The following is a 57,671-nucleotide window of genomic DNA, read 5'->3' as shown; positions in this document are numbered from 1 at the left end:
CGCAGCGGGTCCAGGACGAAGACGAAGGCGTCGACGCCCATGAGGAAGCGGCCGACCTCCCCGTCCTGTGCGAGGTCCTCGCCGGCGAGGTCGAAGAAGACGACGGGCCGGGCCGGCGCGCCGCCCGCCTGGACGAGCAGGCCGTCGGCGAACCGCGCGAAGGTCTGCTGTCCGGTGCGGCCCAGCTGCCGCCCCTCCTTGAGCCTCTGGACCCGTTCGCGCACGAAGGTCCGGTGCGCCTCCGGGTCGAGGGGCCGGCACTTGAGTCCGTACGGTTCGAGGCCGCCGAGCTCGACCTCGCCGAGCATGGCGGCGAGGAGGTGGGTCTTGCCGACGGAGGAGCTGCCGACGAGGGCGATGGAGAGCGGTTCGCCGTGGGTGAGGTAGGCGACGGGCAGTTCGTGCTCCTCGTCGCCGTCCATGGTGTGCGGGCACAGGTGGTAGGCCTTGCGCAGGGCGTCGGCGATGTGGCCGGGGCGGCGTTCGGCGCTGAGGTCGAGCGGGATCCGGTTGCCCTTGGCGTCGATGGTGACGAGCAGCCGTTCGTCGTACTCGACGGGGAGCAGGCAGTGGGGGCACATGCGGCTGCGGGGCGGCGGGAGCGGCTCCGGTGCGGGCGTCGCGGCGGGTGCCGCCGCGGGCGTGACGGGTCTGGCCTGGTCGCCTCCGCCGCCGAAGATCCGGTCGAAGAGGGAGGGGCGCGGCGGGCGCGGCTCCGGCGGGGCCGGTTCCTCCGGGTGCCGTTCGGGCGGGGCGCCGCCGGAGGCCGCGCGTTTCCTGGCGATCTGGATGTCGTACTCGGCGCGCCAGCGGTCGAGCGGGTCGGCCGCCCCGACGGCGGTGGCGAGCGGGTCGGACACGTGCAGCAGCCGCATGAGTGCGGCCGGGTGGGGCCGGTCCGCGGCGCGCGCGGCGAAGAGGCCGCTCTGTCCGAGGGCGGCGAGGAGGCGGTAGTCGGCGAGGTCGGCCGGGGGTCCCTCGCCCCGGTCGGGGCGGCCGGAGAGCAGGTAGTAGGCGAGTTCGGCGACGGACCACAGGTCGTCGCGCGGGTCGGCGGCGCCCTGGCCGGCGCGCTGTTCGGGCGAGGCCCAGGGGGCGCCGCCGAAGGGCTCGCGGGCCTCTCCGGCGCGCTGCGCCGCGTACGGTTCGCAGAGCCGGACCCGGGCGCCGTCCCACCGTACGGTGTCGGGCGCGATGGCCCGGTGCACGAGGCCGGCCTCGCCCAGGAGCATGACGGCCATGGTGAGCTGGCCGGTGATGCGCTCCTGGTCCCCGGCGCCGAGGCGGCCCGCCCACTCGGACAGCGGGCGGCCCGTCGGCGGCCGGTAGAGCACGAAGGGCTCGGCGGCGGTCAGGTCGAAGCCGACGATCCGGGCGAACACCGCGCCGAACCTCGCCCCGCCGTACCGCCGTTCGAGGGCGACGGCGGCCGTCACCTCCCGTTCCAGGAGGCCGTACGCGCCGGGGTCGCCCTGCGCGGACGGGGGCAGCCGGTACTGGAGGACGTGCGAGCCCGCGCCGAGGGTGGCCCGGCGGGCAAGGACACCGGGGCGGCCCGGCGGCCGGTGGTCCTCGCCGTACCGGACGGCGAAGCGGAGCGGCACCTCCCGGGGGCTGAGGAACTCCAGCTCCTGGTAGTACGGATGGGCCGGCGGGCGCGGCTCGCTCAGGTGGTCGGGGTGGTCCGGGCCGATCGGCTGGTTCGGGTCGGTCGCATGAGGCGGGCGGTACGGGTCGCCCGGTTGGTTCGGGCGGTACGGGTCACCCGGCTGGTTCGGGTCGGTCACGGTTCTCCCGCCTCCTCGGCGCGGACGGTGTGCACGACGTCCGCGCGCAGCGGCACGAGACGGAGGATGCCGGCGTGCCGTCCCGCGCCGGTCCACACCACGTCCTCGGCGGTGCCCCGCCAGATGTCGTCCCCGGCGGCCCCGCGCCGCATCGCCTCGGGCACGAAGCGGACCTGCCGGGCGGCGAGCGGATCGTGGGAGAGCAGCCGCAGGTGCTCGGGGCCGCACAGCGCGACCGTACGGCCCGGGTCGTCCTCGGTCAGGAGCAGCCGGGCCACCGCGTCGGCGGCGACCCCGGTGAGGCGGGCCGCGTCGGGCCGGTCGGAACGGTCGATGAAGGCCGCGAGGGAGGTGAGCGCGTCGGGGTCGCGGAGGCCCTCGTACCGGGGCGGCGGCGAGGCGGCCACGTCCTGCTCCAGGCGGAGCCGGGTCTCGTCCAGGAGCTCCGTGAGCCGCTGTTCGTGACCGGTCCGCGCGAGGGCGCCGGGGTCGCGCTCGATGCCCGCCCAGCACCGGTCGAGGATCAGGACGGTGCCGGCGACCAGGTCCCCGACGAGGGTGTCGACGAGCGCGGGGCCCCCGTCCCCGTACCGCCGCTCCAGCCAGCCGGGGGCGGGGACGGGAACCGGCGGGGGCCCGTCGGCGGGGAGACCGTACGGGGGCGGCTCGGGGGCGGCGGGGTCGGCGACCGGGGGTTTCCCCGCCGGGTCGGACCAGAGGCCGTCCCCCGCTCCGTCCTCCCAGGACCCCGCTCCGTCCTCCCAGGCCTCCGCTCCCCCGGCCCAGGCCTCCTGTCCGTCCCACCGGTCGTCCGCGTCGTCCGCGTCGTCCCGCCAGTCCTCCCAGCTCCAGGACGCCGTGCCGGAGTCCCGGACCGGCGGCGGCCCGGCCTCCCGGCCGCCGCCCGTGCGCGCCGCCCGCGGCTGCCCGTGCGCGTCGGCGGTCTCCGCGAGGCCCCTGAGCAGCCCGGCCACGGCTCCCGCCCCGGCCGAGCAGTGCTGCCGCACCTCGGCGAAGAGCCAGTCGTGCACGGCGGTCGTGACCACCAGGGCCTGGATCTCCCGCAGGATCCGCCAGGCCTCCTCCGGGTCCGCGCGCGCCCACCAGTCGTCCACGGCCCGGGTCCAGTCGCGCAGCGCGAGGAGCACGACGGCCGCCACGGACACGGCCGCCGCCACCGCCCCCGCCCAGCCGGGCAGGCCCAGGAACCGGCCGAGGCCCGCCCCGACGAGACCACCGAGCAGCCCGCCGAGGAGCCGGGGCGCCGCGCCCGTCGAACCGCCGCCGTCGATCCGGCCGTCCGGCGAACGGTTCGGCCTGCGGCGCAGCATCAGGCGGGCGAGCCCGGCGGCGAGGACGCCGACGGCGGGGCCGAGGCCCCAGCCGAGCACCGGCCAGAGCCCGGCGAGCAGCGCCAGGAGCCCGGTCACCGCGAAGGCCGCGGGGCGCGAGCCACCGGCCGTGAACGGGTACGGGGTGCCGAGCCGCCGCAGCCGCTCGGGGCCGCAGATCGCGTCGAGCCGGGCGAGCCGGGCCGCGCTGCCCACGGGCGCGGTGCGCGCGGACAGCGCGGAGAGCCGGGCCGCGACGGACCGCAGCGGCAGCCCCTTGCCGATCAGGTCGTGGGTGAGGTCGCGCAGCGCCGGGACGATCCCGGCCCGCGAGATCTCCCGCGGCAGCTCGGGCAGTTCGATCCCCCGGTCGCGCAGCATCCCCCGGTGCTCGGTGGTGAGCCGGGTGCCGCCCGCCGCGCCGAACGCGTCCGCGACGGCGGTGCGGAACCGGTCCAGCTCCGTCGTCACCCGCTCGATGTCCGCCGGCAGGTCGACGCTCCGGCCCGCCCCGGTGAGGAGACCGGCCGCGCCCCGGATCCGCCGGCAGTCCTCGACGGCCTCGGCGACCGCCCCGTCGCAGGCGGCGAGCCGGGCCCCCGCCCTGCCCTGCGGCGGCAGCCACGGGTGGCCGGACAGGGAGCGCGGGACGCCCTCGTCGAGGAGGAGCGCGAGCGCGGCCGGCACCTGGTCGGCGGAGACGTTCCCGGCCGGGACGTCCGGCCCGGTCAGCCCCTCCACGGCCTGCCGCCAGGCGCGCGCCCTGGCCTCGTCGGTGAGGTCGTGCTCCAGGACCCGCACGGCGGGCACGGCGACGCCGTGCACCACCTCGCCGAGCGCGCGCAGGACGGCGTCGAAGACCTCGGGCGTGGACAGGACGTCGACGAGCGGGCGCAGCACGGCCTCGCCGGGGACGCCCTCCTCCGTGGAGTCGAAGACCCACAGGATGCCGGCGGGGGGCGGGCGGAGCGTGAGGGAGCGGCTCAGGGTCCGCTCGCCCCGGGTGCCGACGGCCACGCACACGATGTGCGCGGGCCCGTAGGAGGAGAGGCGCTCGTAGAGCAGCTGGTGGGCGACGAGCCGGTCGGCCCCGTCGACGACGAGGAAGCGCCGCTCGCCGCCGGGCTGCGGGACGTCCAGGGCCGCGCGGACGGCGGCGTCGGGGTCGTACGCCCCGGCCGGCGGCGTCCGCAGGTCGAGGCAGACGGCGTGGCCCGGCAGCGGCCGTTCGGGCAGGACGGAGGGGACGTGTGCGCTCATTCCGCCCCACCGTCCCGGCCCCGGCGGTACGGCTCCGCGTCGGCGGGCCCGTCCTCCGGTCCGTACTCCTCCTCGTCCGGCCCGAAGTACGGCTCCGGATCGAGCTCCCAGTCGCCCTCGTAGGCGGACGGCGCCGGGGAGGGCGGCCGGTTCGCGTACGCGGAACGCGGATCGCGCCCGCCCCCGGCCTCGTACCGGGCACCGTCCTCGTGCCCGGGGCGCGGTCGCGGCAGCCCCCGCGCCCGGTCCTGTCCCTGTCCCCGGCCCTGGTCCTGTCCCCGGCCCTTCCCGGGGGCGTGGCGTTCGTAGAGGGCGCGGAGGCTGGCGCGGGTCGGGCGGGCCGCGCTCGGGAAGCGCATGTCGAGGGCGCCCGGGTAGGTGACCTCCCAGAAGTGGCGGAGCGGGGCGAGCCATTCGCTGTCCGTCTCGCCGTACTCGGCGGCGATCTCGTCGATCAGGGCGAGCTGGCGCGGGGCGACCTGCTCCACGAAGTGGGTGAAGAGCGGCGACGGGGGCTCCGGGACCTGGGCGAGGCCCTTGGGCAGGGCGCGCATGAGCCGTTCGCAGAACTGCTCGATGATCTGCCCCTCGTCGAGCAGCGCCCAGCGCTCGTACGCGCGCAGCAGCCCCGCCCAGCTGGACAGCGAGCCGTCGAAGCCCTCCAGGCGCAGCGACATGGTCGCGGACTCGCCGTCCTGGAGACGGATCCGGACGAGGCGGGGCGAGCCGGGCGGGCCCTCGGCGGCGATGTGGCCGTTCCACATGGCGCAGAGCAGCCGGTGGAGGATGCGCTGCCGGTCCTGTTCGGTGGAGACGAGCCAGTCGTCCTGGTGGCCGAGCCGCTGGCGCCAGTGCAGGAAGTCGCCCTCGCCGCCGGAGTCGCGGGCCTCGGACCAGAGGCTGAGGACGTTGCGGACCTCGGAGATGTCGGTGAGGTTCATGCCGCTGCGGAAGAAGACGACGGTGATGGAGTCGGTGTCGACGGCCCGGCACTCGGGGAACACCCGGGCGGGCAGGTTGAGCTCCTGGGCGAGGAAGTCGGCGGCGCGGCCGTCGGACTCGCTCGCCGGGTGCACGATGAGGATCTTGAGCGGGCCGCTGCCGTCCGGGATGAAGCCGACCGGGAGGAGTCCGGCGAGCCGGGAGCGGAACTGGTCGAGCCAGCGCGGGTCGACCTTCGCCTCGGCGGTCTCGTCGCCCGCGGCGGCCCGCAGCAGCAGCTCCATGGAGGGCAGCAGGGGGCGGGCGAAGACGTCCTCGTTGGCCTCGCCGAAGAGGCGCTTGACCCGCCGCTCGACGACCTGCTTGATCTCCTTCACGGCCGCCCCGGAGGAGCGGCGGACCGCGTCGAGGGCGCGCCGCCAGTCGTCGGGCCCGACGAGCCGGTCGAGGAGGGTCGCGGCGTCGGTGGTCTCGGGCAGGCCCTCGCTCTGGGCGAGGCGGTCGACGACGTCGTCGTAGAAGGCGCGCAGGGTGTTCTGCGGGGGCAGCAGGTAGGCGATGCCCGCGCGGTCGGGGCGGTAGAGCTCGCGGCGGCTGTCGGCGAAGGACTTCGCCTCGTCCTGCTCGTGGGCGCGGAGCACCTTGGTGAGTTCGGCGATCTCGGCGGTGACGCGGTTGAGGGAGCGCCGCCACTGGTTCTCGCCGGCCTGCCAGCCGCGGTGCCAGAGGACCCGGGCCCGCCACTGGTACCAGGCCTGCTGTGCGGCGAGGGTGTCCTGGACGTCGGGGTCGGTCCACCGGGCCGGTACGACTCCGCCGACGCCGCGCCTGATGTGGGGGATGTTGGGGGCGGAGGTCTGGACGTTCGGGGGGCGTTCGGGGTCGTTGCGCCGGTTGTCGAGCATGCCGGTGAAGCCTTCCCTGGCCACCCGGTCGGGGTGGCCGGGCAGTCCGGCGAGGACGGTCTCCAGCTGGAACGGGCCGATGAGGCCGAGGAGTTCGCGTGCGCCCGCGCCCGGCTTGAAGTCATCGGTGAGGCGCGGTATCTCGCGGGAGAGCCGGACGTCGAGGCGCTGGAGGGACTCCTCCATGTCGTTGAGCCGCTGCCTCAGTTCCTGGGTGATGTCCCGGCTGCCCCTGGGCAGTTGCTCGGGCAGCGGGACGTCGGGGGCCTCGCGGCTCCACAGGCGGCCGATGCCGGAGCGGGTGAAGAGGTCCCGGACCATGTCCTGTCCGTCCCGGGCGGGCCGCCGGGCGCGTTCGGACATGCCGCGGACGGCCTGGGCGAGGAGCCGGGCGGCGACGATCTCGGCGAGGTCGTCGACGGGGACGGTGAGGGAGGCGGCGAGGCTGGTGGACATGCCGCGGTAGCCGATGCCGGTCCGGGCCGGGGTCGAGCGTTCCACGCTCTTGTTGATGAAGCTGGCGGCGAAGGACTGGTAGTCGTCCTCCGCGCGGTTCACCGAGTTGCTGTCCTCGCCGAGTTCGGTGCCGATCAGCGACATCACCATGGCGGTGATGGAGCGGCGCAGGTCCTCGGCGCCTATGACGGCCGGCTTGGAGAAGAGGAAGGCGGTCTGCATGGTGGCGGGGCGCAGGGCGACGACCCCGTCGCCGGGGTAGGTGACGCTGAGCCGGCCGCGTTCCTCGACGTCTCCGACGGCGTCGAGGGCGTCGGGCACGTTCTGGTCGTCGACGAGCCGCGAGAGGTCCACGAGGGCGCGGGCCGCGTTGAGTTCGGCCTCGCGTCCGCCGCCCGCCTCGGGCGAGAAGGCGGAGGGCATGACGACGAGCGGGTAGATCTTCACGCCGGGCACCTTGGCGTTGCGGAACTCGTGCCCGATGAGGTGGATGAAGTCGTAGAAGATCCCGGCGCCGGTGCCGCCGGCGACGGAGAAGGCGACGAAGACGTCGCAGCCCCGGATGCGGCCGCCGCCGACCCGCTTGAGGTCGCCGGCCGCCTGCCCGATGGCGCCGATCGCCTCGCGGAGCTGCCGCAGGACGGGTTCGAGTCCGGAGCGCAGGGTCGCGAAGAGCGCGGCGCGCCCGACGGTCGGCAGCTGTCCCGCGCCGTTGTTGAGGGGGGCGACGCGCGGCTGGCGGGCCTGTGGCGGCAGCCAGTGCCGGGTCTCCTCGTGGAGGGAGACCCGCAGCATGCGGGCGACTTCGGGCGAGGAGTCGAAGTCGGTGGGCAGCAGGTCGCGGACCATCCGGGAGGTACGGGCGAAGGCGGCGCCCTCGGCGCCCTTGGCCCGGAACTGGGGATAGCCGAGCAGTTCGCCCTCGCTGAAGTCGGCGTAGACGAACTGGAGGCAGTCGGGCAGCTGGAAGGGCAGCCGGCGGCCGCCGTCGACGAGGTCGGTGCCGTCGGGTCCGCACAGCTCCCGGCGCAGCTGCCGTTCGAGTTCGGTGCCGATCTTTCCGCCGGTGCCGCCGAGTCCGACGAAGAGCATGGGCTGGTAGATCTTCATGGCGTCTCTCCTCGGTGCCCGTTCAGAAGTTCACGTCGTAGGCGTCGGACCCACCGGTCCCGGACGCCCCGGAGGTGCCGGACGCCCCGGAGGTGCCGGACGCCCCGGAGGCGGGACCGGTGCCGGGTCCCGGACCGGGGCCGGTGCCGGGGGCGGTCTCCCCGCCGCGGCCGGTGCCGGGGCCGGGCCGGCGGGGTGGCCGGATCCTCTTCGGGGTGGGCGCCCGCCCGCCCCGTACGACGAGTTCGTGGTCGCCCAGGCCGATCGGCTCCCCGGCCCTGACCGGCGCCTGCCGGCCGCCGCGGGGGCGCAGCAGCAGTTCGCCGGAGCCGGTGCGGCGCAGCACGTGGGCGGTGGAGGCGGCGGTGCCGCGGACGCTGCGGAGCATCGGTGATCCCCCGTACGGCTCGTCGACGGTGAAGGCGAAGGTCCCGCCCTGGCTCTGCCCCTTGCGGACGGTCAGCACGTGCAAGGGGCGGCCGTCCTCGCACAGTTCGAGCGTGATCCCGGTGAGGTCGCGGAGGCGGCGCCGGGCGGCGATCCGGATCCCGACGAGGACGGCGAGGACGAGGAGGGCGGCGGCGCCGCCGGTGACGGCCTTCCACCGGCGGTCCCACCAGGTGGGCGGTGCCACCACGAGGACGTCGAGGAAGGCGGTGTCGAGGACGGTGTCGCCGTCGCCGGTGTCCACGACCGCGACCTGGCCGCCGAGTTCGCCGAGGGCCGTGCCGGGCGCGAGGGTCACGGTGAAGGGGATGCGGGTGCTCCTGCCCGCGGGCGCGGTGACCGGCGTCGGGGCGACGGTGAGCTCGGTGCCGGGCGTCTGGTCCTGGAGGGCGAGCCGCAGGGTGTGCGGCGCGGAGTCGTTGTTGGTGACGTCGAGGGTGCCGCGGACGGTGCCGCCGGGGTGCACGGTGACGCGGTCGACGGCGAGCCCCGCGGTCAGCACCGGTACGTCCGGGCCGCGCCGGGCGTGCACCGGGCGCCGGTCGGAGGTGATGCCGGGCGCCGCCATGCGCGTGACGAGCTCCAGGTCGCCGGTGGCCGTGTCCGGCAGGGTGAACGTGCCGCTGAAGCGGACGTCCCCGGCCTTCGCGTCGGGGGCCCGTCCGTCGTCGGCGAGCCGGAACGTGAAGGGCCGGAAGCCCGCGCCGGCGACCTCGGCCGAGGCCGTGAGGTCGGCGAGCTGCCGGGGGTCGGTGATGACGACCCCGCGCCGGGTCTGCATCCGCACCTGCACGGTGACCTTCTCCCCCGCGCGCGGGGACGCCGGGTCGAGGGTGACGTCGGAGCGGAGGCGGCCCTGCCAGATGGCCCGGACGGCGACCTCCCGGTCGCGGTGGCCCTCGGGCGCCTCGATGTGCACGCGCCAGGGGCCGGGCAGCGGGTCCTTCACGCGCAGCGCCTCGACGGGCCCGTCCTGGCCGCTCACCTCGAAGACCGAGCCGTCGAACTCCCCCCGTACGGGGACCTTGCGGCCCGCCGGGTCGTAGTAGGTGACCCGCACCTTCGGGTCGTGCTTGGCGACGGTGAGGGAGCCGTCGGTGGCGATGGGCGGGATGGTGACGGTCAGGTCGGCGGGCGGCTTGCCGACGGTGCCCTGGGCGAGCCGGGCGCAGCGGGCGGCGGCGAAGGTCTCCTGGAGCGCCTTGTCGATCTCGGCGGAGGTGTCGACGACCCGCATGCGGGGGACGGAGTCGGGGATGTCGGAGCAGGAACCCCGGTAGCCGCCCTCGGCCATCGCGGTGAGGGCGGAGCGGTCGATCTCGCTGCCGAAGCCGAGCGGCCAGATCTGCACCCCGGCCGCGCGGGCGCGCGCGAGCTCCTCGGTGAGCCGGCGGGCGCCGTTGGCCTGGCGGGTGTCGCGGTCGGTGCCGTACTCGGGGCTGTCGGCGACGTCCAGCCTGCCGTCGGTGAGCAGGAAGACGACCTTGGGCACGGCCGGGGCCTTCGCCGTACCGGTCCCGCCCTCGGTGAGGCGCGTGACGGCCTGCCGGACGGCCGCCGGGAAGTCGGTGCCGGGGCCCATGCGGGCGGCGTCGCGGCGGCCGAGCTGCTGGACGCACGTGCTGAGCCGCTCGCGGCCCGCCGCGTCGGCGACGACGAGCGGGCAGACCTCGCGCACGGGCGACTGGCCGGACTTCTCGGAGCTGCCGAAGCCGATGACGGTCGCCCGGGAGCGCTCCGATATCTCGCCCTGGCTGAGCAGCGCGGCCGCCTCGGTCTCGCGCGCGAGGTCCTTCTCGGCCAGGCTCGCCGACTGGTCGACGACGACGGCGAAGTCGAGCGGGTCGGGTCCTTCGGCGGGTTCGGCGGCGGTACGAGGAGAGGCGGGGGCGGCCCGGGGACCGGCGGGGGCGACGGCGACGGCGACGGTACGAGGGGCGCCGGGGGCGACGGCGACGGCCGCCGGCGGGCCGGAGAGCGCGAGGAGCACCCCGGCGAGGAGCAGGGCGCTCCCCTTGTCGGTCCACTGCATCTTCTCTCTCACCACAGTTCGCTGAAGAGGGCCAGGCCGGCGCCGAGCACGAGCGCGCACACGCCCAGGCGCAGCCACCGGTACTTCGCCGCGAGCACGAGCCCGTGCACGCCGGCCTGTTCGAGGAGCCAGTCGGTGGCGTCCGCGCCGGACGCGCCGAGCCGTTCCCGCAGGGCGGGCGCGGACGGGCCGGACGTCAGCTCGCGCAGGAGCGTGCGGTCCGCGCCGATCCGGGTCCGCGGCAGGACCACCGAGACGAGCATCAGGACCCCGGCCGTCCACAGCGCGCCCGCCGCGAGCAGGAACGCGATCCCGACGCCGCTCGTGGGCAGCGGGGTGCGGTCCCCGGAGAAGACGACCGCGAGGAAGGCGAGGGCGCCGGAGAGCAGGATCGCGGCCTTGGTGTCGGCCCGCCCTATGTCCTCCCGGACGGTGGCGAGGAGCCGCTCGGCCATGAACCGCAGCTCCTCGGGCGGTACGGGAAGGGGCGCGCGCAAGGGATCGGGCGCGGGGGCCGGATCGGGCGCGGGGGCCGGGGCCGGGGTGCTCATTCGTCGTCCCAGTCGTCGAAGTCGGAGCTCGGCCGGGCGGGCCCGGTGGTCCGGGCGGGCCGGCCGGGCCGTTCGCGGGTCTCCCGGTCGTACGGGTCGTCGCGGTCGTACCGGCCGTTCCGCTCGTACGCGTCCGGTTCGTACCGGTCGTGGCCGTCGTCGAAGCCGTCGTCGCCACGGCCCCGGGACCGCCCCCGCTCACGCCCCCGTTCCCGATCGCGCTCCCTCTCCCGCTCCCGTTCGGAGCCGGACTCGACGCGGGTCGGTTCGTAGACGCGGGGGTCGCGCGGGGTCTCGCCGTGCTCCTCGTCCCAGTCCGGGTCGCTCGGCTCCGGGGAGGCCTCCTCCAGGGCGCGCGGGCGCCGCGGAGGGTCGCCGGAGGGGTTGAGGACCCGGTCGGTGATGCCGCCGAGGACGCTGCCGGTCTGGGACCGCAGGTACATGAGCACCTGGTACATCTGCTCGCCGATGTCGTGCCGTTCGAGGACGCCGGTGTCCAGGAGCCGGTTGAAGACCCTCAGGTAGTCGTCCTGGCCCTCGCGCCGCTCCCGCTGGAGCTGGCTGCGGATCTCCCACTGCTTGTCGGGGTGCATCGCCATGTGGTGGGCGATCTGGGCGAGGTCGCCGCGCCGGAAGAGGTCCTCCAGCTCGCGGGCCCGCTCGGCGACCAGGGCGCGGTCCGCCGCCGCCCTGCGCCGCTCCGCCTCGGCGACGCGCTCGTCGGCCTCCATGGTGACGCCGACCCGGTCGCGCCGGGAGACCTCGGCCTTGACGGAGTCGTCGAGGTCGATGAAGACGAGGACCCGGGTGCGCAGCCCGATGTCCCGGCCGAAGCTGAGGCGGCCGGTGGCGAGTTCCTCGCGCACGGCCTCGTCGGCGCGCTGCGCCTCGGTGATCCGGAACCGCCGGGACAGCCTGCGCAGGCCGTCGAGCAGTTCGGCGTGGAGCAGTTCGGCGACGTCCTCGACCTGCTCCTGGACGACGAGGTACGGATCGGTCACCACCCACTGGACCTTGGCGACGGCCTCGAAGAAGACTCCGTCGCCGGCGGCCGGGAGCTGGAGCCGGACCTCGGTGACGTTGCGGCCGAGCTGCACCTCGAAGACGGTGTACGGGGAGCCGAACAGGGGCTTGTCGACGTCCTCGGTGCGGTCCGGCCAGACCACCCGGTGGCCGCCGTTGCGGTAGAGGAGCACGGCGGCGACCCGGCCGCTGCGGCGGCGGTACGGGGGCGCGTACTCGCCGAGGAGGGGGCCGCGCGGCCGCCCCGGGGCCGCGGGTCCGCCGGTGGCCGCCGCGTGCCGCCGCGCCCGGCCCCGCGCCTGCTCCGCCCCCTCGTCCGGTGCGCGGCCGTCGTCGAGGTCGAGGTCCGCGTCCGGGTCCGGGTCCTCGTTCCGGTCGCGGTCGCCGGGGTGCCGCCCGCCGTTCTGCCCCTCGTACGGCCGCCGCTCGTACCGCTCCTCCTCGTACCGCTGCCGCCGCCGCTCCCTGCCGTCCTGTCCCTCGTACCTCTCCCGCCCGTCCTGCCCCCCGTGCCGCTGCCGTTCGTCGCGGTCCCGCTCGTCCGGCCGCGCGTTCCTGTTCTGCTCGGGCCCGGTCATCGGTTCGCTCCTTCCGTCACGGCGTCCCACATCCGGCGCGCCGCGCTCCTGTCCAGGGGCCGGTCACGGTCCCGGACCAGTTCGTTCAGCAGTGCCCTGAGCCGGTCCCGGTCACGGCGGTCCACCGCGAGGAGCGGCAGGAAGGCGCAGACGTGCCCGAGCGCCCCGGGGTCCTTCGCGGCGCGCCGGAGGAGGCCGCCGAGGGCTTCGAGGGCGGCCTCTCCGGAGCGGGCCGTGGCGAGCGTGTGCCGCAGCAGCCCGGCGAGTCCGGGTGCGAGCGCGGGCCGGGTCGCGAGGAGCGCGACGAGCAGGGGGCGGGCCGCGTGCTCGTCGAGTCCGGGCACCTCGCGCAGTCCCCACAGGTGGGTGGTCCGGGTGCTCAGGGCGCGGATGACGGTGAGGTGGACCAGGTTGGCGAGGTTGGGCCGGCCGTCGTCGGACCACTGCCGGAGCCGCCGCAGGACGGGCTCGGGCGCTCCGGAGGCGAGCAGCCTGGCCGTGCTGAAGGAGGCGGGCACGAGGACGTCGCCGTCCGTGGGCTCGCACGCCCGGACGACCCGGGCGAGGGCGTCGAGCGAGCCGGGCACGCCCCCGGCCGGCAGGACGAAGCCGTGGGCCAGCAGGGCGGTCCCGACGAGCGTGGGGTCGTCGGAGAGCGCCCAGTCCTTGAGGACGGAGGCGACGGCCGGCCTGATCCGGTCGTCGCGGGCGGACTCGGCGAGCGCGGTCGCGGCGGCCAGGCGGGTGACGGGGGCGTCGGTCACGGCGAGGGGGACGATCAGCTCGCGGAAGCCGTGGATCCAGTCCCAGGAGCAGAGGACGCCGGCGGCGACGGAGGCCCTCACCCACACCTCCGCGCGCGGGTCGTCGCACAGGGCGCGCAGCCAGCGCGCCACCGGGCCGCGGGCGTTGTGGTAGCCGTGCCAGACCTCCCCGAGGACGGCGGCGGCGAGGGCCTCGCCCTGGAAGCGCACGGCCCGCACGGGCACCTTCGCCGGGCCGAGGTCCAGTTCGGCGTCCTCCAGGACGGCGCGCGCCCGCATCGGCCGGTGCTCGGCGTGCGTGCCGAACAGGCGGCGTCCCGGCGCCTGTCCGGGGTCGAGGGTGACGGCGAGTTCCCAGGCGAGGAGTTCGGCGGCCTCGGCGGCGAGGCTGTAGGCGGATCCGTCGAACACGGCGACGGCGATGCGGAACGCCCCGGCGTTCAGCGCGGGCAGCGCCTCCGGAAGCGCGCCGGGGCGGTCGGCGTCCGAGAACCAGGCACGGGCCTGGGCCGTCACGAAGGTGGCGCAGTCGGCGAGGAGCTGCTCGTCCGTCAGCTCGCCGCGCCGGTGCCGGGCGAGGTGGTCGGCGAGCCGGGCCGCTTCGTGCGGCCGCAGCTCCTCCAGGCCGAGGGCCGCGACGACGTCGGGGCGCGCGGCGAGCGCCCGCGCGGTGTCGAGGGCCTCGGGGGGTTCGCCGCGCAGCCGGTGCCTCAGGTGCCTGCGGAGGACCTCGTCGGCGGGCGGGGGCGCGCAGTACGTCCCGTACCGCCCCCGCAGCATCCGGTCGGCGAGCTCACCGCTCTCGACGAGGACGATCCCGTACGCCTCGCGGCCCTGGAGCAGGTCCGCGAACCGGTCCAGATGCAGTTCGGAGAGGCGGGTGGCGGGGCGGCGCGCCGCGGCGCCGTCGCCCGCTCCGGAGCGGGAGCGCGGCTCGCTCTCGGTCCGGGCCTCCTCGGTCAGCAGCTCCATGAGGTGCCCACCGCCTTCCTGGAGGGCCTCCCCCGTGATCTCGTCGACGCCGTGGCGGGGGTCGAGGCGGAAGACCTTGCCCCCGGTGAGCTCGTCGAGGAGCGCGAGCGCGGTGGCCTTGCGGCCGCTGCCGGGCTCTCCGCAGAGGACGAGGAGCCGGTTGCGGCGGAGCCGTTCCTTCATCCGCTGGTAGCCGGCGGTCTCGCAGTACACCTGGGCGAGGTGGTCGAGGGTCTCGGGCGGGACGGGTCCCCGGACGAAGCGCGCGGAGTCGTCGGTGCCGTACACGGAGAAGAACTGGTTGCCCTCGAAGAAGGCGCCGTCGCCCTGGACGGTGGTGTGGCGGTCGCCGGTCGCGCCCGCCCAGGTGCGGACGGCGCGGAGGGCCGTGGCGGCGCCGCCGGTGTCGCCGCCGCCGAGGGGTGCCCGGTCGGCGGCGGCGAAGACGTCCGCCTCGCGCGGCTGCTCGCCGGCCCCCTCGCCGCCCCGGTCGTGCGCGTCCCGTCGATCGCTCCGGCCCCCCCGGTCGTGCGCGTCCCGTCGATCGCCCCGGTCACCCCGATCGCCCCGGTCGTCCCGCTCGGGGCCGGGGTCCGGGGTGTCGTTCCCGGTCGCCGCCTCGTCCTGGTCGCTCACTCCGGTTCACCCGCCCCCGCGGCCGTGCCCTTGCGGATGCCGGTGAACCCCCCGTGGATCGTGTTGCCGTGGACGTCGAGCAGGTCTCCCCCGACGTGGAACGTACGGTTCCCGCCTCCGGTCCGGGGCGTTGGGCCGTCCCCCCGCGACGGCCCAACGCCGGTCTGTGAACCCCCCTCGGGCTCCCCCGTCATGGGCGGGGCGGTGCTGCGCGGCACGTGGAACCACGCGGTCTCGTCGGTCTCCTTGGACCGGACGCGGGCGGGCCGGTAGTGCGCCGGCTCGACGTACCGCCCGCCCTCGGCGACCACGTTCCCGTACAGCCAGTCGGAGACGACGACGAGCAGGTCGACCTCGGGGCTCTCCGCCATGATCCGCTTGGCGGGGGCGCTGTCGCAGAGCCGGGCGGCGAGGTCCACCGCCCGCCCGACGAGCCCGTGGCCGTCCTGGGCGACGAGTCCCGCGTTCATCCCGATCCGCAGCCGCAGGCGGCGGCTCCGGCCCGTGTTGTGGGCGCGCAGGCTCTCGTAGAGGGTGTCGATCCACCGTCCGACCATGAGGGTCGGCGGCACGTCGGGGCGCAGGGCGGCGAGGATGCCGTCCCCGCGGTCCTCCTGGTGGAAGGTGCCGGGTTCGACGCCGACGGAGCCGTACGCCTCGTCGAAGGCGGTGTACATCGCGGCCCGGTGCAGCTTCTTCTCGGCCATGTCCAGGGTCCCGGAGCCGACGATGTCGCCGAAGACGACGAACCGGTGGATCCCGCCCGCTACCCCGTTCGCTTCCGCACTGCTCACTCTCGGACTCCCTGTGTGTGGTGCCGTGGTGGCGCGTGTCCAGACTGGCCGCGTGGCGCGGCCGGCGATGTAGCCGTTTACACACCCGGCGGAGATGCGGCCGCCGGGTTTCCGCCGGGGCGTGCGCGCCCCTGCGCGAGCAGCACCAGGACCGGCATGTCGAGGACGACGACGGTGCGGTTCGCGGTGCGGACGACGTCCTGTTCCCGGAGCAGGCGCAGGGCCTTGGCCACCGCTTCCCGGGTGGCTCCGATGGCCGCCGCCAGGTCGTGCTGGGGCAGCGGAAGGTCGAGTACGGTGCCGCCGTCGGCCCGCCGGCCGGCGCGCTCGGCCAGTTCGACGAGGCGGGCGGCGAGGCGCTGGAGGACGGTCTCGGAGGCGAGGGCGCGGCGTTCGACGTCGGCGCTGCGCAGCCGGGTGGCGAGCTGGCGCATGATCAGCGCGGTGGCGTGCGGCCGGGCGGCGAGGAAACGCCGGAACCGGTCGCCGGAGACGGCCACCGCCTCGACGGTGCCGAGGGCGGTGACGCTGGCGCTGCGCGGGCCCCGGTCGACGGCGGCGAGGTCGCCGACGACCTCGCCCGCGCCGCGCAGGGCGAGGATGAGCCGCGATCCGCGCTCGGTGCCGACGGAGACGACGGACCAGCCGGAGAGGAGCGCGAGGACATAGGCGCTGGTGTCGCGTTCGCGGATCATCACCTCCCCGGGTTCGTAGACGCGCCGGGCGCCCTCGGCGAGCAGCGACCGCCGGTCGGCCGCGGGGAGGGCGTGGAGGAAGGAGCGGTCCTGGCCGAAGAGACTCATCGCCGCTCACCCCCGTACCGTCCGCGGGCCCTCCGGGGAAGACCGTCCGCCGGTGGCCGACCGGCGCTTTCGCGTGTGTGTTCCCCTCCCATGTGGCGTGTCCCGCCACACTATTGACGTTGTGTCACGTCATGGGGTGAAGAACGCTAGAGGGTGCGGAAGAAATGCGTCAACGGGCACGAGGGGCGCAGGGGAGCGCCGCCGTCCGCACTCCTGCGCCCCCTCGGGAGCGGCCCGGCGGGTGTGCGCGAGGCCTTCGTGGAGGCTTCGCGCACACCGACCGGAATCCCCGCTTCGACCCGGGGCCTCAGAGCCTCGGGTCCACCGGCTCCGACTCCAGTGCGAGGACCGCGAAGACGGCCTCGTGGACGCGCCAGAGCGGTTCCCCGTCCGCGAGGCGGTCGAGGGCCTCCAGGCCGAGGGCGTACTCGCGCAGCGCGAGCGAGCGCTTGTGGCCGAGGAAGCGCTGCCGGAGCCGCTCCAGGTTCTCCGGGCGGGTGTACTCGGGGCCGTAGATGATCCGCAGGTACTCCCGGCCGCGCACCTTCACGCCCGGCTGCCCGAGGCGGCCGTTCGCGTCCCGTACGAGCGCCGCGAGCGGCTTGACGACCATGCCCTCGCCGCCCGCCCCGGTGAGCTCCAGCCACCAGTCGGTGCCGGCGCGGACCGAGGCCTCGTCGCCGGTGTCGACGACGAGCCGACGGGTGACCTGGAGCAGCCCGGTCGGGTCGTGCTCGACGAGCCGGTCGAGCCACGCCAGCTGCTCGTCGTGCGGCACCGCCGCGAGCGAGCGCCCGCGCGCCGCGAGCAGCTGGAACGGCGCGAACCGCACCCCCTCCAGTCCCTCGGTCGGCCAGCAGTAGCGGCGGTACGCCTCGGTGAAGGCCGCCGCGTCCGCCGCCCGCTCCCGCTGCCGGGCGAGCAGCCCGTCGATCCCCTCGACCCCGCGTCCCGCCGCCCGCTCCAGGGCGTCGATCGCCCCGGGGAGGACGGCTCCGGAGGCCGCGCCGACCGCCGCGTACTGTGCGCGGAGGAGACCGGCCGACTTGAGCGACCACGGCATCAGCTCGCCGTCGAGCAGCAGCCAGTCCGTGTCGAGTTCGTCCCAGAGCCCGGCGGCGCCGATCGCGGTCCGCAGCCGTCCGAGGACCTCCTCGGTGACGTCGGAATCGTCGAAGAAGGGCCGTCCGGTACGGGTGTGCAGCGCGCCCGTCACCCCGCCGACGCCGAAGCGCCCGCGGGCCGTGTCCTCGTCGCGGCAGACCAGGGCCACGGCCCGGGAGCCCATGTGCTTCTCCTCGCACACGACCCGCTCGACGCCGTCCGCCCGGTACTGGGCGAAGGCCTCGGCCGGGTGCTCCAGGTAGCCCTCCTCCTCGGAGGTGGCGGTGGGCGCCATCGTCGGCGGCAGGTAGGCGAGCAGCCGCGGGTCGACGGCGAACCGGCTCATGACCTCCAGGGCCGCCGCCGCGTTCTCCTCGCGCACGGCGACGTTCCCGCCGTGCCGGGTCTCGACGGTCCGCCGCCCGTGCACGTCGGCCAGGTCCAGGGGGCGCCCCTCGTGCCCGCCGGGCGCCTCGCCGGAGAGCGGCTTCGCCGGCTCGTACCAGACGCGCTCGGCCGGCACGTCGACGAGTTCGCGCTCCGGCCAGCGCAGCGCGGTCATCTTCCCGCCGAAGACGGCCCCGGTGTCGAGGCAGATCGTGTTGTTGATCCAGGAGGTGTTCGGCACGGGGGTGTGTCCGTACACGACGGTGGCCCGCCCCCGGTACTCCTCCGCCCACGGGTAGCGCACGGGCAGCCCGAACTCGTCGGTCTCGCCCGTGGTGTCCCCGTACAGCGCGTGCGAGCGCACCCGCCCGGAGGTCCGGCCGTGGTACTTCTCCGGCAGGCCGGCGTGGCAGACGACGAGGTTCCCGCCGTCGAGGACGTAGTGGCTGACGAGGCCCTCGATGAACCGTCCGACCTCCGCCCGGAACTCCTCGCTCTCCCGCCCCAACTGCTCGATGGTCTCGGCGAGTCCGTGCGTCTCCTGCACCTTCCGTCCCTTGAGCCACCGGCCGAGCTTGTTCTCGTGGTTGCCCGGGACGCACAGGGCGTCGCCCGCGGCGACCATCGCCATGACGCGGCGCAGGACGCCCGGCGAGTCGGGGCCCCGGTCGACGAGGTCGCCGACGAAGACGGCCGTCCGCCCCTCGGGGTGGCGTCCGTCGACGTAGCCGAGCTTCGCGAGCAGGGTCTCCAGCTCGGAGCGGCAGCCGTGGATGTCACCGATGACGTCGAAGGGGCCGGTGAGGTGCCGCAGGTCGTTGAAGCGGCGCTCCAGGACGACTTCGGCGGCCTCGACCTCCTCGACGGAGCGCAGCACGTGCACCTTGCGGAAGCCCTCGCGCTCCAGACCGCGCAGCGAGCGGCGCAGCTCGCGCCGGTGGCGCTGGATGACGTGCGCGGGCATGTCCGCCCGGTCGGGCCGGGCGGCGTTCCGGGTGCGGCACACCTCCTCGGGCAGGTCGAGGACGATCGCGATCGGCAGCACGTCGTGGGCCCTGGCCAGCTGGACGAGCTGGCGCCGGGCCTCCTGCTGCACGTTGGTGGCGTCGACGACGGTCAGCCGGCCGGCCGCGAGGCGCTTGCCCGCGATGTAGTGGAGGACGTCGAAGGCGTCCCGGCTCGCGGACTGGTCGTTCTCGTCGTCGGCGACGAGCCCCCGGCAGAAGTCGGAGGAGATGATCTCCGTCGGCTTGAAGTGGCGCCGGGCGAAGGTGGACTTGCCGGAACCGGTGGCACCGACGAGCACCACGAGGGACAGATCGGTGACGGGCAGGGTACGGGTCTCGGTGGTCATTTCGGTCCCTCCTTCTCGGTGTCGGTACGGCTTTCGGTACGGCTGAAGACGGCCATCTGGGTCGGCGGCCCGACCTCCGGGTCGTCGGGTCCCACGGGGGCGAACTCGACCCCGTACCCGTACTGCCCGGCGACGCCGGCCGCCCATTCCCGGAACTCCTCCCGGGTCCATTCGAAGCGGTGGTCGCCGTGCCGGACGTGCCCGGCCGGAAGCGACTCCCAGCGCACGTTGTACTCGACGTTCGGCGTGGTCACCACGACCGTGCGGGGCCGGGCCGAGCCGAACACCGCGAACTCCAGGGCCGGCAGCCTCGGCAGGTCCAGGTGCTCGATCACCTCGCTGAGCACGGCCGCGTCGTACCCGGCCAGCCGCTTGTCGGTGTACGCGAGGGAGCCCTGCGTCAGCTTCACCCGGGCCGCCTGCCGCTCCCCCATCCGGTCGAGCCGCAGCCGGCGCGCGGCGATGCCCAGGGCCCGCGCGGACACGTCGACACCGACGATCTCGGTGAAGCGCGGGTCCTTGAGCAGGGCCTGCACCAACTGCCCCTGCCCGCAGCCCAGGTCGAGCACGCGAGCCGCCCCGGCGCCGTTCAGCACGGCCAGGATCGCCTCCCGCCGCTGCTCGGCGAGCGGCACCGGACGCTCCTCCGTGTCGGTGGTCTCGTCGACGGCGTTGTCGACGTCCTCGACGTCCAGGCCCTCGGCCTCGGCGAGCCGGACCAGTTCGAGCCGTTCCGTCGCCTCGCGGGCCAGGCCCCAGCGGCGCGAGAGGTAGCGGGCGGTGATCAGCTTCCGCTCGGGGTGCCCGGCGAGCCAGCCGTCACCGGCGCGCAGCAGCTTGTCGACCTCGTCGGGCGCCACCCAGTAGTGCTTGGCGTCGTCGAGCACCGGCAGCAGGACGTACAGGTGGTTGAGGGCGTCCGCGAGCCGCAGCTCGCCCTCCAGGACGAGACGCACGTACCGCGAGTCGCCCCACTCGGGGAACTCCCCGTCGAGCGCCACCGGTTCGGCGTCCACCGTGTCCCAGCCCAGCGGCCCGAACAGCGCCCGCACCAGCTCCGCGCCGCCCCGGGCGGGGAGCGCGGGGACCTCGACGCGCAGCGGCAGCGGCGCGGCGGCCCGCTCGGGCATCGCCTTGCACTCGCCGTGCAGCGCGGTCTTGAAGACCTTGGCGAGCGCGACCGCCAGCAGCGAGGACGCCGCGTAGGGCCGGTCGTTGACGTACTGCGCGAGCGCCGCGTCCGGGGCGCCGCCCCGGCCCTTGCCCTTGCCGCGGCGCACCAGCGCCACGGGGTCCACCTCCAGGAGGAGTGCCGCCGTGCACCGCTCGGCGCTCGCCTCGGGATAGAGGACGTGCGCCGTACCGTGCGAGGTCGAGAACGCCTGGGCCCGCTCGGGGTGCTTGTGCAGCAGGAAGCCGAGATCGGTCGCGGGTCGCTCCGGGTTGCCGGTTGTACTGATCGTCAGGAACACACCTTCGAGTATCGTTCGCCCCTCCCCTCCCCACCAGGCATTTTCCGTGCGGCCGGGACCGGGGGCGCGGCCTCAGCCGGTGCTGTCACCACCCTCCGCCACCAGGGCGCCGGCGAGCGCGCCGATGGTGGCCGGGCCGACGCGGCAGCATCCGCCGACGAGCCGGGCACCCTTCTCCGCCCAGCCGACGGCCCACTCCGGGTCGAAGGCCATGTCCCCGCTCCAGCCCCGCGCCCGGGCGTCCCACCGCTCCCCGCTGTTCGGGTAGACCACGGCCGGCTTCCCGGTCACGGCCACGGCGAGCTCCACGGCGTCCCCCGCCTCGGCCGGGTCGCAGCAGTTCACCCCGACCGCCACGACCTGCTCGTTCCCCGCGGCGACCGCGAAGGCCTCCGCGAGGTCCTGTCCGGCCCGGGTCCGCCCGCCCTCGACGGTGTACGAGAGCCACACCGGCACCCCGCACCCCTCGGCGGCCCGCAGCAGCGCCTCGGCCTCCTCCGCGTCCGGAACGGTCTCCAGGGCCAGGACGTCCGGCGCCGCCCCGGCGAGCGCCTCGATCCTGGGCCGGTGGAACCGTTCCAGCGCGGCCACCGACAGCCCGTACCGTCCCCGGTACTCGCTGCCGTCCGCGAGCATCGCCCCGTACGGTCCGACGGACGCGGCGACCCACACCTCCTCCCCGACGGCCCCCGCCGCCGACCTGGCCAGCTCCACGCTCCGCACGAGCAGCCTCGCCGCCTCCTCCCGGCCCGTGCCCCGCCGGGCGAAGCCCTCGAACGTGGCCTGATAGCTGGAGGTGATCAGCACCCGCGCCCCGGCCCGCACGTACGCCGCGTGGGCCGCCTCGATCTGCTCGGGCCCGTCGGCGAGGAGCCGCGCGGACCAGAGCGCGTCCGAGAGGTCGCAACCCTGCGCCTCCAGCTGGTTGGACAGCCCGCCGTCGAGGACGAGCGCCCCCGCCCCGAGGGCCTCGGCGAGCGTACGGACCGGTCTCATCGCTTCTCCCCCGCTCATGCCAGCTGCGACTGGACCTGGGCGGAGATCAGCTCCAGGTGGTCCAGGTCGTCCAGGTCCAGGACCTGGAGGTAGACCCGGGAGGAGCCGATCGCCGCGTACCGTCCGAGCTTGTCGACGACCTCCGCGGGCGAGCCCGCGAGCCCGTTCGCCCTGAGCTCGTCCACGTCCCGGCCGATGGCCGCGGCCCGGCGGGCCACCTCGGCATCGTCCTTGCCGACGCAGACCACCAGCGCGTTCGAGTACACCAGGTCGTCCGCCGGCCGCCCGGCCGCCTCGGCGGCGGCCCGGACCCGGCCGAACTGCCGCTCGCTGTCCTCGACGGAGGCGAACGGGATGTTGAACTCGTCCGCGTACCGCGCGGCGAGCCGCGGCGTACGGCTCGCGCCGTGCCCGCCGATCAGCACCGGGATCCTGGACTGGGCCGGCTTCGGCAGCGCGGGCGAGTCGGTGAGCCGGTAGTACTCCCCGTCGTAGTCGAAGGTCTTCCCGACCTCGGTCTCCCACAGCCCGGTGACGATCGCCAGCTGCTCTTCGAGGCGGCCGAACCTCTCCTTCGGGAAGGGGATGCCGTAGGCCTTGTGCTCCTCCTCGAACCAGCCCGCGCCCAGACCCAGTTCGATGCGGCCGCCGGACATCCGGTCCACCTGGGCCACCTGGATGGCGAGGACCCCGGGGAGCCGGAAGGTGCCGGCCGTCATCAGCGTGCCGAGCCGGATCCGCTTCGTCTCCCGCGCCAGGCCGGCCAGCGTGATCCAGGCGTCCGTCGGCCCGGGCAGCCCGTCCCCGCTCCCCATCCTGACGTAGTGATCAGAGCGGAAGAAGGCGTCGAAGCCGAGCTCCTCGGTGGCCCGGGCCACCGTGAGGAGGGTGTCGTAGTCGGCCCCCTGCTGGGGCTCCGTGAAGATGCGAAGATCCATGCCTCCATCCTGCACCGTCGGGTGCGTGTCAACATCGCCGTCAGCCCCCCGTCCGCACCGGCTCGGTCGGGTGAATATCCGTCCCCTTGGCGGGCCGCGTCCGCCCTGGCCAGTGACCGGGGCCCGGCACCGTCGTTGGCTCGGGCGGAGCCGGACCGCCCGGCCCGCGTGCCGGCGGCCGATGCCGGTGCGTCTCCCTCATGACCCCGCCCTCGGCGGCGGGGCCCGGGCCGAGGAGGCCGCCATGTCCCAGGAAGCCGCGCCGGAGCGGGCCGTGCCCGAGCAGCCGGTGCCCCAGTCCGTGCCCGAGCAGAAGGGCGCCGGCGCCCCCAAGGGCCTGCTCCAGCAGATGGAGGAGCTGATGGCGGCGCTCTCCGCCGACCTCTCCCAGCTGGACGCCGACCTGCAGTCCACGTCCGACCGTCTCACCCCGGAACCCCAGCCCCGGCCGGATCTCCGGTCCGAGCCCCAGCCACAACGGCAGCCCGAGCACCACCACCCCGGTCAGTACTGACCCGAGCACCAGGACCACCGCCGGAACCGCCCCGGCCGGCGACATCCCGGCCGGCAGCGCTCCGGGCCGCAGCAACCCGACCAGGGCAGCCGGCTCCCCGCGCGCCCCTACCACGACGGGCCCCGTCCCGGGCCCGCTCGGCCTCGGGCGGGGTCGGGCGGGCGGGCACGCTCCCCGTCGCGCACGGCGAGGCGCCGCAGCATCCCGCGCACCCGGTCGCTCGCCTCGTCGGCGGCGTCGATGGCCTCGATGCACTGCCAGTACAGCCCCTCCTCGTCGGTGGCGCAGGCCACCCCCACGAGCGCGATCCCCACCTCCCCGAGGAGCTCCCCGAGCGCGGTCAACGCCCCGCACGGGTCCGCGACTTCGGTCAGTCGTCCCGCGCGCGGCCCGCCCGCACCCCAGGCCGGGTACTCCCCGGTCTCGCTCAGCCCCCGCGCCTCGCCCCGCAGCTCCAGCGGTCCGCAGAGCGCGAGGTGACTCCCTATCGCCTGGGCGAGCGCCTGGGCCTGCCAGGCCTCCGCCACGATGTCCTGCGCCGTCCCGCTCTCCGCCAACGCGTGCCGGCCGAGCGCGATGAGTCGCTCCGCTTCCATCAACGCCGCCCCCGTTCGTACGACTTACTACCCACTCACTCCACTACCCAGAGTGAGGCCGCCTGAGCCTCGACACCAGAGGAATTCGGAAATCTGTGGACAGGAAGCCTGACGGGGAAAAGTCGATCACTCCGAAGAGTGACGATCTTCGTCCGCGATGCCGTACGCACCCTCGTCTACACCCCCGGCTGCACCCCCGGCTGCACCCTCGTCCGCACCCTCGTCCGCGCCCCCGTCCGCGCCCCCGTCCGTGCCCCCGTCCGCACCCTTGCCCTCACCCCCGCCCTCGCTCTCTCCGCCCCGCCGCCGGACGGGAAAGCGGACCTCGTTCCGGTCGATCTTGGCCGCGAGCGCGGCCAGCGGATCGACTCCGAGCACCTGGCAGAACTGGAGGAGGTAGGCGAGCACGTCCGCGACCTCGTCGGCGACCCGGTGCGCCGACTCCGGGTCGTCCATCACCCGTTCCGCCTGCTCCGGCGTCAACCACTGGAAGATCTCCAGGAGTTCCGCCGCCTCCACGCTGAGGGCCGCCACCAGGTTCTTGGGCGTGTGGTAGGGCTGCCAGTCGCGTGCCGCCGCGAATTCGGTCAGCCTGCGCTGCAGCCCCGCCACGTCGTTGTCTTCCGTCACCCGCCCAGGTCTACCACCGTCACCCCGGGCGTCCGGCGCGCCTCCCCCGCCGCCCGTTCGCCGACCGTGCCCACGACCCGGATGTGGCCGTCGGCGGCGATCTCCGTCGCGAGCCGCAGCAGTTCGCCCGTCTGCCGCCCGTCGAGGCCCCGGTCCAGGCCGTCGGCGAGCAGCGTCAGGCTCTGCATGGCGTCCGGCACCTCGGCGATCCGGTCCATCTCCAGGACCCCGGGGCCCGTGAGCAGGGTGAGCGCGAGGGCCAGGTAGCGGAGTTCGCCGTCGCCGAGGCGGCCGAGCGGGGTCGCGGGCCGGCGGCCGCGTTCGAGGACCGCGCGGACGGTGCCCTCGGGGAGTTCCTGCACGCCGAGGCCGGTGACGGGGCCCGCGCAGCCCGCTCCGGCGACGGCGGCGAGGCGGTGGTGACGGCGCGGGCAGTCCGTGTGGGTGCGGTGCAGCACCTCGGCGAGGTTGCCGCAGCCGCGCCGCAGCCGCCCCTCGCCCGGCGGCACGGGGGCCCGCATCCCCTCGGGCCGGGGGTCGCAGGCGAAGACGGACCGCAGCCCGATGACGACCTGTTCGGCGGCGGCCAGGACCTCCCGCTGCCCCTGGGTCTTGCCCGCGACCCGCAGCGGCAGCAGGGCCGTGCCGAGCAGGTCGTCGGGGAAGGGGGCCCGGGTGACGGGGGTGGTGCCCGCCGTGTGCCACTCGGCCTGGACGGCGCTCCGGCCGGGGTCGCGGAGCGCGGTGGCGAGCAGGGTGCGGCCCCGGCCGGTGAGCCGCTCGCCGACGATCCGGAGCCGCGGCTCGGCCTGCACGGCGAGGTCCAGGCGGACGGGACCCTCGGGTCCGTCGACCGTGCATCCGATCCGGAAACCGCGCCTGCCCTGGGCGTCGGGCCGGGCGCGCTCGGGGACGCAGTCGTCGGCGTCGGGGAACACCTCGTGGAGCGCTTCGCCCGCGCCGAGCCGGGCCAGCGCCTCGTACGCCCGCAGGGTGGTGGACTTGCCGCTGCCGCTGGGCCCGGCGAAGAGGGTGACCGGTCCGAGCGCGTGCGCGGCGGCACGGCGGCCGGCGAAGGCGGACAGCCGCAGTTCGGTGACGGCGGGCCGGGCGCGGAGAGTCCCGCTCCGGTCCTCCGCCCCGGCCAGGCCCTCCACCGCGACCGGACCCCGCGCCTCGGGGACGGAGGCGCGGAGCCCGGTGGGGCGGGGTCCCGTGGAGCGGGCTCCGGAAGCACGGGTGCCGGAACCGCGGGCGTCGGAAGCACGGACACCGGATCCCTGGGCATCGGAGGCACAGGCATCGGAAGCAGGCGCGACGGCGGAGGACGGAACCGCGGAAGGAACCGCCGGAGGAACCTGGGACGAAACCGAAGAAGGAACCTGGGACGGAACCGAAGAAGGAACCGAAGAAGGAACCGAGGAAGGAGCCGAAGGGGAAACAGGGGACGGAACGGGGGAAGGTACGACGTCGGAGGTGCGGGCGTCTGACGTGCGGGCGAGCGTGGAGCCGCCGGTGAGGTCCATGCCCGGACCGTACGCAGATCATTCCCCGGCGAACCGTTACGGCGAGACGACCTTCCTACGATCGAGGGACGCCGGCGGTCCTGCCGCCCACGACATCCTCCTCGTCCTCACCCTCCGCGCCCTCGACCTCCGTACCGGCCGGCGCCAGGAGAAAAACGTTCCGGTCGACGCGGTGCATCCCGCTGCCGAGGCCGAAGACCACGCCGCTGCTGAAGTCGAGGATCCTCTTGGCGACCTCGGTGTCGGCGCTCGTCAGATCGAGGAGCACCGGGATCTGGGCGATGAGGTACTCGGCGACCTCGCGGGCGTCGGCGAAGACCTGCACGCGGAGCACCACCATGCGGCGCTGCTCGGCGGATTCGTACTGCTCGGGGATCGTGCGGTGGTCGACCCTGGACGGCCATTCGTCACGGCCGCGCAGGGGGACGACCTGGGCGAGGCCCTCCCACTGCTCGTCGGTGACGTCGTACCTCTCGTACCTACTCATGGCCCCATCCTCCCGCTCCTCACCCGTTCGGCCCAACAACGACACGAGCGGATGGCCCAGGTGGCGGTCGGTGCGAGGCCGGTGTCCGTCATCGTACGAAGCTCTTCGCCAGCCGGCGCAGTCCTTCCCCGATCTCGTCGGCCGAGTGCGTCGTGAACGACAGGCGCATCGCGCCCGGGTCCGGCTCGCCGCAGAAGAACGGCGCTCCCGGCACGTACGCCACCTCGTGGGAGACGGCGGTCTTCAGGAGGGCCGTGGCGTCGTGGCCGGCGGGGAGGGTCACCCAGATGAACATGCCGCCCTCCGGCCTGTTCCAGCGGCTGCCCTCGGGCAGCGCGCCCGGCAGGCCTTCGAGCATCGCGTCCCGGCGCTCGCGGTAGGCGGCGCGCATCACCGCGACGTGTGCGTCGAGGTCGCTGTCGCGCAGGTAACGCGCGGCGGCGGCCTGGTCGATGGTCGAGGTGTGCAGGTCGGCGGCCTGCTTGGCGATCACGCAGGCGCGGCGCAGTCCGGCGGGGGCGCGCAGGTGGCCGAGCCGGAGGCCGGGGGCCATCACCTTGGAGAAGGAGCCGAGCAGGACGGTGCGGTCGGCGGCCGCGGGGTCGGCGGCGATGGGGGGCACGCGCTCGCCGTCGTAGCGGAGTTCGCCGTACGGGTCGTCCTCGACGATCCAGAATCCGTGCCGTGCGGCGGCCTCGGCGACGGCGTGGCGGCGCTCGGCGGGGAGGGTGCGGCCCGTGGGGTTCTGGAAGGTGGGGACGATGTAGAGGAGGGTGGCCTTCTCGCGGGCCGCGATCTCCTCCAGCGCCTCGGGGACGATGCCCTGGTCGTCGGTGGGCACGGGCACGACGCGGGCGCCCGCGAAGCCGAAGGTCTGGAGGGCGGCGAGGTAGCAGGGGTCCTCGACGAGGACGACGCTGCCCGGTTCGACGAGGGCGGTGGTGAGGAGCGTGAGGGCCTGCTGCGAGCCGGTGGTGACGAGCAGGTCGTCGGCGTCCGTGGGCAGTCCGCGCGCGGTGAGGCGGGCGGCGACGGCGGCGCGCAGCTCGGGGTCGCCCTCGGTGGTCGAGTACTGGAGGGCCGCCTGCGGGTTCTCCGCCAGGACCCGGTCGTACGCCGCGCGGATTCCCGCGATGTCGAACAGTTCGGGGGCGGGGAGGCCTCCGGCGAACGAGATCACCTCGGGGCGTGCCGTGAGCGCCAGGATCTCCCGTACCGGCGACGAACCGACGTTGGCCAGCCGGGAGGCGGTGGCCGGCGCGGGCACGGCGGAGAGGGAGGGAGGAGTGTTCGCGGGCGCGGAGGCGGCAGAAAACATGGCGCCAGCATATAGAGATTCAAGACGGTGTCCAGGTCGGTCGATTACCTTCGGGCGCAGTCGAGTTGACACTCTTCGGTACCGTTCGTGGGGCGAATTCCAGCCCCGGTCCTGGCCTGATCCGGCCACACCGCGGGCCGTGGGAATCCGGCCGGGCGCACCGAATTCGCGGAATTCCGCTTTCCCGGACTTTCCCGCTGGTCGCCCCCGGGAAAAGGCCGGGCGGTGATCTTCCCACGTGTTGTCCGAAGTGCCGCGGCCCGTACGGGATCCGGTTCTCCGTACGTCGTGGACGGCCCGGCGAAACGTCGTGAACAGCCCAGCGAAACAGGCCATTCCGGGTTCCTGGCCCCATTGATGGACGGCTCAGCCACGGATAGCGTTCGGGCGGTCCACGGAAGGGCGGTCCCGATGCGCGCGTCCCGCGGTTCTCATGGCATCCCCGACCTGCTCGGCTTCTCGGGGCGCCGCTATCTGGTGACCGGCGTCCTCAACGACGACTCGATCGCCTGGCACACCGCGCGGGCGCTCCAGGAGGCGGGCGCGGAGGTCCTGCTCACGGGCTTCGGGCGGACCCGGCGGATCACGGAGGCGGCGGCCTCCGGCCTCCCGTTCCCGGCGGACGTCCTGGAGCTCGACGTGACGCGCCCCGAGGACCTCGCCGCGCTCACGAAGGAGCTGGAGCGCCGCTGGGGCGCGGTCGACGGCGTCCTGCACGCGATCGCCGCCGCCCCGCAGTCCGCGCTCGGCGGCAACTTCCTCACCACGCCCGTGGAGAGCGCGACGCTCGCCCTGCGCACGGCGGCGTTCTCGCTGCACTCGCTGACCACCGCGCTCGCCCCGCTGCTGCGCGAGGGCGGGGGCGCCGGCGCGGCCAGGGGCAGCGTCGTCGGGCTCGACTTCGACTCGTCGGGGGCCTGGCCGGGATACGACTGGATGGGGGTCGGCAAGGCCACGCTGGGCGCGGTCTGCCGCTACCTCGCGCTCTATCTGGGGAGCTCCGGCATCCGCGTCAACCTCGTCGCCGCCGGTCCGGTCGAGACCGCGGCCGGGCGGGCGGTCGGCACCTTCGACCGGATCGCCGACCGCTGGGAGCAGGAGGCGCCGCTCGGCTGGAGCCGTACCGATCCGGCCCGGCTCGTCGGCCCCGTCCTGTTCCTGCTCTCGGACCTGGCGGCCGCGGTCACCGGGGAGATCGTGCACGCGGACGGCGGGATGCACGCCGTCCGCATGGGGGTGAACGCCGTCGGCGGACTCCCGGGCAAGGCGCTCCGGCGGGAGGTCCTCCCGCCGGAGGGGCCGTAGGCGTCCCGTCGGTCAGGCCGCTCCGTCGCCCGCGCCGGTGCCGGCGACGTCCTCGGCGTCGACGTCGGCCCACAGGGAGCGCACATGGCCGAGGTGGCGGCGCATGCACGCTTCCGCGCCGGGCGCGTCCCCGGCGATCATCAGGTCGAGGAGTTCGATGTGCTCCTCGGCGGAGGAGACCAGCTTGCCGGCCTCGTCGAGGCCGGTCAGGCCGTAGAGCCGGGAGCGCTTGCGCAGCTCGCCGACGGTTTCGACGAGCCGGTCGTTCCCGGAGAGGGCGAGCAGCGCGAGGTGGAAGCGGCGGTCCGCCTCCAGGTAGCCGATGAGGTCGTGTTCGCGGGCGCGCGAGACGATCTCCTCGGCGTCCGGGCGCAGCCTCTCCAGCTGCTCCCGGGTGGCCTTGCGGGTGACCCGGCCGACGGTGGGGACCTCGATGAGGGTGCGCAGTTCGGTGAACTGGTCGAGGTCCCGCTCGCTGACCTCGGTGATACGGAAGCCCTTGTTCCGTACGGGCTCGACCAGGCCCTCCCGGGCCAGGTCGAGCATGGCCTCGCGGACCGGGGTCGCGGAGACGCCGAGGTCGCTCGCGAGCCCGGGGGCCGAGTAGACCTGGCCGGGGCGCAGCTCCCCGGCGATCAGGGCGGCGCGAAGGGCGTGGCCGACCTGGTCGCGGAGCCGTTCCTGCGCCCTGACGAGACCGTACTGTTTCAGGTCACCCATCGTGCGTCCTCCGAGAAGTCACGGGGGAGCATCGTACAATGTCACGTTACCCCGGCCCTCGTGCGGGCGCTCAGAGCAGGAACCCCGCGGGGAACGGGTCCTCGGGGTCCAGGAAGTACTGGGCCGTGCCGGTGATCCAGGCGCGGCCGGTGACGGTCGGGACGACGGCCGGCAGCCCGGCCACCTCCGTCTCCTCGACGATCCGCCCAGTGAACTCGGTGCCGATGAAGGACTCGTTGACGAAGTCGGTGTGCGGGGCGAGCAGTCCGCGGGCGTGCAGCTGGGCCAGGCGGGCGCTGGTGCCCGTGCCGCACGGGGAGCGGTCGAACCAGCCGGGGTGGATGGCCATGGCGTGGCGCGAACGGGTCGCGTCGGAGCCGGGGGCGGCCAGATAGACGTGCTTGACCCCGGCGATGTCCGGGTTCTCGGGGTGGACGGGCCGGTCGGGGCCGGCGTTGATCGCGTCCATGACGGCGAGCCCGGCGGCGAGCAGCTCGTCCTTGTGGGCGCGGTCGAACGGCAGGCCGAGGGAGTCGAGGTCGACGAAGGCGTAGAAGTTGCCGCCGTACGCGAGGTCGTAGGTGACCGTCCCGTACCCGGGCACCTCCGCCTTGAGGTCGAGCCCGACGGAGAAGGCGGGCACGTTGGTGAGGGTCACGGAGCGGGCCCGGCCGTCCTCGACGCGGACGTCGACGCTGACGAGCCCGGCGGGGGTGTCGAGGCGGACGGTGGTGACGGGTTCGACGACCGGCACCATGCCCGTCTCGACGAGGACGGTGGCGACGCCGATGGTGCCGTGGCCGCACATCGGCAGCAGGCCGGACACCTCGATGTAGAGGACGCCGTAGTCGGCGTCGGGGCGGGTGGCCGGCTGCAGGATCGCGCCGCTCATCGCCGCGTGGCCGCGCGGCTCGTACATGAGGAGGGTGCGGACGTGGTCGAGGTGCTCGGCGAAGTGGAGCCGCCTCTCGGCCATCGTGGCGCCGGGGATGACCCCGAAGCCGCCGGTGATGACGCGGGTGGGCATGCCTTCGGTGTGGGAGTCCACCGCGTGGTAGACGTGGCGGGTGCGCATGGGGTCCCCTTCGGGCGGGTCGATGACGGGCGGGGCGGCGTACGGGTCCGCGTACGGGGGCGTACGGGTCCGGCGTACGGGGCGGTCTACGGATCGGCTTACGGGAGGCGTACGGGCCCGCGTACGGGGGCGTACGGGTCCGGCGTGCGGAACGGCCTACGGGTCGGCGTACGGGAGGCGTACGGATCGGCCTACGGGTCGGCGTACGGGAGGCGTGCGGAACGGCCTGCGGGTCGGCGCACCGAGCGGGCGTTTCTCGTGTTGTGGCCTGGCGGCGGGGAGGGCCCTGCTACGCGTGGCCCTCGGCGAGGGCCTTCTCCGTGGCGGCGCGCACGACGGCCTCCTGTTCGGGCGTCAGCGGGAGGCGGGGCTGCCGGGTGGCGCCCCCGGGGTGGCCGGCGAGGTCCATGGAGAGCTTGATCGCCTGGACGAACTCGGTCTTGGAGTCCCAGCGCAGGAGCGGGTGCAGCGAACGGTACAGCGGCAGGGCGACGGCGAGGTCGCCGGCGACGGCGGCGCGGTAGAGCGTGGCGCACGCGCGCGGGAGGGCGTTGGGATAGCCGGCGATCCAGCCGACCGCGCCGGCGAGGGCGAGTTCGAGGAGGACGTCGTCGGCACCGACGAGCAGGTCGAGGCCGGGGGCGAGTTCGGCGAGCTCGTAGGCGCGGCGGACGTCGCCGCTGAACTCCTTCACCGCGACGATGCTGCCGTCGGCGTACAGCCGGGCGAGGAGCGCGGGGGTGAGGTCGACCTTGGTGTCGTACGGGTTGTTGTAGGCGACGACGGGCAGCCCCGCCCGGGCGACCTCGGCGTAGTGGGCGCGCACGGAGCGCTCGTCGGCCCGGTAGGCGTTGGGCGGCAGGAGCAGGACCGAGCCCGCGCCGGCCTCGGCGGCCTGTTCGGCCCAGCGGCGGGACTCGGCGCTGCCGTACGCGGAGACGCCGGGCATGACCCGGGCCCCGTCGCCCGCGGCCTCGACGGCGGTACGGACGACCTGGGCGCGCTCGTCGTCGGTGAGGGTCTGGTACTCGCCCAGGGAGCCGTTCGGGACGACCCCGTCGCAGCCTTCGGCGATCAGCCGGGCGACGTGCCGCGCGTAGGCGTCGTGGTCGACGGAGCCGTCCTTGCGGAAGGGGAGGGCGGTGGCGACCATGATCCCGTGCCAGGGGTGGGCGCGGTGCGCGGGGTGCGCGGGGACGTGCGCGTGGACCATGAAGAACTCCCTTGTGTGGTGTGTGACATTTTATTGAAGGGCGCGAGGTCCACAAGAGTCCCGGACACGTTCAGTTCTGGCGTTCGGGCCCCGTCCCGTCAGGGCCGGTCGACGTGCGGCCGCTCGGGGCCTCTGGCGGGATGGGCCGAGGGCGCGTTCCGGGCGCCGCCCTCGCCCGGGTGGGGCTCGGCGGACGGCGCCCGGGTGGGGCCGGGTTCGTGCCGGCAGTACTCGGGGACGAGGTCCTCGCCTCCGGCGGCGGCCACGAGTCGCCGCCAGGCGGCGGAGTTCGACGCCTTCGCCTTCGCCTTCCCCTCCCCCTGCCCGTGTCCGTGTCCGTGCCCGAAGGCATGGCAGAGGGCGTCATGGCTCTTGCCGGGAAACACCTGGGGGTCCCGCTCCGGATACGAGGGGGCGGTCGTGCCCGGCAGCGGGGAGCGGGAAGCGCGCCCCTCCCCGCCGGCCGTCGCATCCGCCTCCGTGGGCTCGTGAGCCGGGCCGGGCGCGGAGCTGGCGGGCCGGGGCTCGGGAGCCGGGGCAGGGGGGCCGGCCATGTGCTCGGAGAGGTCGCCGGCGGCGACGGCCACACCGCCGAGCGTCACGCTCGCGACGAGCGCGGCCACGGCCGCCTTCAGGGAGGGCCGGGGGCGCCGCCGCTCGACGGCGGGGGTCCAGTCGTCGTGGTCGCGGGTGGCCAGCGAGGTGTGAAGTCCCGCGTCACGGGCGGCCCGGAAGGCGGCGAGGGCGCCCTGCTCACCCCGGGTGACGCCGTCGCCCCCGGCACTCCGCCCGCCGCTCAGCGCAGCCCGCAGGGTTCTCCCCGGCTCTCCGTCCCGCAGCTCGTCAGGCATCCGTCACCTCCCTCTCCCCTTGAGTTGTTTCGCAAGTCGCCTCAATCCCCTATGTGCGGCGGACCGTACCGCACCGGGACGCTTCCCCAGTACCCGGGCGGCCGACGGCCCGTCGAGACCGACGACGACCCGGAGCAGCACGGCCTCGGCCTGGTCCTGCGGAAGACCCGCGATGAGGGCGAGCGCCCGCTCGGTCGACAGCGCGTCCAGCGCCTCGCCGGCCGCGTCCCCGGCGGCCGGGAGCTCCAGGAGGTCCGGCTCGAACCGGGCGGGGCGGGGCCGCGCCCGTACGCGCCGCAGGTGGTCGAGGGCCCGGTGGCGGGCGATGGTCGCGGTCCAGCCGCGGAAGCCGGCGCCGTCGCCGCGGAACCTGCCGAGGTCCCGGGCGATCTCCAGCCACGCCTCGGAGGCGACGTCCTCGGCGTCCTCGCCGACGATGCCCCGCAGGTAACCGAGGAGTCCGGGATGCACCATCCGGTACGCCTCCGTGAACGCCCCCTCGTCCCCGCGCCGAGCCCGCTCGACGGCGGCGGAGAGCCGGGCGTCGCGCTCGGAACCGAGCGCCGTCTCCGCGTCCGGGCCGTGTGCCGTGGCGGGCGCGTGCCCCGTTCCCTCGCCCACCCGACCCTCTTCACACCCCGTACACCCACGAACTCCGGCCCTCGCCGAACAACCGGAGGAAGCCCATCCTGTCAGACCACCAACAACCCTTTCCCGACACCCCGTCCGGGATCCGCACCGTGACGGAGCGCCCGAGGATGCCGCGCGCAGTCCTCCATCACATCACGGAGCACGCGCGTGCCGCTGGTCACCACCACTCCCCCGCCCGGGACCCCCGCGCTCCCGCCTGCGTCTTCTCCCGCACCCGGCACCACGTGCACACGGCTCAGCAGGCCGAGGACGGGGGTCTCGGCGATGACGAGCGGGTTCGGGCGCGGCAGCGGAGCAGACGCGTCAAGCCCTGCCGAGGGAGGGGCGGCGCCTCTTCTCGGCTCCGGGGTACGCCCCGGCGGGGCTTTCGGGGATCGTCCGGGCCGCCGGGGTGACCAGGGGGCGCTTTGCCGCGCGTCTGCTGTCGGGGCGATGAACGAGGCGGCCCTGTGGTCGGCGACGTCGGAGGACCCCGCCGACCTCGCGGACAGTCGGCGGGCGCCGGCACGGATGCCGGAGGCCCTGCGGGCGGGGTGACGGAGAGCGGTCGGTTCCTGCCCTCCGGGCGCCTTCGGGCGGTCTTCGGCCGTCGGGTCCGTGCGAGGACGTCGATGCGGCCCCCGTCGGGATCCGTGACGACGAGGTGTCCGCGGTCCGGTGGCGCCATCGCCCCCAGGGCGGCGAGCCGTTCCCGTTCCTCCGCCCTCTCCTCCACTTCCAGGGCGAATGCGCATCGACTCGGCCGGGGTGGGCGTGAGGGCGGCCGGCACGTCGACGGCCTCGTGCGGGCAGCGGCGTGCGGGGGCGTCGCCGATTCCGGGACCCGCACCGCGGGGTGCGGCTGGACGGGCCGGTCGGACGGGGTCCCCTGCCCGGGCGGGGCCGAGGGCTCGGGAAGGGCGGACGAGCACGCGAAACTCCCGGCGGCCACGGGCGATCTCGGTCGAGAACCCGTCCTCCAGGAGCTTCGTCGTTCCGCGGAACCGTCCGGCACCCGGCCACCACCACCGGGCCGGAAAGGCTCGCCGTCCCCGCACAACACAAGGGCCCCGGAGCACGCCGTCGGAACGGTGTGCTCCGGGGCCCCGGGGCGTCAGTTCACGGAGTCGAGCTTCTCCCGCTGCTCCGTGGTCAGTTCGAGGTCGACGGCGCCGAGGTTCTCCTCCAGCTGGGCCACCGACGAGGCGCCGACGAGGGGGAGGACCGGGATGTCGCCGCCCATCAGCCAGGAGAGCACCACCTGGTTGACGGTGGCGCCGGTCTCCGCCGCCACCTCGCGGATCGCCTTCAGGCGCGGCTCGGTGCCGGCGTGCTCGAAGCCGGGGCCGAGCGGCTTGTCGTCCCGGACGTACGCGCCCGAGATCAGCGGCGAGTACGAGACCTGCGTGAGCTCCGGGTTGGCGCGCAGGTAGCTGAGCAGGTCGCCGCTGACCAGGCCCTGGTTGCCGTCGGGCGAGCGCAGGCTCGGCATGTCGGTGCGCTGGCGCAGGTAGCTGTGGTGGTGCTGGAGCACCTCGTAGCCGGGCACGCCCGCCGCGGCGGCGAGGGTGCGGGCGCGCTCGACGCGCCAGGCCCAGTGGTTGCTCGCGCCGAGGAGGCCGGCCACACCGTCGGCGACCACGTCGGCGAAGCCCTGGACGGTCTCCTCCAGCGGGGTGTTCTCGTCCATGATGTGCGCGTACAGCAGGTGGATCTTCTCGATGCCGAGGCGTTCGCGGCTGCGCTCCGAGGACTCGCGGATGACCTTGGCGGACAGGCCCTCCACGTCCCGACTGAAGCCCGTGGTGGGCTGGTTGGGGCGGGCGCCGAGCTTGGTGGCGATGGTGATCTCGTCGCCGACGCCCCGGCTCTTCAGCCAGCGGCCGACCAGCTCCTCGCTCTCGCCGCCCTGGGTGCCGTTCACCCAGAACGCGTAGTTGTTGGAGGTGTCGACGAACGTGCCGCCGGCCTCGACGAACCGGTCCAGGATCGCGAAGGAGGTGGCCTCGTCGACGATCGTGCCGAAGGTCATGGCGCCGAGGCTCAGTACGGAGACCTCGCGGCGGGTTTCGGGGGAGCTTCCGATGACGCGGTACTTCATGACGGGTCCTTTCGGATGGGGGTGACGTCCGGGGTGTCCGTCCCGGTGGCCGGCAGGCCGGCGCGCAGTTCGGACACGACGGCGTCCAGATGGGGCAGGAGGTAGAAGTGGCCGCCCGCGTAGACGCGCAGGCGGAAGGGACCGGTGGTGTGGGTGTGCCAGGCCAGGGCCTGCGGCTCGTCGACCCGGGGGTCGACGTCGCCGATCAGGGCCGTGACGGGGCAGTCCAGCGGCGTGGCACCGCGGAAGCGGTACGTCTCGGTGGCCACGTAGTCGCTGCGCACCGCGGGCAGGATCGCGGCGAGGAGCTCCGGGTGGTCGAGCATCTGCTCGTCCGTGCCGCCGAGGAGCTTCATGTCCTCGATGAGCAGCTCGTCGTCGGCGAGGTGCACCGCGCCCGGCGCGGGGATCGAGGGCGCGCGCCGGCCGGAGACCGTGAGGGACGCGGGCGGGAGACCGGCGTCGCGGAGCCGGCAGGCCACCTCGAAGGCGAGGGAGGCGCCCATGCTGTGCCCGAAGATGCCGAACGGCCGTTCCAGGTGCGCTTCCTGAGTACGGATCAGCTCGGCGGCCACCAGGTCGGCCAGCTCGTGCAGCGACTCCACGCAACTCTCGCCGAACCGCTCCTGACGGCCCGGGTACTGCACCACGAGCACGTCGGCGTGGTCCGCCAGCGCGGCCGAGAGGGGGAAGAAGTACGAGGCGTTGCCGCCCGCGTGGGGGAAGACGAGCAGGCGCGGGGCACCGGCGGGCGCGGTGTGGAACCGGCGCAGCCACCGCGTCCCGGTCGGCGGGGCCGGGGTCGTGGTCCTGCGGGGCCTGACCGGGGCCGTCATGCCGTCGCCCTCGCCCGCCCGTTGCCGCCGCGCGCGGGGCGGGCGGTGATGGGGATGTGCTTGTAGCCGGAGACGAAGCTGGACCGCAGCCGCTCGGGACGGCCGGCCGGCCGGAAGTCCTCGAAGCGGGTGAACAGTTCGTGGAAGAGGGTCTTGAGGCTGACCCGGGCGACGCTGTGGCCGATGCAGTAGTGCGGTCCGATGCCGAACGCGAGGTGCTTGTTCGGCTTGCGCCGGATGTCGAACTCGCTGCCGCGCGCGAAGACCCGGTCGTCGCGGTTGGCGGAGCCCAGCCAGACCACGACCGCCTCCCCGGCCTTGATCCGGGTGTTGCGGATCTCGACGTCGCGGGTGGCGTACCGCAGGAAGTGGTTGACCGGGGAGGCCCAGCGCAGCGACTCCTCCAGGCCGGTGGCGTCCAGCTCGGGGTGGGCGGCCCAGTCCTGGAGCACGCCCGACTCGATGAACTCGGCCATGACGAAGTTCGGCGCGTGCGGGGTGGTGACGTTCGCGCCGAGCAGCAGGCTGTAGCAGTTGGCGACGATCTCGTCGGAGGCCATGTGCCGGCCCTCGAACTCGGTGGAGATCAGCACGCTGAGCAGGTCGTCGCCCAGGTTGTTGCGGCGGAAGCGGACGAGGTCCTGGAAGTAGGCGAACAGGTCGCGGTGGGCCGCCTTCAGGGTGGCGTCGCGGCCGCCCGGGTCCTGGTACTCGGGGTCGTCGGCGGCGATGCACACGGTGGTGAGCCGGTTGAGCCAGGCCCAGTCCGCGGTGGGCAGGCCCATCATCGTTCCCGTGACCGACATCGGCATCGCGAGCATGGCCTGGGCGAAGTCGAACGTGCCGCCGTCGCCGAGCGGTTCGATGAGCGGCACGACCAGGTCGCGGATCATCTCGCGCTGCTTGTCGACCGACTTGATGGCCAGGGCCTTCTTGAGCCGGCCCTGCATCTCGGTGTGGCGCGGCGGGTCGGTGGCCGCGAGCTGCTTGCCGCTGGCCGGGTCGTCCTGGCCCAGCAGGTCGAGCATGGTGCCGCGTTCGGAGGTGAAGGTCGCGGTGTCGCGCAGCACGCGGTCGGAGTCGTCGAAGCGGACGACGTTCCAGAACCAGCGTTCGTCGTCGACCTCGTGGCGGGTCAGCGTGTCGAGCGAGCGCATGTGGCGCCAGAGCGGATGCGGGTCCCCGTCGCTGTAGAGGCGCGGATCGACCAGGTCGAAGACGTCGGCCGGGCCGGTCGCCGCGGCGTGCATCGGGCAGCCGGGCGGGGGCGTGAGCGGCGGTACGTCGGGGACGGAGGTGGCGTAGACGGTCAAGACCCGTCTTCCTTTCGCCGGGCGGGCTTTCGCCGGGGCGGGCGGTGGGACGCGCCATGACGTGCGGGCCCGCACCGTGCGGAAGGGCACGGCGCGGGGCGCACGAGAGAAGGGACGGGGCACGGACCACCGGGATCACGACCCGGGGCGGGGCCCAGCGTGGCGCGACGGGGAACCAACCGGTCTGCGCGGGGCGGCGGCCGGGAGACGGCCGCGCGGGAATGGTGCTGTGGGCACAACGTACATGACGCCCGGGGGAAGGTGAAGCCACGTCTCCCCCGTCCGGCATGTCGGCCCGTCACTCCGGTACGTCGTCCAGGAAGCCGCTCTTGGCGATCAGGTACGCCAGCTGCGCCCGGCTGCGGCTGCCGAACAGCTCCGCCGCCCAGCGCATGTGGTTGGCCACGCTGCGGGTGCTCATGCCGAGGCGGGCCGCGATCGCCTCGTCCGTGTGGCCGTTGACCATGTGCCGCAGGATCGCCCGGCGCACCTCGTCCGTCAGCAGCGGGGGCAGCCGGGTGCTGGGGAAGCTGCGCAGCGGCGACGCCCGCTGCCAGGTGTGCTCGAAGATGCCGACCAGGTACCGGACCACGCCCGGATGTTCCACGGCGAGCGCGGTCTCGCTCCGCTCGGAGCTGGGATCGGGGATGAAGGCGACCTTGCGGTCGCAGATGATCAGCCGGTCGAAGACCTCGTCCAGCGTCCGCACCTCGCCGCCCGCCTGGGCGATGTGCTCGACGTACGTGAGCGTGGGCTGGTGGGAGCGGATCGTGTGCTGGTAGATCGTCCGCTGCGACACGCCCCGCTCGATCGCCTCCAGATCGCTGGCGAGCGCCTTGTCCAGCATCTCCTGGGGCCGGCCGCCGCCGGGCTGCGCCGTCAGCAGTTCCTCCTGGCAGGCGTGGACCGCAGCCGAGAGGGTGGCGCTGATCGCGTTGGCCCCCTGGACCACGCGGATCAGGTGCGACTCCCCCTTGCCGTAGCTGTCGAGGTAGATCTCCTGCGCCTGGGCGACGGCGGCCCGCATGGCCGCCAGGGCGTTCTTCTTCTCCTCGATGACGCGTTCCATGTGCTCCATCTGGGCGCCGGCCGCCAGCCGCGGCGGGATCGGGGCCAGCGTCCCGTCCGGCACGCGCTGGACGAGTCCCAGGTCGAGCAGGCATCGCGGACATTCACCGGACGCGGGCCGGCCCTGCAGCGCGTCCGCGTAGTACTGAAGGCCGTCCGCGCAGATCTCGGTGGTCCGACCTGCGCCTCCTTCGTTTCCAATGTCCGCTCTCGTGCACATTTTCCCACCCTGCTGGTTCTCGCATTGCAGGATCATCCTCCCCGATCAGCGAGACCTGGGGCGCAAAGACAACGCAAGATTTCGGCCGGGGAACCACCCAGCTCTGAACCGTGCAGACCAACTCTGACCAAGTAAGAAAGCAAGGTAGAAAGATGCTTCAGCGCGTTTCCGTCCGCTCCCTGGCCGCCTTCGCACTGACGATTCTGGCCACCGCGGGCCTGGCCGCCGTCGCCGCCGCTCCCGCCACCGTCGTGGCCGCCGACTCCCAGTGGGGCCCGACCCCGCCGCCGACCGTCACCCCCGCGACGCTCGCCGTCGCCGACGACTCCCAGTGGGGCTGAGCCCCCGCTCACCCACCCCGTCCGCCCCTTCCGCAGATTTCGGAGGCCCCTTCGTGCTGCCCGCGGCACCGCACGGTGCGTCACCGTCCGATCACGTCTGGTATCCGGCCACCCGGGTGCAGCAAGGCATGTGGGTCCTGGACCGGGACGAGCTGCTGCGTCCCACCCAACTGGTCCCCACGGTCGTCGAGTTCACCGGCCCCGTGGACCACCGGGCCCTCCTGTCGGCGGTCGGACGGGCCCTCTCCCGGCACCCCTCGCTCCGGGCCCGCTTCCGGCTCGACGTCAGACGCCGCCAGGTCGAGTACCGCACCGACGGTCCGCCGGCCGAGCCCGGCTTCCTCGACGCCGAGGCCGAGGGCTGGACCGAGGAGGAGGTCGACAACCTGGTGCGGGCCCTGAGCGCCGCGCCCTTCGACCTCGCCCAGGACGCACCCGCCCGTGCCGAGGTCATCCGCATGGGAGCCGAGCGCACCCTGCTCGCGCTCAACGTGCACCACATCGTCTTCGACGGGGTGTCCCGCGGCATGCTCCTGGAGGACATCCAGATCCTCTACCGGGCCGCCGCAGCCGGGGTCGAGCCGCGGTTGAGCGCGCCGCCGCACCCCGCCTCCGTCGTCGCCGAGCGCGCCCCGGAGGAGATCGCCGAGCAGGTCGCCGAAGTCGTCGACCGGCTGCGCGGCGCACCCGCCGAGGTCCTGCTGCCCCTTCCCCGCACCCCCCTCGACGGGTCCGCGGAATCGCTGCTCGGAGCCTCCCTCGCCACCTCCCTCGACCCCGGCACCACGGCGCGGGTCATGGCGGTGGCGGCCCAGGAGGGCTGCACCCCCTTCATGGTCGGTGTCGCGCTCCTGGCCGCCACCCTCGCCCGCACCGGGCCCCAGCGCGACTTCCTCATCGCCTTCGCCTGGCCGGGGCGTGACGATCCCGACACCGCCGACGTGATCGGGATGTTCATGACCACCGTCGTGCTCCGGGTCACCCTCGGGCCCGAGGACACCTGGCACGACCTGCTCGGCGACGTACGCGTCAGCGGCATGGAGGCGTTCGTCGACAGCGACGTCCCCCTGGACGCGGTGTCCGCCGCCCTCAACCCCGACCGGAACGCCCTGTGGCCGCCGCTGTCGCCGGTCCTGGTCAACCTCGACGAGGCGCCCCGGTCCGTGGACCTCACCCCCGGCACCACCGGGAGGCTGCGTCCGCTCGACCCGATGTTCGTCAAGTACGACCTGGCCGTGTTCGTCCGCCTGGAGGACACGCCCGACGGACGACGGCTCGCCCTGTCCCTGGACTACCCGGTCAACGTGTTCGACACCGGCGACGTCCAGGACTTCCTCAACGCTCTGCGGCACAGCGCCGCGGACCTCGCCACCTTCCCGGAGAATCCCGTGCTCGAAGAGTCCGTACGCCCCACCGCCACCGCCGTCGACCTGGACGACCCGGCCGCCCGCCTCGAACTCGTCCGCTCCATCTGGCGCGAGATCCTGGGCGCCGACGACATCGCCGACGACATCAGCTTCTTCGAGTCCGGCGGCGACTCGCTGCTCCTCGTCCTCCTCGTCGAGCGCCTCGGCCAGGCCTCCGGCCGCGAGGTCCGCACCATGGACCTGTTCCGCTCGCCCACCGTCAGCGGCCAGGCCGACCTCATCGCCGCCGCGGCCGAGCCGGCCGCCGCCCCCGCCGCCGCCGCCGGGGACCGGGCCGCGCTCCTCGCCGCCGCCCGCACCCAGGGCGGAGCCGCCCGATGACGGCCCGCTCACTGGCCGCCGAGATCCTGGACGTCCCGGACGGCCCCGACGCCTTCGGCGACGAGAGCTTCATCTCCCTCGGCGGCGACTCGCTGCGCGCCATGCGCCTCGCCGCCGTCCTCCAGGAGGAGCTCGGACTGCGCGTGGCGCTCATGGAACTGCTCGGCGACGCCCCGCTCGCCCAGGTCCTCGACGGCGCCACGCCCGTCGCCGCCACCGGGCCCGACGCCCGCGCCGACGACCGGGAGGAGCAGGCCGACCAGCCGCTCACCCCCGCCCAGCGCGGCATGTGGCTGATCGAGCGGGTCGCCGGCGGCTCCCCGTACAACCTCGTCTTCCGCTGCTTCACCGACGGCGGCCGGCTCGACCGCGACGTGCTCGCCAAGGCCGTCGCCGCCACCGTCGCCCGCCACGAGGGACTGCGGACCGTCTTCCGCGAGAGCGACGACGACGTGGTCCAGGAGATCCTGCCCGCCCACGTACCCGAACTGATCGAGCACACCTACGTGGGCCCGGCCGAGGCCTTCGAGAACGAGGTCCGCAGCCAGGGGGCCGCCCTCGGCCGCGAGCCCTTCGACCTGGCCGCCGCCCCCGCCTACCGGTTCGGGTACTGGACCCCCGCCGACGCCTCCGACGAGCGCAGCGCCCTCGTCCTCGCCGCGCACCACATGGTCCTCGACGGCCACGCCGTCGGCCAGTTGCTCCGGGAGCTCCTGGAGACGTACACCGAACTCGGCACCGCGGCCGGCCGGGCCGTCCCCCGCGACCTCGGCACCCCCCTCGCGGCCCTGCGCCGCCACCAGGAGGAGGCCAGGGCGCGGGGCGCCTGGGACGAGCAGACCGCGCTCTGGCGCGACCGCCTCGACGGGGTGCCGTCCGTCCTCGAACTCCCCGCCGACCGGCAGCGCCCGGCCGTCCAGGACGGCGCCGGCGACCGCCTCGGCCTCGACCTCGGCCCCGCCGTCACCGAGCGGGTCGCCGCCCGGGCCCGCGCCCTCGGCATCACCCCGTACGCCTTCCTGCTCGGCGCCTTCGGCCTCACGCTGGCCCGCCGCACCGGAGTCCGCAGCCTCCTGGTGGGCGTCCCCCTGCTCGGCCGCGGCAGCTCCGAGCTGAACCGTCTCGTCGCCGTCGCGGGCAACCTCGTGCCCGTACGCGTCGACGTGGACGACGACCTCGACGCCGCCGCCTTCCTGCGCGGGGTCCACCGCTCGCTCGCCGCCGCCATCGACGCCGGCGACCTGCCCTTCGAGGAGCTCGTCGCCCGCCTCGGCGTCGAGCGCAGCCTCGGCTGCCACCCGCTCGTCCAGGTCTGCTTCGGCATGCACGACCAGCTCGTGCCGCGCGAACTGACCGCCGGACCGCTGCGCGTCCGCGTCGAGGAAGGCCACGGCGGCGGCTCCCAGTTCGACCTGACCATGCTCATCGGCCACGCCGACCCCTCGTACGCCGGTCACCTGGAGTACGCCACGAGCGTCTGGCACCAGGCGGAGGCGGAGGCGTTCGTCGCCGACTTCCGCACGGCGGTCGGGCAGCTCGCCGACGCCCCCGACGCCCGCCTCGAAGACGTCCGCGGCATCTCCGCCGAGGGCCGCGCGCTGCTCGACGAGATCAACGCGAGCGGCCGGGACTTCCCCGTCACCTCGCTCGACGCCCTCTTCCGCGAGGTGGCCGCGCAGGCGCCCGACGCCGTCGCCGTCCGCGACGCCGAGCACACCCTGACGTACGGCCGGCTGGTCGAGGCCGCCGCCGAACAGGCCCGCCTGCTGCTCGCCGCCGGCGTACGGCCGGGCGACCGGGTCCTGGTGGGCGTGGAGCGCTCGGTGGCCGAGGCCGTCGCCGTCCTCGGCGTCGCCTGGGCGGGCGCCGCGTACGTCGGCATCGACCCGGCGCTGCCCGACGGGCACGTCGCCAAGATCCTGGACAAGGCCCGGCCCACCGCCGCCCTCACCGGCCCCGTCACCGGCCCGGTCGCCGAACGCTTCGCCGGCCTCGGGGTGCCCGCCGTCGCGACCTGGGAGCCCGCCTGGCGGCCCGGCCCGGCCGACGCCGTGCCCACCCCGCCCGCCGACCCGGCGCGCCTGGCGTACGTCGCCTTCACCTCGGGCTCCACCGGGCAGCCCAAGGGGGTGTGCGTCCCGCACCGGGCCGTCATCCGCCTGGTCCACGAGGCCGGTTACGTCCGCCTCGGCGCGGGCGAGCGGATGCTGCGGCTCTCCCCGCTGTCCTTCGACGCCTCCACCCTCGAACTGTGGGGCGCCCTGCTCACCGGCGCCGTCCTGGAGGTGCACCCGCCCGGCCTCGCCTCGCCGACCGAGCTGGGCGCCTTCCTGCAGGAGCGCGGGGTCACCGTCGCCTGGCTGACCGCCGGACTCTTCCGGCTGGTCGAGGAGTTCGCGCCGGAGTCCCTCGGCGGCCTGCGCCAGCTGCTGACCGGCGGCGACGTGGTGCCCCACGAGCACACCGCCCGCCTCCTCGCCCGGCACCCCGGCATCGTGGTCACCAACGGATACGGCCCGACCGAGAACACCACCTTCACCACCACCCACTCGGTGGCGCGCCCCGAGGACGTGGACGGACCCCTGCCCATCGGCCGCCCCGTGCCCGGCACCCGCGTCCACGTCCTCGACGCCCGTCGCCGTCAGCTCCCGCCCGGCGCGGTCGGCGAGCTCTACACCGGCGGTGACGGCCTGGCCGACGGATACCTCGGCGACGAGGCGGAGACGGCCCGGGTGTTCGGGCACCTCTCCCCCGACGTGCCCGAGCGCCTCTACCGCACCGGCGACCTGGTCAGGGTCGACACCAGCGGCCGCCTCCGCTTCCTCGGCCGCGCCGACGACCAGGTCAAGCTGCGCGGCTACCGGATCGAGCTGAGCGCCATCAGCGACGTGCTCACCGGGCACCCCGGGGTGCAGGACGCCGTGGTGGTCGTGACCGACGGCGACGGCGCCGACAAGCGCCTCGTGGCCGCCGTCGTCCTCGCGCCGGGCGCGTCCGTCGACGCGGTCGCGCTGCGCGAACTGCTCACCGAGACGCTGCCGTCCTACATGGTGCCGAACCTGTGGGCCGTGGTGGACCGGCTGCCGGTGACCGCCAACGGCAAGGTGGACCGGCGGGCGCTCGTCGCCGCCGCCGGGCCCGCCAAGCGGTCCGCCGGCACGCCCGCGCCGGCCGTCGAGGAGCCCGCGGCCGCTCCGGCTCCGGCCGGGGTGGACCTGGAGCGCATCGCCGGGCTGTTCGCCGCCGTCATCGAGGGCGAGCCCGTCACCGGAGTCACCGAGGACACCGACTTCTTCGTGATCGGCGGCAACTCCCTCGGCGCCGTACGCCTCATGCGCAAGGTCAAGCAGGAGATGGGCGCGACCGTACGGCTGCGGGACTTCCTGCTGGCGCCCACGCCCGCCGGGCTGAGCGCGCTCATCGAGAAGGCCGCGGAGCGATGACCTCTGCCACGGCACCGGTCCCGCCGCCGTCCCTCGCGGACGGCGTGCGGGCCCCGGAGTGGGACGACGGACTGGACTGCTGGGTCGTGGCCGACCCGGCCCTGGCCCTGAAGGTCCTCAACCACCCCGGCTTCGCCTCCGGGACCTTCGAGCGCTCCTTCCAGCTCTACATGACGGACGCGGCCCGCGCCGAGTACCGGGAGCTCACCGAGTTCCTGCGGCTGTGGTTCGTCCAGGCCGACGCCCCCGAGCACACGGCCCTGCGGCGCCCGGTGCAGCGCATGTTCTCCGCCTCGTACGTACGGTCGCTCGCTCCGCGCGTCGAGGAGATCACCGACGAGTGCCTCGGCGCGCTCGCCGCCGGGGCCGCTCCGCAGGACGTCATGCCGGCCGTCGCCGAGGGCATCTCCGGCCGGGTCATGGCCCACGTCGTCGGGATCGACGTGCCTCCGCCCGTGCTGCACGAGTGGTCGCGGACCCTGTCGCTGTTCATCGGCGCCATGTACCGCCGCGACTACGCGCAGGCCGCCCACCGGGTCATGGTGGAGATGTCCGAGGCGCTCGTCGGGGCCCGGGCCCTGGACGGCTTCCCCACCGACACCCCGGAGGACCGGGCGCGGACCACCGCCACCTGGGCCATGTGCCTGTTCGGCGGCCTGGAGACCACCGCCTCGCTGCTCGGCTCCACGGTCCTGACCGCGCTCGGCGACCGGGCGCTGTGGGAGACCGTCGTCCGCGACGAACCGGGCGCGGTGACCGGCCTCGTGGAGGCGGTGCTGGTCGGCCGGCCGCCGCTGCGGCACCTCGCCCGGGTCGCCGCGTACGACCAGGAGTTCGCGGGGGCGCGGCTGCGTCAGGGGGACCTGGTCCTGGTGAGCCTGACCGGCCAGGGGCCGCTGGACGAGGCCGCCCAGGACCCCGGGGCGCCGGCGGCCTGCCCGGTCACCGGTGCCGCTCCGGCGGCCGGGGACCGGAACCTCGTCTTCGGCCACGGGCCGCACTACTGCGTGGGCGCTCCGCTGGCCCGGCTGGAGGCGGCGATCCTGCTGCGCCGGCTGGCGGCGCGCTTCCCGCACGCCCGGCTGTCCGACGAGGCCGCGGTGTGGGGTCCCAACCTCAGCTACGTCGGCCTCGACCACCTGTACGTCGAACTGGGCGGAGAAGTCTGATATGTCCACCACTCTCGCCGGAGGCACTCCGGTGTCTCCCGACGACGGCGCCGTCGCCGTCGTCGGCATGGCCTGCCGGCTGCCCGGCGCGCGTGACGTCCGCGCCTTCCGGGCGATGCTGCGGGCCGGCCGGGACGGCATCAGCCGGCCCGGCCGCGAGGAGCTGCTCCGGTCCGGGGTGGACCCCGCCTACGCGGGCCGGGAGAACTTCGTGCCGGCCATGGGCGTCATCGAGGACTCCCGCCGCTTCGACTGGTCCTTCTTCCGGTACAGCCGGGCGGAGGCGGCGGCGATGGACCCGCAGCAGCGGGTCTTCCTGGAGTGCGCGGCCACGGCCGTCGACGACGCCGGCCTCGACCCCGTACGGTTCCCGGGCCGGATCGGCGTCTACGCGGGCGCCGACCGCTCGGGGCCGGGCCGCGCCGACGACGGGCTGGGCGAACTGGCCCGGCACATCGGGCGGGAGAAGGACTTCGTCGCCACCCGCGTCGCCTACAAGCTCGGCCTGCGGGGGCCCGCCCTCACCGTGCAGACCGCCTGCTCCACCTCGCTCACCGCCGTCCACCTCGCGGTGCGGGCGCTGGCGGGCGGCGAGTGCGACGCGGCCCTCGCGGGCGGCGTCACCGTGATGCCGGACGGCGAGTGGGGCTACCTCTTCGAACCCGGCGGGATCCTCGCGCCGGACGGGCACTGCCGCCCGTTCGACGTCCGGTCCGCGGGTACGGTGCCCAGCGAGGGCGTCGGCGTGGTCGTGCTCAAGCGGCTCGCCGACGCCGTGCGCGACGGCGACCGGATCGCCGCCGTCATCGCGGGCACGGCGGTCAACAACGACGGCGCGGACAAGATGGCGTACACCGCGCCCTCCGCCGCCGGCCAGAGCGAGGTCATCCGCGCGGCCCTGGACGCCGCGGGCCTCTCCCCCACCGCCATCGGGCACGTGGAGGCGCACGGCACCGCCACGCAACTGGGCGACCCCATCGAGATACAGGCGCTCACCGAGGTCTTCGGACCCGCGAGCGGGGAGACCGGCTGGTGCGCCCTCGGCGCCGTCAAGGGCCACGTCGGGCACACCGGCGCGGCCGCCGGCGTCACGGGCCTGATCAAGACGGCGCTCATGCTGGAGCACCGCGAGATCTACCCGACCGCCCACTACACGGCCCCCAACCCCCTGCTCGACCTGGAGCGTTCGCCCTTCCGCGTGACGGAGCGCTTCGAGCCCTGGGAGCTCGGCGCGGGCCAGGAACTGCGGGCCGGCGCGGTCAGCTCGTTCGGCGTGGGCGGCACCAACGCCCACGCGGTCCTGACCGAACCCCCGGCCCTCCCGCGCCGCCCCGCCGCCCCCCGGGCCGCCGGGCCGGAGCTGCTGGCCCTGTCGGCGCAGAACACGCGGGCCCTGGCGGGCCTGGGCGAGGCGCTGGCGCGGCACGTCACCACGGTGACGGAGACGCGGGAGACCGTGGCCTCGGACCAGGAACTCGACGCCCCCACGGGTCCGGCCGGGCGCGGAGCCGAGGTCCCGGACCTCGACGCGCCCGCACGGACCACCGGGCACGGAACCGAGGCACCGCACCTCGACGCCCCCGCACGGACCACCGGGCACGCGCCCGGGGCGCCCGGACTCGACGCGGTCGCAAGGACGTTGGCGGGGCGCCGGGTCCACCGGCACCGCCAGGCCGTGGTCGTACGCGACGCGGAACGGGCCGGGGAGGCGCTGCGCGCGGCGGGCGCCGCCGCTGCCGCCGGGCTTCTCGGCGATCCGCGGCGGTTGGGCAAGGTGGCCTTCCTCTTCCCGGGGCAGGGCACGCTCAAGAGCGCCGCGGGCGAGGCCGCGCACCGGCTGCTGCCGGAGTTCCGCGCCGCCTTCGACGAGGTCCGCACGATCGCGTACGAGAAGTGCGGCGTGGACCTCGGCCCGGTGATCGTCCCGGCGCCCGCCGGCCCGGACACGGACGACTGGTACGCCGACACCGTCCACCAGCAGCTCGGCCTCTTCGCGCTGGGCCTCGCCTTCGGGCGCCAGCTGGCCGCGTGGGGCGTCACCCCGCACGCCATGCTCGGCAACAGCATCGGCGAGTACGCCGCCGCGGCCCTCGCCGGGGTGTGGAGCCTGCCGGACGCCGTCGGCCTGGTCCACCGGCGGGCCGTCGAGATGCGCGACGCCTCCCCCGGCCGGATGGCCCTGGTCGAGGCCGCCCCGGACGAGGTCGAGGGCCGGCTGCCCGCGGACGCGGACGTCACCGTCGCGGTGCGCGGCAACGGCTCGGCGGTGCTCTCCGGCCCCGAGGCCGCCATGGACCTCCTCCTCGCGGGGGACGCGCTGGACGGACTGCGCGTCACCCCCGTCCACACCCGGCGGGCCTTCCACTCGCCGGCCATGAACTCGGCAGCCGAGGCGGTGCGGGACCATCTGTCGTCGATGCCCGCCCGCCCGCCACGGCTGCCGTACATCTCCAACACCACCGGCGACTGGGCCGATCCCGAGGCCGCGACCGAACCCGGCTACTGGGCCGCGCACCTGCGCGAGCCGGTCCGGCTCGACACCGGCACCGCCACCCTGCTGGCCGCCGGCTGCACCACGTACCTCGAACTGGGCCCCGGCGGCTCGATGACCGGCTCGCTGCGGACCGCGCCCGGCTGGGACCCCGGCCACCGGACCGTACGGCTCGCCCCCGGCGGGCGGACCGACGCCGAGACCGGGCTCCTCGACGCGATCGGCGCCCTGTGGGAACTCGGCGTCGACGGCGCCCTGGAGACGGTCCTGGAGGCGCGGTACGCCGACCCCGAGGACCGGCCCGCGTCCTGCTCGCTGCCCGCGCACCCGTTCCTGGGTGAGGATCCGTTCCTGGGCGAGGCCCCGCCGAAGGCGCCGGGGAGCGTCCGGCGCCCGGAGACGGCCCCCGGTCGCCCGGACGCCGGACGCCGCCCCCTGCGGGCCGTCCTCGAAGAGGCATGGTGCCAGACCCTCGGCGTCGCCGCCGTGGCCGACGGGGACGACTTCTTCACGCTCGGCGGCGAGTCGCTGCTCGCCCTCGCGCTCACCACCGCCGTCCGCGAACGCGTCGGCGTGAAGATCTCCGTCACCGAGTTCTCCCTGAAGGGCACCTTCGCCGGACTCGTCGAACTCGTCGAGCAGCGGCTGCCCGTCGGGGACGGCCCCGTCCCCGACGCGCCGCCGCCCGGCGTGGCCACCCTGCGGGAGGGCACCGGACGTCCCGTCTTCCTCGTCGCGGACGCCCTCGGCAACGCCCTGCCCTACCGGGAACTGGCCGCGCGCCTCTCCCCCGCGGGCGACCGCCCGGTCCTGGCCCTGGAGCGGCCCGTGCCCCGCGGCGGCGGCATCCGCGCCCTGGCCGCCGCACACGCCCGGACCCTGCTGAGCGTCCAGCCGGAAGGTCCGTACACCCTCGGCGGCTGGTCCTTCGGCGCCGTGGTCGCGCACGAGACCGCGCGGCTGCTCATCCGGCAGGGGCGGACGGTGGACCTGCTGTTCGGCCTCGACGGCTACGTGCCCGACACCCGCCCGCTGCCCGTCGCCGCGGCCCCGGACTTCCTGCTCGGCGGGGTACGGGCGGGCCTCGACACCCTGCTCGGAGTCGGGCCGGCCGCCGGGGCGCTCCGCGCCGACCCGGAGGCGCGCCGCCGGTTCCTCGCCGGCCAGGCCGCCGTGCTGGCCCACCGGCCCGGCCCGGTGACGTGCCCCGCCGTGCTCTTCAAGGCGGAGGCGGACCCGGGCACGGCCGCCCGCCTCGGCCGGCGTCTCGCGGGGCTGCACCCGGCGGGTCTGCGCGTGGTCCCGGTCGCCGGCGACCACTGGTCGATGCTGCGGTCCCCGCACGTCGACGAGCTGGCCTCGCGCCTCGACGAGGCACTCAAGACGGTCCCCCGGGCCGCGGAACACGAAGAGAGGAAGGACTCATGACGGTCTCTCAGACACCGCCCGACAGCATGGCGGACGAGGAGCGGAAGGAAGAGGAGCGGCCGAAGCCGCAGAAGCAGGCGGAGAAGCCCGAACAGGCGGAGAAGCCGGAGACGGCGGAGAAGCCCGAACAGGCGGAGCAGGCCGAGAAGCCGGAGACGGCGGAGAAGCCGCTTCTGAAGAACCTCGACTTCCAGGCGCTGTGGACCAGCGAGGCGTTCGCCGCGCTCGCGAAGGAGACCGCGGAGGTCGCGTACCCCCTGCTCATCCTGTCGTCCACCGGCTCCGCCTTCTACGCCGGCGCGGTCGGATCGGCCCAGCTCATCACCGCCAGTCTGCTCTCCATCCCCGGCGGCACGCTCGCCGACCGGATGGACCGCCGACTGCTGATGATCATCTGCAATGTGGTCCGGGTCGTCCTGCTCGGCCTCTTCGGCGCGCTGATCCTCGCCGGCCAGACCCACCCCGCCCTCATCTTCACCGTCGCCGTGGGCTCGGCCGCCTGTCTCGGCATCTCCAACCCGACCGGTCTCGCCGCGATCAAGCAGCTCGTCCCGCCGTCCCAGCTCACCCAGGCCACCGCCCAGAACCAGATCCGCTACTTCGCCGCGACCATGGGCGGCCCGCCCGTCGGCGGCACCCTCTTCGGCGTGGCGCGCGCCTTCCCGTTCCTGAGCGCGGCCGTCGGCTTCCTCGTCTCCACGGTCCTGCTGCTGTTCATCCGCAAGCCGATGAAGGTGGAGCAGCTCGCCCCCGGGGAGAAGCGCAACACGGCCGAGGGCTTCCGGATCCTGGCGCGCCAGCCGGTCCTGCGGCTGCTGATCGTCTGGATCATGGGCTCCAACATGGCGTTCACCCACTCCGGCGTCTTCCTCGCGCTCATCGCCACCGCCGAGAGCCGGGGCGCCTCCGCGGGCTTCACGGGCATGCTGCTGTCCATCGCCGGCGTCGGCGGTCTGGTCGGCTCGCTCATCGCGGGCCCGGTCATCAAGAGGTTCGCGCCGTCCACGCTCTTCCTGACCGCCGCGTGGATCGGCCCGGTGGCCGCCGTGCTGCTCGCCAACGTCTCCGGGCTCGTCCCGCTCGGCATCATCGTCGCCTGCGTGTTCCTGCGCGGCCCCATCACCAGCGCCCTGTTCCTCGCCTATCTCGCGGCGATGGTCCCGGACAAGGCGCAGGGCCGGGTCCTCGGCGCCGTGATGTTCATGTCGATGATCGCCGCCCCCGTCGGCGTGTTCGCCATCGGCACCATCTTCGACCAGGCCGGCCCGGTCTGGGTGTTCACCGTCATGGCCGTCGTCTCGGGACTGGCCGCCCTGCCCACCCTCAGCCCGCGCATCCGCAACCTCGCGCCCCCGGAGACGTACGCGGACACCGTGTCCGTCGACACGAAGGCCGCCGACACGAAGCCCGCCGACACCACGCCCTCCGACAAGGCGCCTTCCGACACGAAGCCTTCCGACACGGCGTCCGCGGACGACGAAGGAGAGACCCGATGACCACCGAACTGCCCCGCACCGCCGAGCAGCTTCCCCCCGAGTTCTTCACCGCCCCCGAGGGCAACGACCTCCACGCCGGCAACGCCGAGCTGCGTGCCACCGGTTGCCCCGTCCACGCCATCAACTACCCGGTGGGAGGCGAGGGTTACGTGGTCTCCGACTACGCGACCACCCTCAAGGCGTTCAGCGACCCGCGGCTGTCCAAGAAGGTCGACAACGCCCCCGCCTGGTTCCGCGACCTCGTCAAGGACTCCAGCCCGGTCCTGGTGCGCAACATGCTGACCGCCGACCCGCCGGAGCACACCCGGCTGCGCAAGCTCGTCAGCCGCGCCTTCGTGCCGCGCCGGATGGAGGTGCTGCGCCCGCGCATCCAGGAGATCACCGACGAGCTCATCGACGCCTTCCCGGAGCACGGAGAGGTGAACCTGACGGAGTTCGCCTTCTCGCTGCCGATGCGCGTCATCTGCGAGTTCCTCGGCGTCCCGGTCGAGGACCGGCCGCAGCTCCACACCTGGGGCAACTGGCTCAGCGGCGCCCCGTACCCCGACGCCGAGTCCAACGAGAAGCTCAAGGACGCCAGCGAGAACATCGAGCGCTACCTGACCGACCTGCTCGCCGACCGGCGCGCGGACCTCGGCGAGGACCTGGTCAGCATCCTGGTGCGGGCCGCCGACGAGGAGGGCCGCTTCACCAACGACGAGCTGATCTCCACCCTCGTCCTGCTGATCATCGCCGGGCACAAGACCACCGCCAACCTCATAGGCAACGGCGTCCACGCCCTGCTCACCCACCCCGACCAGCTGGAGCTCCTGCGCAGCCGGCCGGAGCTGGCCGAGTCCGCCATCGAGGAGTTCCTGCGCTTCGAGTCCCCGGTCTACCGCGGCACCCTCCGCGTCGCCGCCGAGGACATGGAGCTCGGCGGCTGCCCCATCCCCAAGGAGAGCTTCGTCCACCTGCTGATGGGCTCCGCCAACCGGGACCCCGAGGCCTTCGAGAACCCCGACGAGCTGGACATCACCCGCACCGCCAACCGCCATCTCGCCTTCGGACAGGGCCCGCACTTCTGCGTCGGCGCGCCGCTCTCCCGGGTCGAGGGCCAGATCGCCTTCACGACCCTGCTGCGCCGCCTGCCGGGCCTGCGCCTGGCCGTGCCCGCCGAGGAGATCGAGTGGCTCTTCGACAACTCCACCAGCCGCGGCCTGGTGAAGCTGCCCGTCACCTACGACGTCCGCCTCGCCGCCGACGCCCCCGAGGGGAACTGACATGACCGACCGCACCACCCTCGTCTGCCTGCCCTTCGCGGGTGCCGGCGCCTCCTTCTACCGGCCCTGGCAGCGCGTCGCCGAACCCCTCGGCCTCGACGTCCTGCCGCTCCAGCTGCCGGGCCGGGAGCGCCTCATCGACGAGGAGCCCTACCGGGACGCGTCCACCGCCGCCGACGGGCTGCTCGCCGACCTGCTCGCGACGCTCGGCGACACCGCGCCCGGCGACACCCCGGGGACGCACCGCGTCGCCCTGTTCGGCCACAGCCTCGGCGCGGTCCTCGCGTACGAGCTGGCCCGCCGGCTCGCCGCGACCCCGGGCGTGACGCTCGTACGGCTCTTCGCCAGCGGCTCCCCGCACCCGGCCGAGCCCCGGAACCGGCACGCCACCGGCCTCGACGACGACGCCTTCCTGGCCCGCGTCAGCGAGTTCGCCGGCTACACCGACGAGGCCCTCCAGGACCCCGAGATGCGCGAGCTGATCCTGCCCACGCTCCGCGCCGACGTCGAGATGCACGAGTCGTACCTGCCGGCCGACGACCGGCCCCTCCCGGTCCCCGTGACCAGCCTGCGCGGCAGCGCCGACACCCTCGTCAGCCACGCGGAGGCCGGGGCGTGGGTCCGCACCACGGACGCCGGCTTCCGGGCCGTGGAGCTGGACGGCGGCCACATGTACCTGGCCGAGTCGGCGCCGGAGCTGCTCCGGATCCTCGCCGAGGACCTGGACCGGGTGGCGGAGGAACTGTGCGTCTGACCGGAAAGACCGTCCTGGTCACCGGCGCGGCCCGGGGTCTCGGCCGGGCCACCGCCCTCGCCTGCGCCGCCGAGGGCGCCGACCTCGCGCTCCTGGACCTGTGCGACGACCTCGACGGCGTGCCGTACCCGCTGGGCACCCGCGGCCAGTTGGAGCACACCGCCACGCTGTGCCGCAAGCAGGGCGCCGCCGTGCTCACCGCCGCCTGCGACGTCCGCGACCCGTCCTCGGTGGAGGCCGCCGTGGCCCTCGCCGAGGACCGGTTCGGCCGGATCGACGGCGTCGTCAACAACGCGGGGATCGCGGCCCCTTCGGGCAGGCCGGTGCACGAGATCCGCGAGGACGAGTGGGCGCTGATGATCGACGTCGACCTGTCGGGCGCCTACCGGGTCATCCGTGCGGTCGCCGGCGCGATGAGCGCCCGCCGCTCCGGCTCCGTCGTCAACGTGTCCTCCACCGCCGGACTGGTCGGCTACCGCCACTTCGCCGGCTACGTCGCCGCCAAGCACGGCCTGATCGGACTGACGAAGGCCGCGGCCCTCGACTACGCGCCCACCAAGGTGCGGGTCAACGCCGTGTGCCCCGGATCGGTACGGGACGACTCCACCGCCGAGGGCCGGATGCTCGCCGAGATCGCCCGCGCCCTGGAGGTCCAGGTGGGCGAGCACGAGCAGACGTTCACCGAGGCGCAGCCCATGAACGCCCTGATCGAGCCCGAGGACGTGGCCGCCGCCGTGGTCTACCTCCTCTCGGACGACGCCCGGCAGGTGACCGGATCCGTGCTGACCGTGGACGGCGGGTTCACCGCGCGCTGAGACGGCGCGGACCGGCACATGGCCGGCAGATGTGACGTGTGTGAGAGAGAAGGAGGACGCCCCATGGAGGGTGAGCAGTGCCATGCCGTACGGGTCCGGCTGAGCGGTTCGGTGGGCGACGCCGAGCTGACCGCCCGTCTGGGCGCGGCGGGCCCGTGGCGGCTGTGGGTGGAGGAGGTCGCGGCCGGCTCCGACGAGCCGGAGGCCCGTCGCCGGCGGAACGCCGAGCTGAACCGGCCGACGGCCGCCGTACGGTGCGTCCTGCTGCGCTACCGCGACGGTCTCGCGGACCTGGTCCTGGTCGCCGACCGCGCCATGCTCGACCGGACCGGTCTCGACGCTCTGGCGGGGGCCCTGGTCACGGGGGCGGATCCCGGCCCCCTGTCCGGCTCGTCCGTCCGCGCACCCGCCGCGGCCCCGGCCCCGGACTGGGGCGGCGGGACCCGCTCCGCCACCACCTGGGAGACCCTCTCCCACGACCTGCCCGACGACCTGCCGGGCACGGCGGACCCGGCCGTCCTGCTCGCCGCCCTCGCCCTGACCATGCACCGCTACGAGGGACACGGCGCCACCGGTGACATCACCGTCGCCGGCGACCGGCGCGGCGCCCTCGCCTACGCGATCCCCGGCGACACCCCGCTCGCCGCGCTGCGCACCGCCGTACCGGTGCCGTCGGAGCGCCCGGTGACCGCGGGCCTGATCGAGCCCGCGGGCCCGGTCGCGAACCCGGGGAAGTACGCGGAGGAGTACCTGCCCTGCCTCGCGCCGCCGTTCCCGCTGACCCTCGCCGTGCTGCCGCGCGCGGCGGCGGGCGGGGAGCGGGCCGGGACCGGAAGCAGGCTCTGGGCCTCCTACCGGCGCAGCCACCTCGCTCCCGAGATCGTCGAGGGGCTCCTGCGGCACCTGGCGCACGTGCTGCGCCAGTTCGCCGAGACCCCGGAGATCCCCGCCGACGACGTCGAGCTCCTCGACGCCGCCGAGCGCGAGCGCGTGGCGGCCCTCGGCCGGCCGGAGGGCGCCCTGACCGGCGTACCGGAGCGGCTCGTCGACGGCTTCGCGCGGACGGCCGCCGCCCGCCCGGACGCTCCGGCGGTCGGCGACGGGACCACGTCCCTCACCTACCGCGAGCTCGACCTGCGGGCCGACCGGCTGGCCCGGGGCCTGGTGGCCCGCGGGGTGACCCCGGGCGACCGGGTCGGCATCTGCCTGGAGCGGACCGCCGAACTCGTGGTGGCCATGCTCGGCGTGCTGAAGGCGGGTGCGGCGTACGTGCCCACGGACCCGGCCTACCCGTCCGACCGGCTCGCCCACACGGCACGGGACGCCGGCCTCGACCTGGTGATCACCCGGCTGGCGGAGTACCCCGCAGAGGCGGGCACCCCCGTCACTCCCGACGAGCTCCTCGACTCGGGCGACGCGCCCGGCATCGCCGAACCGGCGGGCGCCGCGGGCCCCGACGACCCGGCGTACGTCATCTACACCTCGGGCTCCACCGGCCGCCCCAAGGGCGTCGTCGTGCCGCACCGCAACGTCGTCGCGCTCATCGACGCGACCCGCGACGAGTACGGCCTCGGCCCGGCCGACGTGTGGACCTTCTTCCACTCCGGGGCGTTCGACTTCTCCGTCTGGGAGATCTGGGGCTGCCTGCTGACCGGAGGACGGCTCGTGGTCGTCCCGTACCTCGTCTCCCGCGAACCCGGGGAGTTCCGCGACCTGCTGGAGCGCGAGCGGGTCACCGTCCTCAGCCAGACGCCCTCCGCCTTCTCCCAGCTCCTGGAGACGGACCACGCCCGGCTCGCCGTGCGGCTGGTCGTCTTCGGCGGCGAGCCGCTGGACGCCCGCATGCTGCTGCGCTGGTTCGACCGGCACCCCGAGGACGAGTGCCGCATGGTCAACATGTTCGGCATCACCGAGACCACCGTGCACGTCACCGCACAGACCCTGACCCGGGAGCTGGCCCTCGCCGGCTCGAAGTCCGTCGGCCCGGCGCTGCCCGGCTGGCACCTGTACGTGGCGGACGCGCGCGGCCGGCTCGTCCCGCCCGGCGTCACCGGAGAGATCCGCGTCGGCGGCGCGGGCGTGGCCCTCGGCTACCTCGGCCAACCCGAGCTCACCGCGGCCCGGTTCACGGCGGACCCGTTCGCGACCGTCCCCGACGGTCGCCAGTACCACAGCGGCGACCTCGGCCGACTGCGCCCCGACGGCACCCTGGAACACCTGGGACGCATCGACAGCCAGGTGAAGATCCGCGGCTTCCGCATCGAGCTCGACGAGATCCGCTCCGTCCTCCTGGAGGACCCGGACGTCCGGGCGGCGGCCGTGGTCGTGCGCCGCGAGGACCCGGACGACCCCGCCACCGCCCGCCTCGACGCCTACGTCGTCCCGGCGGACCTGGACACCGTCGGAGTGCGCAAGCGAGCCGCGACCGTACTGCCCGGCTACATGCTCCCCGCGACCGTCACCGCGCTCGACTCCCTGCCGCTGACCACCAACGGCAAGCTCGACGCCACCCGGCTGCCGGAACCCGCCCGGGCCGCTCCCGCCCCCGCGCCGGCCTCCGGCGGGGAGGAGGGGACCGCCGCGGTGCTCCAGGAGATCTGGTCGACCGTACTGGGCACGCCGGTCGGACTCGACGACGACTTCTTCGAGCTCGGCGGCAACTCCCTCCTCGCGGTGCGGATCAGCGCCGCACTGCGCAACCGCGGGCTGCCGGCCGTACCGCTGCGGGACCTGTTCCGCACGCCCACCATCCGCGAACTCGCCGGGACCGGCGCCGATGCCTGAGCTCGCCTACGCCCCCTCGCCCGCGCGTGCCCCCTTCCAGTACCACGCGCTCGACGACACACCCCCGGAGCCGGGCCCGCCCCTGCGGGGCGAGGACGTGGCCCTGTGGTGGCTGGACACCGACCGGGAGGTCGTGGGCGGCCACCCGGTGGCGGCCGCCCAGGCCCCGCTGAGCACGGCGGAACGCGAGCGCTCCGCCCGGCTCCGCCGCCCCGGCGACCGGCACCGCTACCGGGCCGCGCACATCGGCCTCCGCCTGGTCCTCAGCGGATACACCGGACTCGCACCCGAGTCGGTGGACCTCGTCCGCGAGGACTGCCCCTGCTGCGGCGAACCCCACGGCCGGCCCGCCCTCGCCGGCGGCGGCCCCCACTTCTCGCTCTCGCACAGCGGCGGCCTCGCCCTGATCGCCGTCTCGGGAGTCACGGTGGGCGCCGACGTCGAAGGCGTCCCCCAGCCGGACATCGCCGAAGAACTACTGCCCTCCCTCCACCCCCGCGAGCAGCACGCCCTGCGCGCACTGCCGGACGCGGACCGCCCCAAGGCCCTGGCCCGGGTGTGGACGCGCAAGGAGGCCTACCTGAAGGCGACCGGGGCGGGACTCGCGTACGGAGTCACCGACCCCTATGTCGGAGTGGCCGAAGCACCCGCCGCAGTACGGGACTTCACCTTCCACGACCTGGCCGCCCCCACCCCCTCGTTCGCGGCCGCCGTCGTCCTCGCCACGGCGAGCTGACCCCCCCTCACCTCCCTCATAAGGAGATTCCCTGATGCCGGTCCTCGGCAAAGAGATCCAGAAACTCGACCGGGTGATCATCCGTTTCGCGGGTGACTCCGGTGACGGCATGCAGCTCACGGGTGACCGCTTCACCTCGGAGACGGCGTCCTTCGGGAA

39 protein-coding genes and 1 pseudogene (1 of these 40 running past the window's edge) are annotated in these 57,671 nt (G+C 74.7%); 13 read left to right on the top strand and 27 right to left on the bottom strand.

Features of this window, described 5'->3' with window-relative positions:
- The 13 genes from ACFYUS_RS30920 to ACFYUS_RS30860 all read right to left on the bottom strand — a co-directional run.
- Window positions 1-1,787 carry the 5' portion of a hypothetical protein gene (locus ACFYUS_RS30920; protein WP_388859379.1) on the bottom strand. It extends 478 nt beyond the left edge of the window, so 1,787 of the gene's 2,265 nt are visible here — the first part of the coding sequence; it begins with the start codon at window positions 1,785-1,787; the stop codon falls past the left edge of the window.
- A complete protein-coding gene (locus ACFYUS_RS30915; protein ID WP_388859376.1) occupies window positions 1,784-4,378 on the bottom strand; it encodes a hypothetical protein in 2,595 nt (864 codons plus the stop codon). Before ACFYUS_RS30915 ends, ACFYUS_RS30920 begins: the two co-directional genes overlap by 4 nt.
- Window positions 4,375-7,791: a tubulin-like doman-containing protein gene (locus tag ACFYUS_RS30910; protein WP_388859373.1), complete on the bottom strand. Its 3,417-nt coding sequence runs from the start codon at window positions 7,789-7,791 to the stop codon at window positions 4,375-4,377. Before ACFYUS_RS30910 ends, ACFYUS_RS30915 begins: the two co-directional genes overlap by 4 nt.
- 22 nt (window positions 7,792-7,813) lie before the next feature.
- Window positions 7,814-10,270: a VWA domain-containing protein gene (locus ACFYUS_RS30905; RefSeq protein WP_388859370.1), complete on the bottom strand. Its 2,457-nt coding sequence runs from the start codon at window positions 10,268-10,270 to the stop codon at window positions 7,814-7,816.
- Between the two features lie 8 nt (window positions 10,271-10,278).
- Window positions 10,279-10,821, bottom strand: a complete 543-nt coding sequence (locus tag ACFYUS_RS30900) for a Pycsar system effector family protein (RefSeq protein WP_388859368.1) — start codon at window positions 10,819-10,821, stop codon at window positions 10,279-10,281.
- Window positions 10,818-12,422, bottom strand: a complete 1,605-nt coding sequence (locus ACFYUS_RS30895; RefSeq protein WP_388859366.1) for a hypothetical protein — start codon at window positions 12,420-12,422, stop codon at window positions 10,818-10,820. Before ACFYUS_RS30895 ends, ACFYUS_RS30900 begins: the two co-directional genes overlap by 4 nt.
- Window positions 12,419-14,794, bottom strand: a complete 2,376-nt coding sequence (locus ACFYUS_RS30890; protein ID WP_388859364.1) for a hypothetical protein — start codon at window positions 14,792-14,794, stop codon at window positions 12,419-12,421. The genes ACFYUS_RS30895 and ACFYUS_RS30890 overlap by 4 nt, the downstream gene beginning before the upstream one ends.
- A complete protein-coding gene (locus tag ACFYUS_RS30885; protein ID WP_388859361.1) occupies window positions 14,791-15,588 on the bottom strand; it encodes a hypothetical protein in 798 nt (265 codons plus the stop codon). The genes ACFYUS_RS30890 and ACFYUS_RS30885 overlap by 4 nt, the downstream gene beginning before the upstream one ends.
- A gap of 77 nt (window positions 15,589-15,665) precedes the next feature.
- Window positions 15,666-16,391, bottom strand: coding sequence for a Crp/Fnr family transcriptional regulator (locus ACFYUS_RS30880; RefSeq protein WP_041131732.1), 726 nt, complete (start codon window positions 16,389-16,391; stop codon window positions 15,666-15,668).
- Window positions 16,392-16,698: 307 nt separating this feature from the next.
- Window positions 16,699-19,236 (bottom strand): polynucleotide kinase-phosphatase, encoded by a 2,538-nt coding sequence (locus tag ACFYUS_RS30875; RefSeq protein ID WP_388859356.1) that lies wholly within the window; start codon window positions 19,234-19,236, stop codon window positions 16,699-16,701.
- Complete coding sequence (locus tag ACFYUS_RS30870; RefSeq protein ID WP_388859353.1) at window positions 19,233-20,708, bottom strand: 3' terminal RNA ribose 2'-O-methyltransferase Hen1; 1,476 nt, start codon at window positions 20,706-20,708, stop codon at window positions 19,233-19,235. The genes ACFYUS_RS30875 and ACFYUS_RS30870 overlap by 4 nt, the downstream gene beginning before the upstream one ends.
- A 72-nt stretch (window positions 20,709-20,780) precedes the next feature.
- Entirely contained in the window at window positions 20,781-21,704 is a 924-nt protein-coding gene (mmuM, locus tag ACFYUS_RS30865; RefSeq protein ID WP_388859350.1) for a homocysteine S-methyltransferase, read from the bottom strand.
- 14 nt (window positions 21,705-21,718) lie between these two features.
- Window positions 21,719-22,642, bottom strand: a complete 924-nt coding sequence (locus ACFYUS_RS30860; RefSeq protein ID WP_388859347.1) for an LLM class F420-dependent oxidoreductase — start codon at window positions 22,640-22,642, stop codon at window positions 21,719-21,721.
- Between the two features lie 244 nt (window positions 22,643-22,886).
- Here ACFYUS_RS30860 and ACFYUS_RS30855 point away from each other — a divergent pair, with 244 nt between their 5' ends.
- Window positions 22,887-23,156, top strand: coding sequence for a hypothetical protein (locus tag ACFYUS_RS30855; protein WP_388859753.1), 270 nt, complete (start codon window positions 22,887-22,889; stop codon window positions 23,154-23,156).
- 107 nt (window positions 23,157-23,263) lie between these two features.
- Here the strand turns inward: ACFYUS_RS30855 and ACFYUS_RS30850 are convergent, their stop codons facing one another.
- The 5 genes and pseudogenes from ACFYUS_RS30850 to ACFYUS_RS30830 all read right to left on the bottom strand — a co-directional run bounded on the left by ACFYUS_RS30850 (window position 23,264) and on the right by ACFYUS_RS30830 (window position 27,713).
- A complete protein-coding gene (locus tag ACFYUS_RS30850) occupies window positions 23,264-23,752 on the bottom strand; it encodes a DUF6099 family protein (protein WP_388859344.1) in 489 nt (162 codons plus the stop codon).
- Window positions 23,753-24,061: 309 nt separating this feature from the next.
- A pseudogene (locus tag ACFYUS_RS30845) lies at window positions 24,062-24,382 on the bottom strand (nucleotide pyrophosphohydrolase); the annotation flags it as partial.
- Entirely contained in the window at window positions 24,379-25,539 is a 1,161-nt protein-coding gene (locus tag ACFYUS_RS30840; RefSeq protein WP_388859341.1) for an ATP-binding protein, read from the bottom strand. The gene ACFYUS_RS30840 and the pseudogene ACFYUS_RS30845, both read right to left, overlap by 4 nt.
- Window positions 25,540-25,963: 424 nt before the next feature.
- Window positions 25,964-26,395: a cell division protein SepF gene (locus ACFYUS_RS30835; RefSeq protein WP_123455883.1), complete on the bottom strand. Its 432-nt coding sequence runs from the start codon at window positions 26,393-26,395 to the stop codon at window positions 25,964-25,966.
- Window positions 26,396-26,483: 88 nt separating this feature from the next.
- On the bottom strand, window positions 26,484-27,713 hold the full coding sequence (locus ACFYUS_RS30830; RefSeq protein WP_388859338.1) for a PLP-dependent aminotransferase family protein: 1,230 nt from the start codon (window positions 27,711-27,713) through the stop codon (window positions 26,484-26,486).
- A 411-nt stretch (window positions 27,714-28,124) separates the two neighbouring features.
- Here ACFYUS_RS30830 and fabI point away from each other — a divergent pair, with 411 nt between their 5' ends.
- Window positions 28,125-29,018 carry an enoyl-ACP reductase FabI gene (fabI, locus tag ACFYUS_RS30825; protein ID WP_388859335.1) on the top strand — a complete coding sequence of 298 codons (894 nt, stop codon included), beginning with the start codon at window positions 28,125-28,127 and terminating at the stop codon, window positions 29,016-29,018.
- A gap of 12 nt (window positions 29,019-29,030) precedes the next feature.
- On the opposite strand, the gene ACFYUS_RS30820 is transcribed toward fabI, so the two are convergent.
- The 9 genes from ACFYUS_RS30820 to ACFYUS_RS30780 form a co-directional block, all read right to left on the bottom strand.
- The gene (locus ACFYUS_RS30820) at window positions 29,031-29,738 is read right to left on the bottom strand and encodes a GntR family transcriptional regulator (protein ID WP_388859332.1); all 708 of its coding nucleotides are present in this window, start codon (window positions 29,736-29,738) and stop codon (window positions 29,031-29,033) included.
- A gap of 70 nt (window positions 29,739-29,808) precedes the next feature.
- Window positions 29,809-30,813, bottom strand: a complete 1,005-nt coding sequence (locus ACFYUS_RS30815; protein WP_388859329.1) for a proline racemase family protein — start codon at window positions 30,811-30,813, stop codon at window positions 29,809-29,811.
- 289 nt (window positions 30,814-31,102) lie between these two features.
- On the bottom strand, window positions 31,103-32,026 hold the full coding sequence (locus ACFYUS_RS30810; protein ID WP_388859326.1) for a dihydrodipicolinate synthase family protein: 924 nt from the start codon (window positions 32,024-32,026) through the stop codon (window positions 31,103-31,105).
- A gap of 98 nt (window positions 32,027-32,124) precedes the next feature.
- A complete protein-coding gene (locus ACFYUS_RS30805; RefSeq protein WP_388859323.1) occupies window positions 32,125-32,877 on the bottom strand; it encodes a hypothetical protein in 753 nt (250 codons plus the stop codon).
- Between the two features lie 3 nt (window positions 32,878-32,880).
- Window positions 32,881-33,498, bottom strand: a complete 618-nt coding sequence (locus ACFYUS_RS30800; RefSeq protein ID WP_388859321.1) for an RNA polymerase sigma factor — start codon at window positions 33,496-33,498, stop codon at window positions 32,881-32,883.
- A 1,123-nt stretch (window positions 33,499-34,621) separates the two neighbouring features.
- Window positions 34,622-35,608 carry an aldo/keto reductase gene (locus tag ACFYUS_RS30795; protein WP_388859318.1) on the bottom strand — a complete coding sequence of 329 codons (987 nt, stop codon included), beginning with the start codon at window positions 35,606-35,608 and terminating at the stop codon, window positions 34,622-34,624.
- A complete protein-coding gene (locus tag ACFYUS_RS30790) occupies window positions 35,605-36,444 on the bottom strand; it encodes a thioesterase II family protein (protein ID WP_388859315.1) in 840 nt (279 codons plus the stop codon). Before ACFYUS_RS30790 ends, ACFYUS_RS30795 begins: the two co-directional genes overlap by 4 nt.
- On the bottom strand, window positions 36,441-37,757 hold the full coding sequence (locus tag ACFYUS_RS30785; protein ID WP_388859312.1) for a cytochrome P450: 1,317 nt from the start codon (window positions 37,755-37,757) through the stop codon (window positions 36,441-36,443). The genes ACFYUS_RS30790 and ACFYUS_RS30785 overlap by 4 nt, the downstream gene beginning before the upstream one ends.
- 298 nt (window positions 37,758-38,055) lie before the next feature.
- Window positions 38,056-38,889: a LuxR C-terminal-related transcriptional regulator gene (locus tag ACFYUS_RS30780; protein WP_388859309.1), complete on the bottom strand. Its 834-nt coding sequence runs from the start codon at window positions 38,887-38,889 to the stop codon at window positions 38,056-38,058.
- A 308-nt stretch (window positions 38,890-39,197) separates the two neighbouring features.
- On the opposite strand from ACFYUS_RS30780, the gene ACFYUS_RS30775 reads away from it, so the two are divergent.
- The 11 genes from ACFYUS_RS30775 (at window position 39,198) to ACFYUS_RS30725 (ending at window position 57,512) form a co-directional block, all read left to right on the top strand.
- On the top strand, window positions 39,198-39,386 hold the full coding sequence (locus ACFYUS_RS30775; RefSeq protein ID WP_388859306.1) for a hypothetical protein: 189 nt from the start codon (window positions 39,198-39,200) through the stop codon (window positions 39,384-39,386).
- 53 nt (window positions 39,387-39,439) lie between these two features.
- Entirely contained in the window at window positions 39,440-41,134 is a 1,695-nt protein-coding gene (locus tag ACFYUS_RS30770; protein ID WP_388859303.1) for a condensation domain-containing protein, read from the top strand.
- Complete coding sequence (locus ACFYUS_RS30765) at window positions 41,131-44,577, top strand: amino acid adenylation domain-containing protein (RefSeq protein ID WP_388859300.1); 3,447 nt, start codon at window positions 41,131-41,133, stop codon at window positions 44,575-44,577. Before ACFYUS_RS30770 ends, ACFYUS_RS30765 begins: the two co-directional genes overlap by 4 nt.
- Window positions 44,574-45,746, top strand: a complete 1,173-nt coding sequence (locus ACFYUS_RS30760) for a cytochrome P450 (protein WP_388859296.1) — start codon at window positions 44,574-44,576, stop codon at window positions 45,744-45,746. Before ACFYUS_RS30765 ends, ACFYUS_RS30760 begins: the two co-directional genes overlap by 4 nt.
- 1 nt (window position 45,747) lies before the next feature.
- Window positions 45,748-49,665, top strand: a complete 3,918-nt coding sequence (locus ACFYUS_RS30755; RefSeq protein ID WP_388859293.1) for a type I polyketide synthase — start codon at window positions 45,748-45,750, stop codon at window positions 49,663-49,665.
- Entirely contained in the window at window positions 49,662-51,161 is a 1,500-nt protein-coding gene (locus tag ACFYUS_RS30750; RefSeq protein ID WP_388859290.1) for an MFS transporter, read from the top strand. Before ACFYUS_RS30755 ends, ACFYUS_RS30750 begins: the two co-directional genes overlap by 4 nt.
- Complete coding sequence (locus ACFYUS_RS30745) at window positions 51,158-52,423, top strand: cytochrome P450 (RefSeq protein WP_388859287.1); 1,266 nt, start codon at window positions 51,158-51,160, stop codon at window positions 52,421-52,423. The genes ACFYUS_RS30750 and ACFYUS_RS30745 overlap by 4 nt, the downstream gene beginning before the upstream one ends.
- Before the next feature lies 1 nt (window position 52,424).
- A complete protein-coding gene (locus tag ACFYUS_RS30740) occupies window positions 52,425-53,177 on the top strand; it encodes a thioesterase II family protein (protein ID WP_388859284.1) in 753 nt (250 codons plus the stop codon).
- Window positions 53,168-53,992, top strand: coding sequence for an SDR family oxidoreductase (locus ACFYUS_RS30735; protein ID WP_388859281.1), 825 nt, complete (start codon window positions 53,168-53,170; stop codon window positions 53,990-53,992). The genes ACFYUS_RS30740 and ACFYUS_RS30735 overlap by 10 nt, the downstream gene beginning before the upstream one ends.
- 63 nt (window positions 53,993-54,055) lie before the next feature.
- Complete coding sequence (locus ACFYUS_RS30730; protein WP_388859278.1) at window positions 54,056-56,776, top strand: amino acid adenylation domain-containing protein; 2,721 nt, start codon at window positions 54,056-54,058, stop codon at window positions 56,774-56,776.
- Window positions 56,769-57,512, top strand: coding sequence for a 4'-phosphopantetheinyl transferase family protein (locus ACFYUS_RS30725; protein ID WP_388859275.1), 744 nt, complete (start codon window positions 56,769-56,771; stop codon window positions 57,510-57,512). The genes ACFYUS_RS30730 and ACFYUS_RS30725 overlap by 8 nt, the downstream gene beginning before the upstream one ends.
- Window positions 57,513-57,671: the final 159 nt, after the last annotated feature.

It is taken from the genome of Streptomyces sp. NPDC004284 (genome assembly GCF_042874035.1).
Lineage (GTDB): Bacteria > Actinomycetota > Actinomycetes > Streptomycetales > Streptomycetaceae > Streptomyces.
This window is presented reverse-complemented; position numbering and strand designations above follow the sequence as displayed.

Excerpts from the sequence above, each read along its gene's own strand:
- ACFYUS_RS30915 (WP_388859376.1), bottom strand. The coding sequence starts at position 4,378 with ATGAGCGCACACGTCCCCTCCGTCCTGCCCGAACGGCCGCTGCCGGGC.
- ACFYUS_RS30910 (WP_388859373.1), bottom strand. The coding sequence starts at position 7,791 with ATGAAGATCTACCAGCCCATGCTCTTCGTCGGACTCGGCGGCACCGGC.
- ACFYUS_RS30905 (WP_388859370.1), bottom strand. The coding sequence starts at position 10,270 with ATGCAGTGGACCGACAAGGGGAGCGCCCTGCTCCTCGCCGGGGTGCTC.
- ACFYUS_RS30900 (WP_388859368.1), bottom strand. The coding sequence starts at position 10,821 with ATGAGCACCCCGGCCCCGGCCCCCGCGCCCGATCCGGCCCCCGCGCCC.
- ACFYUS_RS30895 (WP_388859366.1), bottom strand. The coding sequence starts at position 12,422 with ATGACCGGGCCCGAGCAGAACAGGAACGCGCGGCCGGACGAGCGGGAC.
- ACFYUS_RS30880 (WP_041131732.1), bottom strand. The coding sequence starts at position 16,391 with ATGAGTCTCTTCGGCCAGGACCGCTCCTTCCTCCACGCCCTCCCCGCG.
- ACFYUS_RS30875 (WP_388859356.1), bottom strand. The coding sequence starts at position 19,236 with ATGACCACCGAGACCCGTACCCTGCCCGTCACCGATCTGTCCCTCGTG.
- mmuM (WP_388859350.1), bottom strand. The coding sequence starts at position 21,704 with ATGAGACCGGTCCGTACGCTCGCCGAGGCCCTCGGGGCGGGGGCGCTC.
- ACFYUS_RS30860 (WP_388859347.1), bottom strand. The coding sequence starts at position 22,642 with ATGGATCTTCGCATCTTCACGGAGCCCCAGCAGGGGGCCGACTACGAC.
- ACFYUS_RS30855 (WP_388859753.1), top strand. The coding sequence starts at position 22,887 with ATGTCCCAGGAAGCCGCGCCGGAGCGGGCCGTGCCCGAGCAGCCGGTG.
- ACFYUS_RS30850 (WP_388859344.1), bottom strand. The coding sequence starts at position 23,752 with ATGGAAGCGGAGCGACTCATCGCGCTCGGCCGGCACGCGTTGGCGGAG.
- ACFYUS_RS30835 (WP_123455883.1), bottom strand. The coding sequence starts at position 26,395 with ATGAGTAGGTACGAGAGGTACGACGTCACCGACGAGCAGTGGGAGGGC.
- ACFYUS_RS30830 (WP_388859338.1), bottom strand. The coding sequence starts at position 27,713 with ATGTTTTCTGCCGCCTCCGCGCCCGCGAACACTCCTCCCTCCCTCTCC.
- fabI (WP_388859335.1), top strand. The coding sequence starts at position 28,125 with ATGCGCGCGTCCCGCGGTTCTCATGGCATCCCCGACCTGCTCGGCTTC.
- ACFYUS_RS30820 (WP_388859332.1), bottom strand. The coding sequence starts at position 29,738 with ATGGGTGACCTGAAACAGTACGGTCTCGTCAGGGCGCAGGAACGGCTC.
- ACFYUS_RS30815 (WP_388859329.1), bottom strand. The coding sequence starts at position 30,813 with ATGCGCACCCGCCACGTCTACCACGCGGTGGACTCCCACACCGAAGGC.
- ACFYUS_RS30810 (WP_388859326.1), bottom strand. The coding sequence starts at position 32,026 with ATGGTCCACGCGCACGTCCCCGCGCACCCCGCGCACCGCGCCCACCCC.
- ACFYUS_RS30805 (WP_388859323.1), bottom strand. The coding sequence starts at position 32,877 with ATGCCTGACGAGCTGCGGGACGGAGAGCCGGGGAGAACCCTGCGGGCT.
- ACFYUS_RS30795 (WP_388859318.1), bottom strand. The coding sequence starts at position 35,608 with ATGAAGTACCGCGTCATCGGAAGCTCCCCCGAAACCCGCCGCGAGGTC.
- ACFYUS_RS30790 (WP_388859315.1), bottom strand. The coding sequence starts at position 36,444 with ATGACGGCCCCGGTCAGGCCCCGCAGGACCACGACCCCGGCCCCGCCG.
- ACFYUS_RS30775 (WP_388859306.1), top strand. The coding sequence starts at position 39,198 with ATGCTTCAGCGCGTTTCCGTCCGCTCCCTGGCCGCCTTCGCACTGACG.
- ACFYUS_RS30765 (WP_388859300.1), top strand. The coding sequence starts at position 41,131 with ATGACGGCCCGCTCACTGGCCGCCGAGATCCTGGACGTCCCGGACGGC.
- ACFYUS_RS30760 (WP_388859296.1), top strand. The coding sequence starts at position 44,574 with ATGACCTCTGCCACGGCACCGGTCCCGCCGCCGTCCCTCGCGGACGGC.
- ACFYUS_RS30755 (WP_388859293.1), top strand. The coding sequence starts at position 45,748 with ATGTCCACCACTCTCGCCGGAGGCACTCCGGTGTCTCCCGACGACGGC.
- ACFYUS_RS30750 (WP_388859290.1), top strand. The coding sequence starts at position 49,662 with ATGACGGTCTCTCAGACACCGCCCGACAGCATGGCGGACGAGGAGCGG.
- ACFYUS_RS30745 (WP_388859287.1), top strand. The coding sequence starts at position 51,158 with ATGACCACCGAACTGCCCCGCACCGCCGAGCAGCTTCCCCCCGAGTTC.
- ACFYUS_RS30740 (WP_388859284.1), top strand. The coding sequence starts at position 52,425 with ATGACCGACCGCACCACCCTCGTCTGCCTGCCCTTCGCGGGTGCCGGC.
- ACFYUS_RS30730 (WP_388859278.1), top strand. The coding sequence starts at position 54,056 with ATGGAGGGTGAGCAGTGCCATGCCGTACGGGTCCGGCTGAGCGGTTCG.
- ACFYUS_RS30725 (WP_388859275.1), top strand. The coding sequence starts at position 56,769 with ATGCCTGAGCTCGCCTACGCCCCCTCGCCCGCGCGTGCCCCCTTCCAG.